Raw genomic sequence first — 57,671 nt, forward strand, 5'->3', positions numbered from 1 at the left:
GATGTCGCCTCCACTCAAGAGCGGGAATAACTCAGTGGTAGAGTACAACCTTGCCAAGGTTGGAGTCGCGAGTTCAAATCTCGTTTCCCGCTCCAAAAGCATTCTAAGCCAGTTCATTGAACTGGCTTTTTTTGTGTCTATCATCCACCTATCACAACACTATTACGGCATGCCCTCACTTTGCTGATCTTTTTCTTTCATACTAGACTATGTTCTTTTATCTACGTCATCAGTTCACAACATTTTTAGAATAAGAAAGACATACATAACAAAAAAATCCCCTGCACAAACTCTGTGCAGGGGATTTCTTACTTATTGTACTAGATTGCTCATTGCATTACGCAACGCCACGCGCCTTGTTAAAATATTTTTCACGAACTTTATCGAACACAATGACCGTTCGGAAACACGAGACTATTATTGCAAAAATGGAGAACCCTAAAATCAGCTGCTTCTGAATATCCCATTTTTCTTTAAATAATAGTCCAGTTGCCCACTCCATGCCCGACTGTTCTCCGTAAAACATAGATAAAGGAAGCGCCACAACAACAATGCACATAAAGGCAACTTCAACCCAGAAGAAGGTTCGCGCCATAATGAGCATAAACAATGTGGAATCGCGCACTACTTTTAAAAACTTTAAACGCTTTTCTAGTTTTTCAAGACGCTTTTCCTCTGTCTCAGCAACAGACTGCGCTTTTTTGAATATATCAGCTACCTGAAAATGTGTTTTGAGCGCCCATTTAATATTTGCAGCACACACATTATAGTTTTTATTAAATTCAACAAGCGCCCTCGGGAACGGGAACCAAGCAGCCTCTTCGCGAATATAATGCAAGCGCTCTCTGTGATCTTGAAATTTTTTCTTCAACGCACTTGCTTCTTTTGTGACATACCTGTCCAAATCTTTCGCAAGATTTTTACAGCCATGCAGAATAAGCATAAATGACACGTAATTTTTAATATCACTCGCAGCGGTCATCCGTTCAATCCGCTTCATGCTTTTTGCAAAGAACGGGCTTCCCTCATCGAACCATTCATGTACTTCTTTCTTCAGGTCTTCCAACTGTTCAAGGGCCTTTTCCACCTGACTCTCGGCCTCTATCCACGGAGAATGCAAAGCGGATAAAACCTGAATGTGACCACGCTCCATCTCAGGATCAATAAGTACACGGTTAAAGTATTGAGGTGTTTTTTGAACCAGTTCGATAAGCGAAGACATGGCTTGTTCTGCAAAACCGATCTTAACCTGGCATACTGACTTACGATACTGCGCATCCTGCATAGTAGGACACATCCGCAACACTCGACTATATAAATCAGATGCCTGCTGGTATTGAGCCGTATATTCAAGCAATCTTGCCTGCAAGAATACGCAGTATGCTTGCTTCATCATAGTGGTGGAAAGAATCTCTGCTTCTTTCCACATCATCATAGCCTTGTGATTGTCACCACGCTCCATGGCAACAAATCCTGCCAGCATACGTGGTCTTGCATCACGCGGAGCACGTATTGACAAGTTTGAAAGTTCCTTGTCAGCTACTAGCAAATCACCTGAAAGCAAATATCCAAGCGTACTCCAGACAGGGTTATTGTCACGCGGCACAACTTCCTTCAGCCCTTTATCAAAGTCTTTGCCCCGACAAACCCACATATGCTGCATCATACGCAGCTGAGAAATCTGATTCACACCATACACTGCGTTCAGCAAAATTCCTTCATGCCCTTTTGAGGTCTGAATTTCTTTCAACGCCTCAATATCGTCCTTGCCTAATTTTGCATCAATCGTCTCAAAGGCTTTGTTGAACTCTTCAAAATTTAATCTGGAAAGTTCATGCCATACCTTAGGAGTGAGCTTGGACAAGGCTTTTGTCGGACACTTATGCGATGAATGCGAACGCATACCGCAGTAAAAACAATGATCATTACTTCCTGCAATAAGGCGCTTGGAAATTTGTACAGGCAAAATGCCACTTTCTTGAGAATGATTCACCGTAAGAGTTACCTTACACCAGTCATCAACACTGCTTGCGTCTAAAGAGAAGTTCACGTCATGAACTTCAAAAGAACTTCCAAGCAGGTAACCGGAACGATAACTCATATGTGGAAAATCAGGGACCAGTTGGTTCCAGTCCAACGCCATTTTTTTCGGCAAGTCAGGAGTAAAGTTCAACCCGCGTTTGTTAGTCACTGCCACGACTGCAGGCCAATACAGCTCTCGTTTTGTCGCTTTAATCCTCTCCACCAACATCAAATGCTCGCGCGTCCATTGGCGGAGCATCTGTAAGTTCTCCAACTGGAAGACTAAGTAACTATCCTGAACAATAAATTTAATCTTTAACTGTTCAAAAAGGTTCTTTATTTCACTGGAATAAATTCTCCAATTTTCAAGAAAATTCTTCTCCATGGAATTACCAAGCGGCTTGATTACACCATACCACCCCAGCGACGACTGGTATGGAAGCCTTGGGTCAACCATCAGCGATGTCCACTCAACAGGCGCTAAACCGGAACGAGAGCTTTCCGGCTTAAATGTCAGTCCCGGAATCCCCCTGCCATCATTGCGACACTTCGGATGCACAAAAATCTGGCAACTATCTGAAACAATTACGGACTGCGCCATAATTGCCGGTTCTACTGAAAACGATTTTTCACGTTTTGGGCTGAATAATAATTTTGCCGGAAGCAACTGAGCGTACAACTGCAATGAGTTAAACTTAGCCCACACACTCAGTCTGGCAGCAGCCAAAAATACATCTGAACTAAAGAAGAACCACAACGCTTGATCTCTATCAACTTCTACCTGTAATCCACCGTAATCCTGCAATGTCTGCACTACTGCAGGATTAAGTTCGCCATTCCAGCAAATCCACATGCCGTAGCCTGTAGCCACCATGCGGGATTCTTGAAACATAGGAAGTTTGTTGAGCAAGTTTGATAAATGAGGCATATCTACCTTTCACCATTACTTTTGGGAGGACTTATGGACATTACCAGAACTCTGGCTGAACTGAAAAAAGACCCAGGTTTTGCCGAAAACGTCGGCATGACACTTATTCACAATGGCACTGTACGCGGTTGGTCTCGCAAAGACCGACAAGAAGTTAAAGCAATTCGCGTCCGCCATGATTACGATAAAATTGAAAGTATTCGCAAAGAGCTTGAACAGAACGAAGGCATTTACCGCATTATTACCGAAGCATACGAAGGCGACTTTAAGCCCGGCGATGATGTAATGTACCTTATTGTTGCAGGCGACATTCGTGAAAACGTAAAAGCAACTCTTGCGGAACTGCTTGATAGAATCAAATCTGAAGCAGTTACCAAAGAAGAAATTTTTGCCTAAATACTAATCGGCATATTTCCACTTTTCACTAGATTCAGATTAATTCCATTCTAAGCATGGCGCTTTTTTCCTAACCGCCGCTTAATAATTAAAATTTGCAATATTTATTCCAATAAAAAAGAGCCTGCATACATTATGCAGGCTCTTTTTTATTAAAACACTATCGTTCACAAACACTTGCTGATTGCGGACAATGAATATTGAGGATACTCCGTAGCACAACCTCAAGTTCCGCATTATCCATTGCTTCAAAGTGCCTCAAGTCAATGAACTTTTTTTGTATACAAAAGACATCCAACATACATCTGAATGCTTCCGGATCCTTTGGCAACAGGTCACTTCCTTCCACAGTGTCAGCGTAACTACGCAACAATACTCCACCTGCATTCCTGCGCCACACTTCTGCCCATATCTCGAGCATATCCTTGTCTTCATGACGAATAAACGAAGAATGACGCAATACTCTTAAGGCTGTAATCTGAAGTGAATCCAGCAGATCAACAATATCGCGTAAGCCGCTGTCCTTTAACCTTCGAGCCGTAAACGAACGATACTTATACCCTTCAAAATTGACGAAAAGAAAATCTTTACCTGTATAGAATATTCTCCGGAGGTATAAATTTCCATGCACTCTAATTTTATGGCAATCGTACTGATAGTCTAAAAATTGTTTTGCATTCTTAAGTAGTTGCTTCCTTCGCCCCAGTACCATATCAACGTATGGAATCACACTACTGTGCAATTTCCCTCGATTTTGATGAAGTTTATCCATCGTGCGCTTCATCACACTTTGCACACTTTGATACACAGAACGGGCGTACAATTTTGAATAAGGCTCTGGAGCAAAATCTTTACGTGCACCTCGTCTAGACAGTGCCAGATGCATTTCACCCAGCCTTTTTCCTAGCAGAGTAAAAAAGGTCACATCTGCTTCAGTCAATACCTCAGTAGAATTCAAGTCTAGGCGCTCAAAGGCAATCTCAAAGATATCTGCATCAAACTCTTCCGGTGCTTTTTCAATAGCTTTATCACTAGCAAGACGTCCCTCATAGAAACGTGTCACACTATCGACGACCATCTGTCTTACATCAGACTCACAATGAATATACTCGGTGAATGATCCCACATAATGCTCGTCTCCCTTGCTGCAAATATACTTTAAGGCACCAAAATATTGCGGCACATTCGGATAACCACATCTCACCGACAAGTGTTCCATCATTTCTGCATCTGGATTAATGCCGTCACTAAGCCTGCGATACATCCGGAAAAACAAATCATTACCACAGATAACAGCACTGGATTCCGGATTCTCTTTCCACCAACCAAAACACGGACGAAGCATAGGAAGCCTGCGCCTATCCTGCAGAACGGTAAACACGCCATGTCTACCGGAAATGGACTTCACCTGCTTATATAGATTGATAAACGATTCGCAACTCCAACCTTCCACAAAGCCTTCGATCAATACCGCAGGCTTGCTGTCCCCCTCTATCGTACAGATAAGCTCAGGTCTGCGTGCTGTTGCAATATCAGTTGCGGCTTCCCCTTCCACCCGACTGACAAACAACGAATAAAGCTCTGTCGGTTGCTGCATATAGCGCACAGCAACAACAAGAAGCCAACACTGTTGTGTTTCACGACCAAACGGCAATGCTTCTAAGATATTAATTTCGCGTAAAATTGCAGTGGACGACAAGAGTCTGTTGCGACGTATGAAATACGATGGAAGAACACTCTCAACCCCACTTCTGAAATCAGCATCGAACATATTTACAGTTGTAGAAGAGGTAACTACAGGAACAACTTCTGAGCGCGCCACTTCTTCTGCAATATTTCGGTGCAGCTTAAACATGTAATACCCATGCGGGTTAAGTGTCAGATCATAGGCGGCGGTTCGTACCATAGGGAATCTTGTGTGTGACATCAGCTCAATTGGCTCACACCCTTCAAAACCTGACAGAACTAATGAAGCGGCCTGTGGAAACCGTGATAAGTTGCATACAATTAATATATGTTCATCCTTGTAACTTCGAATAAATGCCAACACCTTATGGTTATCCGGCATAAGAAACGAAACATCCCCTCGCGCAAATGCAGGGTACATTTTACGCATGGCAATCATCCCTTTCATCCACCAAAATAAAGAGGACCTGTTACTCTGTGCCGTCTCAACATTAATAGCTTCGTAATGATACTCTGGATCAATAATAACAGGTAGATACAAACTCTGTGGATTTGATCGGGAAAAACCGGCATTTCTGTCCGCGCTCCATTGCATTGGAGTGCGAACACCGTCACGGTCGCCTAGATAGTAGTTGTCCCCCATAGCTATCTCATCACCGTAATACAAAACAGGTGTTCCAGGCATAGAAAACAGCAGAACATTCATCAGCTCTATCTTACGTCTGTCATTCCCCAGCAACGGAGCAAGCCTGCGACGAATTCCCAAATTAATCCGACTCTTCGGGTCACGGGCATACATCCTGTACATGTAATCCCGTTCTTCATCAGTTACCATTTCAAGTGTCAGTTCATCATGGTTACGCAGGAAAATAGCCCACTGAGCAGTTTCAGGGATAGACGGTGTCTGTTCTAGGATATCAAGGATTGGATATCTGTCCTCCATCTCAAGAGCCATGAACATGCGTGGCATCAACGGAAAATGGAATGACATATGGCATGCATCACCATCTCCAAAATATTCTGCAGCGTCTTCCGGCCATTGGTTAGCCTCTGCAAGCAACATGCGGTCTTTGTATCTTTCATCAAGGCGAGCACGAAGCTTCTTCAAAAACTCAAAAGTCCTTGGTAAATTCTCGCAGTTAGTTCCTTCCTCTTCATAAAGATACGGAACTGCGTCCAAACGCACGCCATCCACCCCCATCTTGAACCAGAAATCAAACACCTTGAATAGGGCCTTATGCACCTGTGGGTTCTCGTAGTTCAAATCTGGCTGATGATGGTAAAAACGATGCCAGTAATATGCTTTGGCTTCAGGATCCCAACTCCAGTTGGATGGTTCGAAATCCTTAAAGATTATTCGGGCATCCCGATATTTATCCTGCGTATCGCTCCATACATAAAAATCTCTATGAGCAGACCCAGCCGGAGCCTTCCGAGCACGCTTGAACCATTCATGCTGATCTGAAGTATGATTAAGAACCAGCTCAATGATAATCCGCAAGTCACGTTTATGCGCCTCACGAATGAGCTTTTTAAAATCTTGAATCGTCCCGTATTCAGGGTTTACATTCATGTAATCCTGAATGTCATACCCATCGTCACGCAATGGTGAAGGGAAAAAAGGCAACAACCAAACAGCCGTAACCCCAAGGTCCTGCAAGTAATCAAGCTTTTCAATTACCCCTTGGATATCGCCTTTACCGCTCCCTGTAGAGTCGTTAAACGATTTAATATGCAACTCATAAATGATTGCATCTTTATACCATGTGGGGTTGTTAGCATCGGAAACTTTTCTTTTCGGCATAGGACTTCCTGCACGTTAAGAGAAAATAGTCGTCTCACCATACCAAGGAGTCACCTTGGATGTAATGTGATTATTTTACCTAAAGTGTTTCTGAATACTATTATGCCTACAACAGTTGCTTGAAGCAGTTACGAGCCCCCTTTTAAAAAGGCTCTCTCTCCCTGTCCTTGCCCCCAAAGAACATTCACTCCATCAACTTATATTATTAACTAAATAACAAAAAAGGCTGTCCTTATGCAAAGGACAGCCTTTTTAATTCACGAAAGATATTGAAACATAAGCCGCTTATTACTAATGCAACGGGCTTGCCTCACAATCAAAAGGTTCTTAAGCCGCAGCAGGCTCTCAAGAACACTCTACGACTTAGAATGCACCAAGACCTTTAAGAAGCACGATGAACACGAGGATTGGTGTCACGTACTTAACGAGCATGAACCAAATTTTCAGAACACCTTCGTTAGCAAGAGCGCCACCGTTAGTAAGACATTCTTTGGAACGTTCCCAGCCCCATACCCAACCTACGAACAGACAGATAAACGCGCCGCCGGAAGGAAGGAGAATGTTAGAACTTAGGAAGTCATACATATCAAAGAAGTTTTTACCAAAAATAGTCACATCAGAAAGAACACTGAAAGACAAGGTAGCCGGAGCACCACACAATCCAATACCGATAGCAACGATAATAGTCGCTGTCTTACGGGAGAAGGACGGAACAGTTTCAACAAGAAACGCTACAGGAACCTCGAACAGGGAACACATAGCGCCGATGGTTGCTACGGAAGTGAGTACGAAGAACAGTGTCATAAAAAGCTGACCAGCTGGAAGTGCGCTAAATACAGCAGGCATAGTCATAAAGAGCAGACCAGGTCCAGCTGTCGGCTCCAGACCGTAGTTAAATACTGCCGGGAAGATAGCAATACCAGCAAGCATGGATACGGTAAGGTCGGCGAGCATTACACGCATGGTAGTTTTTGGAATATCCGCTTCATCAAGGAAGTAACTACCATAGGTCATCATAGTACCCATACCCAAAGAAAGCTTGAAGAATGCAAGCCCCATTGCATTAAGTACTACTTCGATTGTAATTTTGGAGAAATCTGGAGCAAACAGGAACGCAAGACCTTCGCTAGCTTTTGGAAGCATAAGGGAACGTACACAGATTGCACACAGCATAAAGAACAAAACCGGCATAAGAATTTTGGTTGTTTTTTCAATACCCTTAGAAACACCTGCGATAAGAATAAGTGCAACAAGAGCAAGAACAAACCACTGCCAAACAAGAGAAGCTGTTGGGTCAGATACCATGGACCCGAATGCAGCTTCCCCAACTGACTTATCAAGACCAAGAAGCTGACCGGAAGCAGCTTTTATTACGTAAGAAAAAACCCAGCCTGCTACGTCTGAGTAGAAAGCCATGATGCAGAATGCAGCCAGAACACCACCGCAACCTACGAGAAACCAAGGAGAACCCGGAGCAACTTTGTACCAGGTACCAATTGCATTTTGACGAGCCTTACGACCAAGCATAATTTCGCCAATCATTACAGGAAGGCCAACTACAAGAGTGGCAAGCAAATATACGATAAGGAAAGCAGCACCACCGCCTTCACCTGTCATGTACGGGAATTTCCAGATGTTACCAAGCCCAACTGCTGAGCCCAAAGTCGCGGTGAGTACACCAAGAGCAGTGGCGAACCCTTCACGATTGTTCACAGGAGACGTCATTTTCCACCTCAACGAGTTTTACAGTTTTGTTATTTGTCGTCCCCGTTGTAGTTCGCAACGGCGATGCATTCAAGTCTTTTTGGTCACATTAGCCATTCCAATTTGTCATACCCCACCGCATTGCTCAGTAAAAAAAGAAATACGTTCTGTTTTTTCAATGAATGATAACTGTTAGTTAGTGCTTTTTATTATCACATAAAGCAATCACTCCATAATAACCAAGTAACACCACTATTAAAATTCTAAAATGATCACTGAAAGCAAATCTTTCTCCCATTACTTTTATTCTTTGCACAAAAATGAAAAACCAATGAACTATATTTTGCAGTATTTTTCTAATTTCACACACGAGACAAAAAAAAAGAGCCCTTTCACGTCTGTGAAAGAGCTCTCTAACAATACCCCGGATTGACCGTTACCGATGAGACCTTGCAAAATCCTTTTTTTAAAAGGATATGGCAGCCGCCGTCAGGAGCAACTCAATCCCCTTTGGTGACAACGGCAAGGTGCCTGCATGTAATAGTATTGATTCTGCCTACGTATCAAAGGCTGACGAATCATCCAGGAAATTCTATTAATTCGCGCGGGCACGTGCCTCTTCGCGTATTTCTTCTTTTGCATCAGGCCAAAGCCATTCAGCCCAGCCCATTGGTGTTTCTCTCGAAGGAGTAACAGTAAGGATACATTCTTCTTCGTTGTCCTTACTTACAGTTACTACACTCACTTTTACTGGAACGCCAGCTTTTTTTGCTTTCGGGGAATAAGAAGCTGCCCATGCCGCTGCATCTGCAATAACTTCTTCAGACCACGGTTCACCTTCAAACTGACGACCGATAGATATTGGTCCCGGATAATCCACGACTTTAAACACGAGGTCACTATCCTTTTTAACCTTAAGGAGTGACTCATTATCCATCTGGTTACGTCCAACAGCCATCCAATGTTTGCCAGACCAGTACTGACGACCAATGTTCGACAGTTTAAAGTCTGCAACGGATGGTTTTGGTGAGTATTTAAGTACAGGCCAGTAACGACGACCGTTCTCACGTTCTGTAAGCTTACAGCCCCCACCAGGTGAAGGAATTTCTGTAAACCCGTAATGCTCAGCAAGTCTAAGCTGCTCTTTACGTCCACGACCGTACAAGCCGAGCAGTTTATCACGTTGTACAAGGCCAGACTCTTCCATAGGGGTCGGATCCTGACACAGAGCACATAAAGGACGAAGCAGTACGGACTGCACGTCTGCATCACGCTTAATAACATTAAGGGTGTCTCTGCGCTGCGACATAGGGCGCTGCCCGATGACCTCACCGGAAATAATAAACTTAGCGCCGTATTTGCCCATAAGCTCATGTGCTTTTCTGAGCATCAATATCTTACAGTCAACACATGGGTTCAGGGTTTTACCAAACCCGTGGACAGGGCGCTCAACCATCATACGAACATATTCTTCAGACACATCAACAGCGTCGATTTCCATGCCGTACAATTTTTCCCAGCGGCGCACCATGTGCGGTTTACCAAAAAATGGGGTTACAAAGTGCAACCCTTTTACCCTAAGCCCCTGATCCTGTATTACCTTAACAGCGAGCAGAGAATCCAGTCCACCGGACAGTAATGCCACGGCATCATATTGCTTCGTTACCTTTTCCATGCAGGGCAAATAAGGCTCATTGCATATAAAAGCAAGACCCGTTTTACCCGCAATCTCTATTCCCCTGATTTTATGAATAAAGATTTTCGGACGTTTATTTTTATGATACTATTTAACTGTACAATGTACATAACCTGCGTTGCACCTTTTGGAGATTGCCCCTGACTCAGCGATTTGCTATTCACGATGAGCGCTCCCAAAACAACACTTTCCGCACGGAGATTAAAAAAATGGCTACTAAATCCGCAATGAGTCCGGATGACATGCGTCGTGAGGCTCTTAAAACAGCAATGAGCACTATTCAGCGTAAATACGGACAGGGTTCCGTAATGAAGCTGAATGACGATGCACACGTCGCTATCCCTGTTATTCCTACCGGCTCTATTACACTTGACCTTGCACTGGGTATTGGCGGCATCCCTAAAGGTCGTGTTACTGAAATTTACGGTCCTGAATCTTCCGGTAAAACCACCCTTGCACTGCACGCCATTGCACAGTGTCAGAAACAGGGCGGAACAGCTGCATTTATCGATGCTGAGCATGCGCTTGACCCTACATATGCACGTCGTCTTGGTGTAGACACTGAAGCTCTGCTTATTTCTCAGCCGGATTACGGCGAACAGGCACTTGATATTGCCGACATGCTCGTACGTTCCGGTGCTGTTGATATTATTGTTATCGACTCCGTTGCTGCCCTTATCCCGCAGTCTGAACTTGAAGGTAACATGGGTGAAACACAGGTAGGCAGTCAGGCTCGCCTCATGTCTCACGCCCTGCGTAAACTTACCGGTACCATTCATAAATCCAACGTAAGTGTTATCTTCATCAACCAGATCCGTATGAAGATCGGCACAATGGGCTATGGTAACCCTGAAACCACTACTGGTGGTAACGCACTTAAATTCTACTCTTCTATCCGTATTGACGTACGCCGTATTCAATCTCTTAAAGACAAAGATGAAGTATTCGGTAACCGCACACGCGCAAAAATCGTAAAAAACAAAGTTGCACCACCGTTCCGTGAGGCTTTATTCGATATTTTATACGGAACAGGCATATCCCGTACTGGCGAATTGCTTGATCTTGGTGTAGAACACGGCATAGTAGATAAAAGTGGTGCCTGGTACGCGTATGGCTCTGAACGATTAGGTCAGGGTAAGGAAAACGTTCGAGCTTTCTTGAACGAGAACGACGCGATCAGAGACCAGATTGAAAAGAAATTACTTACACATCTGGGCGTAATTGAGGAAGGAACTGAGGAAGCAAAGCCTGAAGAAGCTGCTGATCCTAAAAAATCTTCCAAAAAATAGCACCGCTTCTCATATTCGAGATAAAGTACGCCGCCCTGTTTTCAGGGCGGCGTTTCTTATAACAATAAGCCGTTAATGTTTTTCCAAGGGAGACAACGCTGTGATGACCGCAAACGAAATTCGAGAGAAGTTTCTCAAATTCTTCGAGGACAGAGGACATGAAATCGTGCCTTCTTCAGGCCTCATTCCTGCCGACGACCCTACTCTGCTCTTCACTAACGCAGGCATGGTTCAGTTTAAAAAAACCTTCCTCGGTCAGGAAAAACGAGCGTATGTGCGAGCCACCTCTTCCCAGAAGTGCCTGCGCGTAGGCGGCAAACACAACGACCTTGAAAACGTAGGCCGTACAGCACGCCACCACACCTTCTTTGAAATGCTCGGTAACTTCAGCTTTGGCGATTACTTCAAAAAAGATGCAATCCGTTACGCATGGGAGTTCATCACTGAAGAACTCAAGCTTCCAAAAGAGAAACTCTACATCACCATCTACAGCGATGATGACGAAGCTAAAGAACTCTGGATGACAGAAGCTGGCGTTCCTGAAGACAGAATTTTCCGTCTCGGCGAAAAGGACAACTTCTGGTCTATGGGGGACACCGGCCCTTGCGGTCCGTGTACTGAAATCCATATCGACCAGGGTGAACACATGACCTGTGGCCCTGACTGCGGTATCGGCAAATGTGACTGTGACCGCTTCCTTGAGATCTGGAACCTCGTGTTCATGCAGTTCAATCAGGACGAACAGGGCATCCGAACTCCTCTGCCTAAACCAAACATCGATACCGGCATGGGCCTTGAGCGTATTGCTGCGGTTTGTCAGGGCGTGTACTCCAACTACGACACAGACCTTTTCCTCGAGTTCATCAACTTTACTGCGAACCTTGCAGGCGTGACCTACAAGAAAGACGGTGATGACGTGGATACAGCTCTCCGCGTTATTGCTGACCACAGCCGCGCTATCGCATTCATGATCAGCGACGGCATCCTTCCTTCCAACGAAGGCCGCGGATATGTTCTGCGCCGCCTCATCCGCCGTGCGTACCGTTTTGGTCGCCTGATGGGGCTTTCCGGCTGCTACATCCACAAATCTGTAGCAAAAGTTGTTGAAGTAATGGGTGACCAGTACCCAGAACTTCGCGAAAACGCAGAGTTCATGGATCGTGTTGTGATCATGGAAGAAGAAGGCTTCAACAAAACTCTGGATAAAGGTCTTGCTCTTCTGGAAGACGAAATCCTTGCTGTTGAAAACACCGCGAAAAAAGAACTCAAAGGCGAAACCGTATTTAAACTGTACGACACTTACGGCTTCCCTATCGACATCATCAACGACATCGCTGAAAAGCGCGGCATCGCTGTTGATGAAGAAGGCTTCAATGCATTCATGGCACAGCAGAAACAGCGTGCTAAGGCTGCTTGGAAAGGCGCAGCTGGTGACACCCTTGCAGCTCGTTTCCAGTCCCTCCTTGAAGAAGGTCTGCGTTGCGAGTTCGTAGGCTACACCAACCTCGGCACTGACAGCCGTATTGCTGTACTCATGAATGAGGACGCAGAAACTGTAGAATCTCTTATTGCTGGCCAAAAAGGCTACCTTGTTACCAGCAAAACTCCATTCTACGGTGAATCCGGCGGTCAGTCCGGTGACCATGGTGAAATATCTGCGGACTCCGGTAAAGCTACCGTACTCGATACTCTGAAGCCTAATGCAGAGCTTACCGTACATCATATCGAAGTTGCTGAAGGCACCATCCGCAACGAACAGGAAGTGAACATGCAGGTAAGCGAAGAACTTCGCCTTGCTGCTGCACGTAACCACACCTGTACTCACTTGCTCCACGCTGCACTCCGCCGCGTGCTGGGTGATCATGTAAAACAGTCCGGTTCTCTGGTAACCCCAGATCGTCTGCGTTTCGACTTCACCCACATTTCCGCTCTTACTCCAGAAGAAATCAAAGCGATTGAACTGGATGTAAACACAGCGATTATGGCAAACATCCCTCTTGATGTTGCGGAGATGGACTACGACAAAGCAGTTGAAAAAGGTGCTATGGCACTCTTCGGCGAAAAATACGAAGACAAAGTACGTGTTGTTGCTATCGGCGACAATTCTGTTGAACTTTGTGGTGGTACTCACCTTTCTGCTACCGGTCAGGCTGGGTCCTTCTTTGTACTGTCTGACAGCGGCGTTGCTGCTGGCATCCGTCGTATTGAAGCAACAACCGGCTTTAACGCACTCAACCTCTCCCTTGGCAACCGTGAAGAGCTGCAGGACATTGCAGGTCTTGTAAAAGGCAAGCCAGGTGATGTTGCTAACCGCGTTAAAGGCCTACAACAGGAAAACCGCTCCCTGCGTAAAGAAATGGAAAAACTCGCAGCAAAAGCGGCTTCCAGTCAGGGTGGCGACCTTATGTCCAACGTTACCGACGTTGATGGCGTAAAAGTCCTCGCAGCACGTGTGGACGTTCCTAACGTAAAAGCACTGCGTGACATCATGGATGACATCCGCTCCAAACTTGGTTCCGGTATCGCATGTCTTGCTAGTGCAGATGCTGAAGGCAAAGTAACCCTGCTCGTGGCTGTTACTAAAGACCTCAATGAGAAGTTCAAAGCTGGTCAGCTCATCGGTCAAATTGCAGCTGAAGTAGGCGGTAAAGGCGGCGGTCGACCTGATATGGCTCAGGCTGGCGGTAACAATCCAAATGGTATCAACGCTGCATTCGACAAGCTTAAAACCCTCATAAAAGGCTAATCAGCCTAATATACCAACGACAATCCCATGCACGAAAGTGCATGGGATTTTTTTATTGCGTACTGCAACATACATCATCGGACATAACTCAATCATCGGACAATTCTTCTTAGGCTTACGACTATGATTCTTTGCATATCGACAATCAGTTACATCCCAGTGTTACAAGCAACAGAAATCTCCTAATATCTCTACAAATAGCTTTCTGCTTCATTATCTCATCTCAGGAAAAACAGGCAAATGCTGCATCATTCAAAATCTAACCAATGAAAAACGGGCTTGAAAGTATTTCGAGCCCGTTTTTCAGTATGTGTTGTGCCAGTCGGCTTATTTACAAAACATTTGCTCCGCCGTTCTGGTGATCAATAGTAAATAACCATGTCCCGTCTTCCTGCTTTTCCAGCACTTCGACACCGCTACTGACCACCTCTTCTCTCTCTCCATCAGGCGTAACGTACACAGAACGATATTTTGATCTGAACAAAACAGTATTCTCTGCTTCAACCTGATATACGGTCTCAATATCAAGTGATTCCACCATGTCAACCATTATGGAAAAAACTCTTCTGATACGACTCGGACCACTCACTTCAAGTTTTCCATCTCGCAGCACCATTACTGCATCATCAGTATACATAGCACAGAGCTGATCAATATTTTTTTCATTCATCGCCTTGACGAACAATGCATGCGCCATGTCCGGATCTGTAATTTTCTCTAGGGGAATCACAGGTTCTTCTGCAAAGGCACCTGCTGGTAGGAGCATACATACCATAAGGAGGCCAACTAGATTTTTCATACATTCTCCATACTCAATTATTACGCGTAGCTAGCTTGAGCTTTCATTCAATAATACACACTGGTACTATCCGAACTTACGTGCAATTATTTCATACGGCTTATCATGCATCACAACCAAAAAAGGCTCGCAGCGTTTGCTGCGAGCCTTTTTACTTTAAGAATGAAAAGATACTAAGATGCGTTGTACACTTCTTCGTTAAGCTCATTCTCAGTGCGAGATACGAGAACTGCAGTCATTGCGTCACCGGAAATGTTAACGGTGGTACGTGCCATATCAAGAACACGGTCAATACCAGCGATGAGCGCAATACCTTCCATAGGAAGACCTACAGAAGAAAGAATCAGGGAAAGCATGATAAGACCTGCACCCGGAACACCGGCAGTACCGATGGAAGCAAGAGTACCGGTCAGCATGATAGTCACAATATTACCAAGAGTAAGATCAATGTTGTATGCCTGAGCAATAAATAACGCACATACACCCTGATAAATTGCTGTGCCGTCCATGTTGATGGTTGCACCAAGCGGAAGCACGAAGCTGGAGATGGAAGGAGAAACGCCGAGGTTCTTTTCAGTACAACGAATTGTCGCAGGAAGAGTACCAGCACTGGATGAAGTAGAGAATGCTACCATCTGGGCATCAACGATGCCGCGGAAGAACTTCACTGGGTTCAGACGACCGATGGTAGTTACGTAGCTACCGTAAGTGAAGAAGATGTGTACAATTGCACCAAGGTACATGGCACAGATGATTTTTGCGAGTGGCAAAAGCGCATCCAGACCGTACTGAGCAACAACTTTTGCGATAAGAGCAGCAACACCATAAGGAGCACACGCCATAACAATTGAAGTCATAGAGTACATTACTTCTGCGAGAGATTCGAAGAAGCTCTTAACAGGAGCACCTTTTTCGCCTGCAAAGTTGATGGAAAGACCAACGAAGATTGCAAACACAATAATCTGCAAGATGTTGCCTTTCACCATTGCGTCAATCGGATTCTTAGGAATAAGTCCGGTCAAAGTATTAGCAAGGGATGGCGCTTCTTTAGTAACCTGCTCACCGGCAGCGGCAAGGTTCATGCCTGCGCCAGGCTGGAGGAGTTCACCAATAATGAGGCCGATAGAAATCGCAATCACGGTAGTGGTGAGGTAAATGCTGATGGTCTTAAAACTGATACGACCAAGTTTTTTCACATCGTCCATGCTGGTCATACCAGTCACGAGGGATGCAAACACCAATGGAACGATCAACATTTTGATTGCATTAATAAACAAAGTCCCTACAGGGGAAACGTATGGTACCACTGCCGGTACAAACGCACCAACAACTACACCTACAATCATACCGATGAGGATTTTAGTCCACAACTTCATTAACAGCTCTCCTTTGCTTGCCGATGCAGCAACATCAAACAAAATTTTTTCAAAACAGCAGCACCGGATTTACAACGACATCTGGCAACACACGCCACGTTCTCCTCTCTGATAACGCAGCCTGCACGTCGCACACCGGCTTTTACACACCTAAATGCTTTACACACTCGCTCAGGTGTTTTTTGAATAACGCTATTAAATAGACTGTTATTCAAAATTCTCCTTATATACTGCTATCCAAGCAACAAAAAAGGCAGACTCATGACTGCCGCTCGTGACTTAAAGTAGACAAAAAATTACGGTGCTAACGCTAAAAGCTTAGGGTGAATATCGCACCTTTGCTTTTTCGTCAAATAAAGCTAACCACCTACTATTGTAGACATATGCAAAAATCGTTAAACACTTCTTTTTAGTTTGATTATCATAGTAAAATTCATTTTTTTACATTTTCGTTACACAAAGTTTTTTTCTTTTGCATAAAAAAAAGTTTTATTATCTGTATAATAGAGGAAAAACCTCTGCACATTTTTTTTATGCAGAGGCTTTTTTCAACATGAGGAGATTTTTTTCATATATGTAAAATTTACAACAGTAATAATTTTTTCAGTCTATTTATGAATATTCTCTGATTATTTCATCAGATTTTTTTTAAAAAAATAACTCTCCACCCTACTACACAAGACAGGTAATGCTGTACTGCAAGATATCTTGCTAGCTACAAATTTTATGCTTTATGCTCTCACCTTCAACTATGAAAACAACCGCTTCGCCAATATTTGTAGCAAGGTCACCAACTCTTTCCAAACTACGGGAGGTTAGAATTGCAGCCACAGCACGTTTAACAGCCGGAGACTCGTACCCCATATAGCTAACCAGTTCCTTGATCACTTCTACATCCAAATCATCACACTCTTGGTCCATACGGCAAACCTCTCGGGCAAGCAAAGAATCCCCCTCACGAAAAGCCACTATTGAGGTCCGTAACATGTCCAATGCAACGGAACATAGTTCTTCCATGTTCTCTTTGAATGGCAATTCCGGTCTTGAGGACAGATACTTGGCCTGACGTGCAATGTTTACAGCCTGATCCCCAATCCGCTCAAGGTTCACAGCCACGCGCATTATCCCAACAATCGAACGTAAATCAATCGCAACAGGGGTATCCAAAGCTAAAAGGCGCAAAGACATTTCATCAATATCGCATTCAATCTCATCAATAAATCTGTCTTCTTTAATTACACGCTCTGCGAGTTCTACATCACGCTGTAAAAGTGCAGTAGTGGCATACTCAATCGCATTCTGAGCCCGTGCCGCCATCTCAAGTAATTTAGCGCGCAGATCATCAAGCTTTGCGTGAAAATGCGTCTCCATATCTTTTCTCCAAAAACGTTAACAACTAATCAAGATTGTTGTGGTAACCGGAGCGGCTAACCGAATCTGCCAGTTATGTAATCTTCTGTCTGCTTCTGCGCAGGTCTTGTAAACAGTACTTCCGTATCACCATGTTCAATAAGTTTGCCCATGTAGAAAAAGGCAGTATTATCAGAAACACGTGCTGCCTGCTGCATGCTGTGAGTAACAATAATGATGGTGTAGTTCTTTTTAAGCTCAAAAATAAGCTCTTCAATTTTCTGCGTAGCAATTGGATCAAGCGCAGATGCTGGCTCATCCATAAGAAGCACTTCCGGCTCAACCGCCAATGCACGAGCAATACAAAGACGCTGCTGCTGTCCACCGGAAAGCCCCAGAGCAGAGGTATCAAGACGATCTTTTACTTCGTCCCAAAGTGCAGCGTGTTTAAGGCTTTCCTCTACTTTTGCAGCAAGGTAAGAAGCATCCTTAATGCCATTTACGCGCAAGCCATATGCAACATTTTCAAAAATAGTTTTCGGAAACGGATTCGGCTTCTGAAAAACCATTCCCACACGACGGCGTAGCTCTACGACATCCAGTTTGGGGGTATAGATATTAGTACCATCAAGAACAATCTCCCCTTCAACTCGCGCCACAGGAATAAGATCGTTCATGCGGTTCAGACAACGCAAAAAGGTTGACTTACCACAACCTGAAGGGCCAATAAGCGCGGTCACCTGATTCTGCGCAAATTCAAGATTAATATCTTCCAATGCCTGAAAATCTCCGTAGTAGAAATTCAGCCCCCTAGCATACATTTTCATATTGATTTACTCCACCATTGCTACAATCATCCGGCTGTCTCTGCAGCTGGAATCTATTCCTTAAATCTATATCCGACACCACGCATGGTTTCGATGTAATTTGCGTAGTCTCCAATTTTTTGGCGCAATCGACGTACATGTGTGTCCACAGTACGGGCGTAGCCTTCAAACTCATATCCCCATACGGTGTTCAACAACTGATCTCGGGTTCGTACTCGACCTTTATTCTTAAGTAGCTCTACGAGTAGTTTAAATTCTGTTGCTGTTAACAACACTTCTTCACCGTCGATAAGAACTTTATAAGCGTCCATATCAACAACAAGACCATCCATTTGAAGACTAGCTGCTTTTGTAACAGGCTCTACTGGTGCATTACGTTTGAGTACAGCGCGCACACGCAATACCAATTCACGCGGACTGAAAGGCTTTACAACATAGTCGTCAGCACCAAGCTCCAGACCGACAACACGATCCACTTCTTCACCACGGGCGGTAAGCATAATAACCGGAATCGACTCAGTCTCAGCATTACGCTTGAGTACCTTGCAGATATCCAGCCCACTCATAGACGGAAGCATAATATCCAGAATCACAACATCAGGAAGCTCTGCCATTGCGGTATCAAGCCCTTCCTGACCATCAGAACGGGTAATGACATTAAACCCTGCTGCTTCAAACGTGAATGTGAGCAGTTGTCTGATATCCTCATCATCTTCTACAAGCAAAATAGTATTAGCCATCTGTTTCCTCCGACTCGCATGACGGTTACATCAGTAATTGATGACAGCCTAATGGAGACATGGTTACATCAATATGACAAAGTGTATTATTTATGAACAATGGTGCGCTATCATACATTTTTTGTTTCAAAAAAACAAAAAAGGTCGGAATCAAACGATTCCGACCTTTTTTGCATTGCTGAAAAAGCAGTGCATTAATCAAAGGAAATGCCAGCCATAAGACCGGTCTCTTCCATTCTAATGTGAATAAGACGGCTAACCCAAGCATCAGTAGCTGCATAGACTATCTGTTGATGTGTCAGCTCCTTGTTCGCCCAGTTGGAGCATTGTGCTCCCTTTGAGATCCTGAAATCCAAAAGATTTGCGGCTAAATTACGCAATCCATGAGTTTCAAGACCTATATGACGGGCGATCTCTCCCAAGTCCACCACACCCTTGTCTTTGAACGAAGACAGCTTCTGCAAATCTTTAATGTCGTCTCTGACGGCTACTCCGGTTTTAAGAATAGTATCGTCGGCAAGTAACGAAATAAGAGGTTCACAAAACGGTACCCAGTTCAATTGGATGAGGAAGACAACATCCGAGCACGCTAATTGTACCAAAGAAGGAAGATTTATTTTGCCTTTCCGGAAAGTTGGCCTTGTTTCGGTATCAAAACCGAGCAAGTCCTCCTCTCTCATACGGTTAACTGCATACTGCAGTTCACCTTCTGTTCGAATAAGACAGATGTCACCATCATATCGTCGTAAAGGCAGCGCGTTTATCTCTTCTTTAGTAATTTTGCGCTTATATAGTTCTGGATCATACATCATAGTCATTTACGTGGGCTACAAGAATACATAACCATACTGTTCTAGTAAAGTCCTTTGACTACATGCAACGCACATCCTACATTCGCGCTACTCCTAAGAAAATTGCATGCAATGATGTAACAAGAACTACAAATAAATTGGTAAGTTTGGGGGAAGTAATGCCAAGGAAGCGTACCTCGGCTGCTCCATGTCTGCAGACTGCAGTACAGTCACGACAAAGCGAACAAGAAAATGCCGGCTTTCCTAGCTCCAATCTTTCCGGCGTAATGGCATTATACCGGCATACGGAAGCGCAAGCATTACACTTTGTACATGCATCGGAAAAACGCAAACGCCACGGACTAATTTTCCCTAACAGATTCGACATGACACCGAGCGGGCAAAATGCGCTGCAATGTACCATCATCTTCATGCGACGGCTCAAGCAGAGCATACTAGCAACGCCAATCAGCCCCAATATTGCCGCAAGCCACACAGCAACAATCACAGAGACACCGGAAAGCCCCATGCCCAATGCTGTAGCAAAAACAATCACAGCAAGAACTATACGAAGTCTAGGGGCCCAAACAGGCAAACACCCTGTTTTTCCTTTGCGTACACGCCCCATTCTGTCATCCCATGCGCCGATGTAACACAAGTGACTACACCATGCGGGACCGACCAGCAGCACGGAGACAGTAAAAAGAATCAGCATAAAAAAGCCGCTGCCCCTGAATAATGGCCCTGCTACAATGAGAGCCGGTACGGGAAGATGCAACGAACCTGTCATCAGAAATACCATAAATCCAAGCAAGCCGAGTGCAAGCTGCCCAAAAAACACAAAGGAGAAAAATGCCCAAGCATAAGAGCGGGCTTTGCGTTGTGTTTTTTTATTCAAAAGAAGCCCGCACAGCCATGCTGCATACACGGCGATACCAAAAATCTCTACAGCCCCGCTGCCCGGCAAAAAACGGTCAGCAAGAAGCAATGTCATGTTCTTGGGCATAATACGGCAGAGCCATAGTCCACCGCAGGTGAGAACAAATACAGCCGCCTGACTTATGGCAATCGCACTCCCCTTATAAAACCTCGCAGCAGCTTTTTCTGTGCTAAGAAGCCATGCCCCAAGCAAACTAAAAGCACAAATACTGGCCATAATAACCGCAAGACGCATCCACGGTTGCCCTACTGCCATTCTAATCTGAACGAAGTCTATCCCTGTTTTTACCCATAAAAATGACCCCACAAACAGTGCGACAGAGCAAACCAGTCGTGCCCATCCTAACCGAGTAAGACACAAGCCAGCCGTGGCGACAATTGCCACGGCAAGCCACATATCGCCAAACCGCAAAAAATGTGCAGCTAGAACAAGCAAGCCCACTATAGGCACAGTAAGCCAACCTGCCCGCATCGGAGAAACAGAAGACGCTTCACTTGAAGCATCAGCTGCCGAATCACACATCTTCTGCAATTTCGTCATGTTTTATCCTTTGCAGCGAACGGCCTTCGCCAGTTCCAACCGCTGCATCAGCGAATCATAATTTTCTTCAACAAGAGTACCGAAGCGAAGTTTTGGCCGATATTGTTCCATGTAGTAAAAGAGAGACTCTGCAACAATTGCAAGAACCTGCTCTTCACAAAAGATACCACCTAGTTCAGAAGCAAGGCGTGGATGCCTTCCAAGCTTACCGCCCAACACAACTCTATACCCGTCCTCAACAGCATGGATTGCTCGTTCCGGACACTTTTCCATGCACATGCCACACGTCATACACTGTTCAAAATCAAAAACAGGCTCACCGTTATCAAAGGAGATCGCCTTGTCCGGACAGATACGCCCACAGAGACCGCAGTGAGAGCATGTATTTGGAACAAGTTCCGGCTGCTTTGCACGTATAATCCCGATATCAGCAATATGCGGACGTGAACAACCATTAGGGCATGCTGCAACAGAAATTTTAAAAGTATGATGGTGTAGCAACGGTCCTCGAATCTGAGTGCGCAAAAAGTTATCCCACCCTGTCTGCTCTACAACGTCTTTAATGGCAGCAGGAAAAGAGCTGTCAGCGTTCATGGCAAAACGACAGTTTCCACCGGAGATACCGCGACAAGAAGTAATTTCAACAGATTCTACAGCTGGTTTAGACATACAAACTCCATACAGATAAAAAAACTGCCCAACTTAACACTCCACTCATACAGCAGCACACATTGGATCAGGTAGTTTTTACGACTTCCAGACCGTATCACTACCGCAAGATACCTATGTATTAGGTTGAAGCAGTTGAATAATCATAAAAAAACGGCACAAGATTACTGTGACATACATCACACTCTTGTGCCGATTCCGGTTTTACAAGTGCTTATTAAGAACATATCCTGATAGCAAGCAGTTCTCAAGCACGTCATACTACTTACCGATGCAGAAACTCTCGAAGATTTTGTTCAGGATTTCATTCGGTGTTGTTTCGCCTGTAATTTCAGACAAAATAGAACACGCTGTTTCAAGACGCACACCAAGTAGATCATAAGGAACCTGCATAGCAAGGTCATCAAGAAGCCCCTCAAGCTCAGTAGCAGCCTGCTCAAGGGCATGGCTCTGGCGCAGGTTTGGAACAAGATCGCCTGCTTCAGGCTCCTTAGCCTCCCCGCTACGCAAGAGGATATTGGAACGAATAGCATCAGCTAGCTTATCCAGCCCGTCGCCCAATTTGGCAGAAATCTGCACCAAATCACAACCTGCGGAATCAATAGCCTGTGCTTCTTCAACTAAATCAACTTTGTTCCACACAAGAAGAACTTTTTCTGCACCGACAGAAGCAATAAGCTCACGCTCATGCTGACCAAGTCCACGGGTAGCATCAACAACAAGCAACACTAGGTCAGCCTGTGACGCAAGGTCACGACTCAAGCGAACACCTTCCTGCTCTACGATGTCACCTGTCTCACGAAGGCCTGCGGTATCCACCAGTCGAATTGGCAGCCCGTCGAAGGTAAGATGCTCTTCCAGAAAATCTCGAGTGGTACCCGGAATATCAGTAACAATCGCTCGTTTACGACCCAGCAGTCCGTTCATAAGGCTGGATTTACCAGCATTAACCTGACCAGCGAGTACTACAAGAGCACCATCACGCCAACAACGTGCACGGTCAAAGTTACCAAGCAAGGTTCGAATTGCTTCCATAACGGACGCAATATCGTCAGTAAATTCCTGCGGGTCGAGACATTCAAGATCTTCTTCAGGAAAATCCACTGCTACACACAGCTTCATACGAACAAGTTCGAGGCGGGTACGAAGTTCAGCAATACGCTTTCCTAACAGACCATCAAGCTTAGCCTGTGCAAGACGAACACCTTCACGAGCCGGAGCTGCAATCATTTCCGCAATAGCTTCAACCTGAGTTAAGTCCATACGACCGTTCAGAAAAGCACGCTTTGAAAATTCACCACTATCTGCCGGACGCGCACCTAAGGAAAAAACTGCCTCAAGCACACTGCTTAAAATCGCCGGTCCACCGTGGCAGTGGATCTCTGCACACTCTTCACCGGTGAATGTTTTTGTACCCGGCATATGCACAACCAGTACGTCATCCAGATCTTCGCCCTTTGCATCTAATATATGCCCGTGATGAAGCACCCAAGGACGAAAGTCTGTAAAACTTTTGCTGGAAGAGCGGAACAGTTTGCGCAGAATAGTACCGGCATTATCACCGCTAATGCGAATGATGCCAATACCACCCTGCCCCATTGCTGTGGCGATTGCTGCAATTGTATCGTTCTGGGTCATGACTGTGTCCTAAAAATTTTTTCATAAAGAGTAACACAAAAAAGAGGAGCCGAGGGCTCCTCTTTTTTAATACTGTATCGTCAAAAACGCTATTTGCGTTTGCGACTGATGATAACACGCTTAAGCGGGCCATCACCTTTACTACGAGTCTGAATTTCATCATCTTCCTGTAAAGCAAGATGAACAACTCGGCGATGATAGGAGCTGAGAGGACGGGTAGACTGCGGCTTGCCCATGTTCTTAGCTTTTTCAGCCAAGTGAAGAGCGATATCACGCAGTTTTTCATCCTGACGCTCGCGGTAGTCGCCAGTATCCAGTTGTACTCGTACTGCAACACCGAAAATCTTAGCGACAATACGGTTTGCAAGGTACTGGAATGAAGCAAGTGTCTGGCCTTCACGACCAATCAGGAGTCCAGAGTTATCACCGCTTGAAATGGAAGCTTTTACACGTCCGTCTTCGATGCGGGCTTCTACCGGAGTCTCACCGATTACAGGAGTAATAAGGCGGTTTACTACTTCTGTTACGACCTTCAAAAGCTCGGCCTGATCGAGCTCATCAAGGTTTGCCTCAGGGATCGGTTCCGCTTTAACCGGTTCAATAACAGGTTCCGGTTTTGGAGCCGGACGCTGTTTTTTAGGAGCCGGAGCAGTTTCCGATTTTGGAGCCTGCTGTTTCTGCGGACGACGGCGCTGACCATTACGACTGCGCTTTTGCCCTTCCAGCTTCTCTTCACTTACCTCGTGCTTCTTACGAGCAGGTTTAGCACCTTGAGGCTTCTCAGAAGGCTTCTGGGTCTGTTTTTTCTGACCACGACTGCCTTCCTGTTTAGAGCGCTGGGAGCGTCCACGTTCCTGCTTTGGTTTTGCAGCCTGAGCTTCTTCAGGAGATGCTTCAGGCTTTTCTTTCGTTTTTTGTTGTTTAACAGACTGAGTTTTTTCTGGACGCCTTTTCGGGCGTTCCTGCTGTTTCGGCTTCTCAGTCTTGCGCTCGGTTTCAGGTTCCGCCGTAACCGATGCGGCACTTTTCTTAGGGCGTCGGGAAGTTTCTAACGGGGCTGACAGGGTTTGAGTATCAAACTGCACCTGCATTCTTCGAGCTTTAATCTTAGCTTTTTTTGCCCCAACTAAACCAAAAATACCGGTCTTTGCGTCATTAATGAGGTCAATTTCCAGTTTTTCCCGAGGACTATTGAAGTAGCGACACGCTTCCTCAATAGCGTTGTCAAGGGTCTTACCCTTGAACTCTTTGTATCCATCCATGCATACACCTCAAAAGGTAATCGCGTTTCTAAAACAGAGGCGTTACGCCTTACGTAGCATGAGCCACTGCTGGAAGATGGAGAGCACGTTGTTTACAAGCCAGTACACCACGAGACCGGATGGGAAGTTCAAGAACATAAACGTAAAGACTACTGGCATGATGAGCATCATCTTGCGCTGAGTCGGATCACCGGTGCTCGGGCTGAGCAGCTGCTGGAGCAGCATGGTTGCACCCATCACAATAGGAGTGATGTAGTATGGATCTGGTGCAGATAAGTCAGAAAGCCAAGGCATGTTTGTGAACGGCAGGTAATCAATAAATGAAGCATGACGCAACTGAATTGCGTTAAGCAACGCCTGATACAAACCGAAGAATACTGGAATCTGAATGATCATTGGCAGACAGCCGCCTACAGGATTTACCTTGTAGGTTTTGTACAATGCCATAACTTCCTGATTCTGTTTTTCGCGATCGTCTGCATACTTTTCGCGAATCTTCTGCATCATTGGCTGGAGCTTTTTCATAGCTTCCATAGATTTGTAGCTCTTACGAGACAGTGGCCAGAATGCAATCTTAATAAGAATGGTAAGCAGAATAATCGCTACACCGTAGTTACCTACGTACTGCTCAAAGAAATTAATCATTTTGAGCATTGGCACTGCGAGAATAGTAAAGAAACCGTAGTCTTCTGCCGCACTCAGAGTATTAGGAGCAGCAGCAAGGTACTTGGAAATCTTAGGGCCAATGTAGTAGGTAGCAGTCGCAGAGGACATGTTACCAGGTGCAATACCAATACCGTCTTTTTCAAGTGCAATTCTGTACACGCCGCTCTGGTACTTAGCTTTCAGAGCAAGATCAGCAGATTTTGGTGCAATGGCAGCAATAAAGTAGTTGCTTTCCACACCCGCCCACATCATAGGCAGAGTGCTACTAATGCCGGTTCCGAGATCATCAACATCTTCTTCAGTGTCAAGACCTTCAGTATCAGTAAACCATGCAACACGAGTTTTGTTGTACGGGTTGCCAGCGTCGGTCATACTGTTGGCATCAAGAGTGTAGTCCAATCGAACATTACGCGGGTTACTTCCTGCGTTAATGATATTTGTTTTTTCAGTAATAGTGTAGTTGTCTGCTGTAAATGAGAATTCGCGTTCAACACGCAAACCATCTACTTCACCAACAAACACGAGCATGCCGTTCTTACCTTCATCTAAGGTAAGATCAGAGCCTTTCAGGCTCCATGCTGCTTTTTCCCAAGTCCGGTCGCCATCAATAAGAAGGCCAAGGGGAGCAAATGCAGCGGCAGATTTGCCGATGAGATCAACTTTTGGAGAATCCGGGGTGTTTTCAGCTTTGTAATTTTTAAGAACAAAGCTCTGCAGCACACCGCCGTTAGAATGAAATACGGCAGTGTAAAGAGGAGTATCAACAGTAACAGTGCGTCCGTTTTCAGCTTTGAAAACTGGCAGTTCTGGTGCCGGTGTGTTTTGTGCTGGCTGAACCTTCGCAGGGGATGTGGAACCTGCATTTGCAGTTTCTTCTACCACAGTCTGCTGTACTGGCTGTGGCAACCATCCCATGTACTCAGCAAGGTAGTTCCACCCTACGGTGATAACCATACAGAGCACAACGGTAATTATGACTCGGTTTTTATCCATGGGCCCTCAATAGCTCCTATGCATAGGGATGTTTTTCTTTGGAAGGCGGGACGGGATCGTGCCCCCCTGCAGACCAGGGGTTACAACGCAAAATGCGCCATCCGGCGAGAACTGATCCCTTCAAAAAGCCGTGGCGCATCACGGCCTGCGCCGCATACTCTGAACACGAAGGTACAAAGCGGCAGGCAGGCGGAAAAAGAGGCGAAATACAGAGCTGGTAAAATCGTATAGGCGCTACCAGCAGCGTGCGGAAGGTTTTCTTCATTACGCTTCGTCTTCCCCATCCTGAGCGGACCTTTCACGTAATTTGTGAATGATCGGTAAAAGTTCCTGTGTGACAAAATGTAGGTCAACACGCTCAGGATCCAATCGGCGTTTAGGCACTACAACTAAATCAATGCCGTTCGGTATTTCCCGCTGATTCAGTCGAAAGAACTCGCGCAACACACGTTTGACGCGGTTACGTTGTACTGCCGATCCTGTTTTCTTCGTCACTGCCAACCCCACTCGCCACGGAGCAAGTGATTCTTCCTTTTCTAAAACAAACAAGACGAAATTTTTAGAAAAGTATCGGCGACCATCATCGTAACATTTTACGAATTCAGGCCGCCGGGTCAGCCGATGTGTTCTTGGGAACGTTAGGCAGATAATTTCGCACGACCTTTAGCGCGTCTGCGACGAAGAATCGCACGACCACTAGCGGTTTTGAGACGAGCACGAAAACCGTGGGTTCTTTTGCGCTTAATTTTGCTTGGCTGGTAAGTTCTCTTCATGAGATGACTCCTTTAAAAAAATGAACGGCATCTTCTACAGACTTTACGCGTTCACGTCAAGTTTATCATAAACATAGAAAACGTCAGCCCCCATTTTACCGGCAGCTGACTAATAATAACAAAATATAGTACCGAACAGCTGTGTATACATAGAGGGTTTTGCTTGTACCATCAAGCATAAACCCTCAATTATAGCTTTTTTCCACTACATTCCTAAATCATCAGCAGTAGCTGGAGAACTCAAAACAGGAAAGTTCGTCATATCCACATCATCATCCACCACAGGATTAATCATGTCCGGTGCAGACAACATTACGCCCTTTTTAATTTTTTCTCTTCTACCCTGCTGTGCATAGGCATTGGGCCGCTTGTTAAACATAGCCCACAAGTCACGTTGCTCACCTTTGTCCTCGCGAAGCAGAACTGCAAATTCACGACGATTCCTCAGTGTATATTCATGCGCAGCAATAACAGCGCCATCAGAAACACGCAGCAACCTGATCGAAACATACACTCTATACGGTGTAGGCACATAGCTGCCAACCAGCACCACCTGTGCATTGTATTCCTTTTTCATCAATTCAGAAACATCACGAGTTAAAATAAACTCACCTTCTTTAGGAATGATAGAGTATTCCTTCTTAAGACGAGATTCTATCACACTGTATCCAAATTGACTGATGCGGGAAGATATCTGCTGCATAACAAGCCGTCCCAACATTGAAGAATGTCGGAAATCACTTAACTGCACCATGCTAGCAATTAGCACAGGACTGTTACGGCTCACCTTACCGCTCATCTGCTCTGCGATCACATCCGCTGCCATAAAGTTTTCAGCAGACAGTGATGAAGGTTCAAAGCGCAGTTCCGGCAAAGTAACAATCTTTTCCGGTGCAGGTGGTAACACACTACCACGCTCTGCAAATGCTGCCGCAGGAATTAAACAAGTAATCACCGCTAAAAGAACAAGTACATTTCGCATGCTTACTCTCCTGTAACCTTAATTGTGCGGGCTGGAAACTCTTCAACCTGGTATCCGCGCTCATATGGAGAAACAAAGTTCGCCTGCTGATCTTCCGCAACACGCAGAACTGATGAAGCATGCATGACATACCGGTTGTTATAGCTCATACCTACAGAAAGGATTACAGCCTTATCCTCATCACTTCCGGTCTTGTCATACAGCTGCGCACTCGAATTTTTGCTGGAACCGCGTCCTTCAAGAGTGTCCGCTCCAGAAGTACCGATAAGATGAGTGTCACTGCTTGCCTGCATGAGTTCACCACGGTCAGTTGAAACAGGGAGCGTCGCATAGCTTAATTGAATCATGTCTTCTTCACGCTGCACCGCAACCTGCAGTCCACGACTAATTAACTCTGTATGCAGCAGACTGTAAAAACCTGTATCAAACGCACGGTCATTAAGCGGACGCATGTAAATAGGTTTACCCGCGAGATCAGGTCTATCCTTAATGGCCTTTGCCACATGATTAGCTATTTCAGCTGCCCACTCGCTCCAATCATCAACCGCAACGTAGTCTTCGTAAACTACGGGCGATGTTGTACGCGCAAATGTCGCCTTACGCCTCACTTTTACACAGCCTGCTGTTGCAAATACCAGAACAACCACAAGTGCAATTGTCCATATTCTTCTAACATTATGCATATGCGCCTCTTCACGTTAATAGTACAAATCGTCCCCGAAGACGTTTTCTATCTACTTTTCGGAAGACGCCGCAGTATCTTTAATAAAGTGTTTTCACACAAAAAAAGGCCGGAGCAAATGCTCCGGCCTTTAATAGCAAGATAGCTAGGAAGACTGTACTGATTAGTACATGCCACCCATGCCGCCCATGCCGCCCATGCCACCTGGCATTGCAGGAGCTGCAGCACCAGCAGGTTCAGGCTTGTCTGCAATTGCGCACTCAGTGGTGAGCAGGAGAGAAGCAACAGAAGCTGCGTTCTGGAGAGCGATACGGGTAACTTTCTTAGGATCGATAACGCCGGACTTGATAAGGTCTTCGTATTCGCCGATAGCAGCGTTGAAGCCCATACCGTCTTTACCGTCTTTTACTTTCTCAACGATTACGGAACCTTCGAAGCCTGCGTTAGCAGAGATCTGACGGAGAGGCTCTTCGATAGCGCGGCTAATGATGCGTACGCCAGCTGCTTCATCGTCGTCAGCAGGTTTTACTTCACTGAGAATAGTGGAAACGCGAACAAGAGCAGTACCACCGCCAGGAACGATGCCTTCTTCAACAGCAGCACGAGTTGCGTTGAGAGCATCTTCTACACGGTCTTTTTTCTCTTTCATTTCGGTTTCAGTTGCTGCGCCAACGTTGATTACAGCTACGCCGCCAACGATTTTAGCGAGACGTTCCTGAAGTTTTTCGCGATCGTAGTCAGAAGAAGACTCTTCGATCTGAGCACGGATCATTTTACCGCGTGCTTTGATGTCTTCAGCTTTACCAGCACCGTGAACGATAGTGGTGTTTTCTTTGTCGATTACAACACGTTTTGCGGAACCGAGTTCTGCAACGGTGATGGTTTCGAGTTTAACACCCATTTCTTCGGAAACAACCTGGCCACCGGTGAGGATAGCGATGTCTTCGAGCATTGCTTTACGACGTTCGCCGAAACCAGGAGCTTTAACAGCAGCAACGTTAAGGGTACCGCGGAGTTTGTTAACAACGAGAGCTGCGAGAGCTTCGCCGTCTACATCTTCAGAGATGATAACGAGAGGCTTGGACATTTTAGCAACCTGTTCGAGAACAGGGAGCATGTCTTTCATGTTTGAAATTTTCTTTTCGCAGATAAGGATGAGAGGCTCGTCCATTTCTGCAACCATTTTGTCTGCGTTGGTTACAAAGTAAGGAGAAAGGTAACCACGGTCGAACTGCATACCTTCTACTACGTCGAGAGTAGTTTCGAGGCCTTTTGCTTCTTCAACAGTGATAACGCCTTCTTTACCAACTTTGCTCATTGCTTCAGCAATGATGTTACCGATGGTAGCATCGGAGTTAGCAGAGATGGTACCAACCTGTGCGATTTCTTTCTGATCACGGGTTGGTTTTGCAAGAGCGTTGAGCTCGCCTACGAGAGCTTCAACAGCTTTGTCGATGCCGCGTTTGATAGCCATTGGGTTACGGCCAGCAGCAACGAGTTTTACACCTTCACGGTAGATTGCCTGAGCGAGGATGGTAGCAGTAGTGGTACCGTCACCAGCGATGTCAGAAGTTTTAGAAGCAACTTCTTTAACCATCTGTGCGCCCATGTTTTCGAACTTGTCTTCGAGTTCGATTTCTTTAGCAACAGAAACACCGTCTTTAGTGATAACAGGAGCACCGAAAGATTTTTCGATTACAACGTTACGACCTTTAGGGCCGAGGGTCACTTTAACAGCGTTAGCAAGTTTATCTACACCGCGAGAAAGGCTTTCGCGAGCTTTAACGTCAAAAAGAATTTCTTTTGCCATGTTGTTTATCTCCTAAGAATCTAAAGAGAGGGAAAAATATTAAGCGATAATTGCGAGAACGTCTTCTTCGCGCATTACGAGGAATTCTTCGCCGTCGATTTTGATTTCGTTGCCTGCGTATTTGTTGAAGAGAACAACGTCGCCAACTTTAACAGTCATAGCGATGGTGTTACCATTTTCAACACGACCTGGACCTGCAGCTACGATTTCACCGCGAGAAGGTTTTTCTTTGGCAGTGTCAGGAATGTAGAGACCGCCAGCAGTCTTCTCTTCAGCTTCAAGGCGTTTTACCAGAACTCGATCGCTCAGTGGCTTCAGATTCATAAGTATAAACCTCCAACATAATGTTACTATCTAAATTCTCAACTGACACATTGAAGAATGCCAGTCTCGTGCTTCACCTGTAATATTATTAAAAACAAGCATATTACGTTAAAAAAGGTGAAGCCACCAATTACTTTTAAATCAGACTCGATGAAATTTGCTTCATCGAGTTGCATACTTATTCAAAACTGTCAGGGAGTATAAATCGGTTTTCATGATTGAAAAGGGGGCAAAGTAATCTTTTTTCGCTCTTTTTCATTTTTTACTGAAAAAACAAAACGTTAAGCTTTTTATTTTTTCTACACTTTTACGCTACCTTCGCATTTTCCACTACTCTAGACTATATTAGAGCATGCTATTTCTTTGCGAACGGTTAGCAACATGAATCAATCAATCCCTTAAACAGGTGCACGGCTATAGCGTAAGCACAACAAACTCACAAGCATTAATCGTACGACATTGATTTCTGTCAGCATTTGCTAACGCTGAATACACGTCTACTTTTCAAATTGCGAAAGTTCTTCAGCGCGCGCTTCTGCTTCTTCCCAGCGCATCATGACGCTTTCCAACTCTTCAGCCAGTGCTTCAAGTCGGGCTGTTGTTTTCTCAAACTCTTCAGGGCTGTTAGCATACAGTTGTGGATCAGCCAGTTTTGTTTCCAAAGCCGCCTGCTCTTCCTCCATGCTCTCTAATTTTGCTGGAATCTCTTCCAGCTCATTACGGAGCATGTCCAATTCGCGCTGTTCATTATAAGAAAGTTTTTTTGGCTTAGCAGATTCTTTTTTCGGCTCAGCTTTTTCCTGAGCTGCTTTCTTATTCGCAGCTTTCTCGACTTCAAGGTCAGGACGCTGGCGAATCCAATCATCGTATCCACCGACATACTCATTAATGACACCATTGCCCTCGAAAGCGAGAGTTGATGTCACAACATTGTTCACAAATGCACGGTCGTGACTAACAATAAGGACTGTTCCGGCAAACTCTACAAGCTGAGCTTCCAGCAATTCCAATGTTTCCACATCAAGATCGTTTGTAGGTTCGTCAAGTACCAGTACGTTGCATGGCTGGGTGAACAACTTCGCAAGCAACAAACGGTTACGTTCACCACCGGACAGTGTATTTACTGTCATGTTCATACGTTCTGGATCGAACAAAAAGTCTTTTAAGTAGCCGACAACATGTTTACGAACACCGGCAATTTCAACGGTATCATTACCATCTGCTACGTTGTCTCGAACGGACTTATTCTCATCCAACACATTTCGTAGTTGGTCAAAGTAAGCAACTTCAAGCTTAGTACCATCCTGTACGTTCCCCACCTGCGGAGTCAGCTCTCCAAGTAACAACCGTAACAATGTTGTCTTACCCACACCGTTCGGGCCGATGAGCGCAACCTTATCACCACGAGAAACAACCGTAGAAAAATCTTTAATAACTGGCTCAGACGCATCAGGATACGTGTACGTCACGTGCTCTGCCTTCACCACAACTTTACCGGAGCGCTCTGCGGTCTGGACAGCCATGCCGACATTGCCGGAACGCTCACGCCGCTTAGCACGCTCTTTACGCAAGTCCTGCAATGCTCGTACTCGCCCCATGTTACGAGTTCGACGTGCTTTGATGCCTTTTCGAATCCAAATCTCTTCTTCTTTGAGCTTCTGATCCATGCGGCGCCATTCTTCTTCCTCCGCATGAAGCACCTCTTCCTTGCGCTCCAAGAATGTATCGTAATCACATGACCAGTCAGCAAGATGTCCTCGATCAAGCTCAACAATACGGTTAGCAACCTTACGCAGGAACATCCTATCGTGAGTAATCAAAACAAGAGACTTCACATAGCGCAGCAGAAATTCTTCAAGCCATGTAATGGATTCCACATCAAGGTGGTTAGTCGGTTCATCGAGCAGCAACAAATCCGGCTCGGATGCAAGTGCTCGGGCAAGCATAGTGCGACGTTTCACACCACCGGAAAGGGATGAAAACTCAGCATCGGCATTCAGCTTCAGGTGGTTGATCACTGTCTGAATTTTCTGATGCAGTTCCCAACCGCCTTTTTCATCCAGCACATGTTGTGCCTTGGACATAGCAGCCAAAGCAGCATCGGCATCGTTACCAGTATCGAGTAAAACAGATGCGTCATGGTATGCCGCTAACGCCTCGCCAAGCTGACCAATGCCGGAAGCAACTACGCTGTAAACATTGCCCGTAATATCTTCAGGCACTTCCTGAGAAAGCATTGCGACTTTCAAGCCCTGCTGACGTGCAACCACACCGCTATCAGGTTTAATGTCGCCAAACATGAGCTTCATAAAGGTAGACTTACCCGCGCCGTTACGACCAAGCAGACAAACTCGTTGTCCTTCTTCTATCTGCAAGCTCACACCGGATAAAAGTTCCGGACCACTCAGAGTAAGTGAAACATTCTGTATACTTAAAAGTGCCATATATTATCTCCAAACCGAACATACATAAAATTCAGGTCTGTGTTGTATATGCGAGAACAATAATTCGCAAGGAAGCAATGTATAGATGCTATTTTCTCCTCCTAAACAGCACATAGCCTTCTTGCTCCTTGGAATAACGAAAATTCGATGCTACATTCTCTACAAAAGGAGGAAGAAACACTATGCGAGTGCAACCCATGGATGAACTCATAACCCTGCTTTCAAAACAGGCCGAGCAGATTGAAAAGCTTGAATCTCACGCAGCAACACTGGCTCACGACCCGCAGCAAATACAACGTTATCGCTGTATCCTAGAAGAAAAAGCTCGCCTGCTTTCTGGCCTTGCACATCTCTCGCAGCCCATAACAAAAAAAATGCCTCCAGAGAAAGCCACACCAGTACAACACATGCTGAACAGGTTCTCGCAAAGTGCCACAACATCCATGCGCATTGGCTCCCCCTTTTACATGTCCGCACTACTATACCCACAAGATCATCAGCCCGGACAGCCCAATGATCTTCAGCTGTTCATCCAACAACTTAAAGAACAAGAGTAAGTCTCCGACGGCGCTTGCCAGCGGGACTTTAAGAACCTGCCGGTAGAAAGGGTTCTTAAAAATCTCCAAAGACTTTCACTCGCGAGTTCAGCCCGTTGTTTTCACAACATCACGGCTTACGCTCTACTACCTTGCTAAAAATAAAAAAGGCTGCCCTAATTACATAGGACAGCCTTTTTTTGCTATTCAAGCCAGTAACGAGGTTCTTGAGCCGCCGGAGACAGACGTCGTAGACAAAAAGCGTCGCAGACCCGCCGGAGGCTTCCCCTTATGAAAGCTTAGTTTTTCATGTTTACGAACTGAAGCGGAATACCGTAATCGCCTTCACGAAGCATTGCGATTACAGCCTGAAGGTCATCAAGCTTTTTCCCTGTTACACGCAGCTGATCATCCTGAATCTGTGCCTGTACTTTAAGCTTGGACGCTTTGATTTCTTTCACCATTTTTTTGGCGAGATCTTTATCGATACCCTCTTTAAGAACAACTTCACGCTTAAGTGCACCTTTAGAGGTTGGTTCCGAATCTTTAAACTCAAGAACCTGTGGGTCAACTTTTCGGCGCAAGCAGTGAGTTTTAAGCATTTCTGCCACTGCTTTCATCTTAAGTTCATCCGCTGCGAGGATACTGAGGCGTTTGTTACCCTTATCAAGACTGATTTCAGTTGTAGTGCCACGGAAATCGTAACGGGTTTCAACTTCTTTTTTCACGTTGTTCACAGCGTTATCAAGTTCCTGCAAATCAACTTTATTTACTACGTCAAAAGATGGCATTGTATAGTCTCCTACTATGTCTGACTTTCGTCAGCTTCTTGAAATTTCTTTTCTTCTATTTTGAGCTTTTGAAGCTTACGCGGCGAATGCGGTTGCTTGATCGTGGTACGTGAAGCCGGACGCAGATCGAGCACTTCCTGCTTTGTCTTTTTCTCTGTCGGCTTCGAAATAATCCGTGCCTGAGACTGCGGACGTCCTGGCATTGTCTGCCGTGCTGGACGATTCCGCGGTGTCACCTGCTCCGCACTGAGCAACGTACCTTTTTTGCGAATACGCTGCGGACGCGGCTGTTTTTTCAACTTTGCCGGCTTTGCTGCTGTGCTCCGTCGCTGTGCACTGTAATCAAACTCGTCCATGTAGCAATATGTAATATCACCATCAAGAGCTCGTTCCAATGTTTTCATCATTGGCGCATCTTCGGGTGAAACAAACGTAAACGCACTGCCAGTGGCACTTGCCCTGCCAGTTCTGCCAATTCTATGAATATATGTATCCACCGTCGGCGGGAAATCGTAGTTAATAACATGAGAAACGCAAGAAATATCCAACCCGCGGGCAGCAATGTCTGTGGCAACCATGATTGCATACTTACCACGGCGGAACCCGCACATGGCTTCCTGACGCCTTCGCTGGCTCAACTTCCCTTGCAGACACGTTGCAGCAAAGCCTGCATTACCAAGCTGCCGCCACAACCGTTTAGCCCCGTGGCGGGTACGGACAAAAACGAGAAGCGATTGGAAATCCATTAAACGCAACATTGTCTTCAACAGCGGCGTTTTTAAATGCTGCGCGATCGGATAAATTGCGTGGGAAACACTAGCTACAGGCGCTATTGTGTCCACTTGAATATGCAGTGGACTGTTCATGGCCTCTTTTGCCATCTGCTCCAGCTCTTCCGGCATGGTTGCAGAGAAAAGAAGTGTCTGGTCACGTTGTTCAGTCAACTGCAAAATGTGTTGGATATCTTCGATGAATCCCATATCGAGCATCATATCCGCCTCATCCAGCACCAACATTTTTACAGTTGAAAGGTCGATAGATTTCCGGCGCACATGATCAAGCAGACGTCCTGGACAAGCAACAACAATGTCCACATCCCCTTTAAGCTGCTGCCGCTGGGTGTGCAGTCCCACACCACCAAATATAGTGACGCAGCTTAAGTCTGTTTTACGGATCATCTGCTGAATATCAGAAAAAATCTGAACAGCAAGTTCGCGGGTAGGAGCAACAACTAGCGCACGAACGCCGTTACCGGAACTTGTGAGTAATTTGTGCAGTAAAGGCAGAACATACGCCAGAGTCTTACCGGTGCCTGTTCGAGCCAGCCCAAGTAGGTCATGCCCTGCTAGCGCGGGTGGAACTGCCTTATCCTGAATAGGAGTAGGCTCTATAAAGCCCTGAGCAGAAAGTGCATCCAACAACATAGGATGCATGGAAAAATGAGCAAAACTCACGGTACTATCCTTGAAAAACGATAATCGCAAAGCCCTCGTACAACCCCATAACAATACCCATCTGCATCGCTAAGCGCAATGTTTTACCGTGTACATCGTATCAATTTACTTACGGAAACGCTTTCACTGCCTCATGATTTATCTGGACACCAACATCCGCACAATGTATTGTTCATTATTAATACTAATTACTATTCTCTTTATGTATCATGAACACTCTTTTTAATAAATTCTCTCTTTCATTCGGACGGATGCGTTCCGACATAGAAATCCCCGGGAGTCCTGAACGTTGTCTTGCGCGTTTTGTTGCTGAGGATAAAGACGGAAACTTATGGCTTGTGGAAAAGCTTAAAGAAGCTCAAGCCAACTGGCGCAACACTGTGGGCACACTTCTTACGGACTTATGGAACGAAAATGTGCCGTTCATCCATGCCCCCGCCCAATCAACCGATGGGCAAACTGTAGTAATCCATAATGACGTACCATACCAGATGACACCATTTATTATTGGTACCAATCTCCCAAGACCTGCCTACTGTGCAGATAAAGAGCGTGGTCGAGCCATTGGGGAGTTCATTACCTCACTTCAGGCCGCTGGGAAAAATATTGTAACGCCAACCTGCTCCACACCATCCTTGCCGGAGTATGTAGCAAAGATTGTAAGCACCATTACTAAACACAGACCAGATATGGCCAGTCAACTTAAAACGATCCTACCACATCTGGATACGTTCTTTGCAGAACAGGACTCAATTCCGCTTGCATTGGCGCATGGGGATTGTCATCCGCTGAATATTGTTTGGCAGGATAAAGACATCGCAGGCGTCATTGACTGGGAATTTACCGGAGAAAAGATTGTTCTCTATGACGCAGCCAACTGCATTGGCTGCGTGGGCATTGAACATCCTAACTGGTTGATTAACGGTCTCGTACCGGAACTAATAGCAACGCTGTACACAAAGAATGAAGCTTTTGCTGCTAACATTCATCAGCTCGTTCCAACAATTCTGGCTCTTCGCTTCGCATGGCTCTCTGAATGGCTCCGTAAGAATGATACCGAAATGCAGGAGCTTGAATTAGATTATATGCGCCTGATAATTCGAGGCCGTGAAGAAATAGAGCGCTTCTGGAAACAAAGGTACATGAAAGGTTAAGCTTTTTATCCTCCGGCTCATGCCCTGTTCTATTTTCGCTGTGCTAAACTTACGGTTGTATCTCAAAGGAGCGGAGTTATGTTTACATATAAACCAACTCTTTTAGCACTACTTCTGGTGAGCGTTATGGGAAGTTTTACCTCACATGCGACTGCGGCGCCTAAAGCTTCTGCTGTTTTTGCAGGTGGCTGTTTCTGGTGCATGCAACCCGCGTTCGACAAAGTACACGGTGTACTTGATACCATAGTCGGGTACACAGGCGGCACAACAACAAATCCAACATATGAACAGATAGGAACCGGAACTACCGGCCATTACGAGGCTATCAAAGTTATCTACGACCCTGAAAAAGTCACCTTTCAAGGGCTGCTCAAAATCTTCTGGCACAACATTGACCCGCTCGATGCTCAAGGCCAGTTCTGTGACAAAGGTTCCACCTATCGAAGTGCAATTTTCTACGCAAACCAAACAGAAAAAAAAGAGGCAGAAGCCAGCAAAGAAAAGGTTGAAGAACGCTTTAAGCAGCCTGTGGCTACAATGATCATTAAAGCAAACGAGTTCTGGCCTGCAGAAGACTACCATCAGAACTATTACCTAACAAACCCCATTCGATATAAATTCTATCGCTACCGTTGCGGAAGAGATGCCCGCCTCATGGAACTTTGGGGCATCGATTATACGCATTGATAAAAAAACGCCTTTCTACTGTGAAAGGCGTTCTAACTACACGAAAAATAAGAAAGCTGGGAGCACACGCTTCCAGCTTTCTTTTAGAGCTATTCTTTTTCCTGCTTAAATGACATCCACTCAAACAGAAGTCTGATTTCATCACTACGCAAATCGAACTGAGTTCGGCTGCATAAGTCCTTTACGTTACGCATAAATGCCTTTTTCACTTCATCCAGTTCTACCACATCCTGTTCAGAAAGCGGGTAGCCACCGCGTGAAATGCCTACGAGAACAAAGTTAACATGCGCTCTGCCAACTGGCACGCCCGCTTCTACACACTTATCACGGACATTGCGTGATGTATTTGTGAGGAAGAAGCCGTTCTCATTTACTTCATCTACAATAAACTGAAGAAGTTGATTGTAGTGTACAGGCATTAACAGTGGAACATCTGTAAGACGATGAACTCTGAGAGCAAAGTCGAACAATTCCGGATACTGTGTTTTAAATTCTGCTCGAACACTCGTTTCTTCCGGCTCATCATGTCGTCCTGGATCATACACATATCCCGGAACAACATTTGATATTTCCAGCTCACCAAGTTCAAGCGCTTCTAAAAATTCGCGAAATCTCCCGTAACCGAACCAGTCATGCCCTGCGTCCAGTTCTTTTTGGAGATTATGCGACAACTGCGCAAGAGGTACCGGAGAAGAAGAATCTTGCACCATCTTTTTAACAACATCAGACCCACGATTAATAATGTCTGTTGTGTCGGCGGTTGGTTTTTCCTCTTGTTCTGTCTGAGGCTGTGCCGGATACTCTTCAAGCCCTTTTTCTTCAAGAGCTTGCTGTACAAACCAGTCTTCACGGATACGCCATGAGCTTGCTGCGGTATACGCTGGGGATGCATAGCCAACTGAAAGCACCAGAGTACGACGCGCATGCTCCTGCAATCTAATCAGAAGCGGCGTAAAATCCGCATCACCGGAAAGTATAATAAATTCATCAAAATGTGTTTTGTGGCTCAACGTATCCATCGCATCCATTACGAGATGAATATCTGCACTTGTCTTACCCTGATTAGTAAGAGGCGGGCAATCAATCACGTTAAATGCTGCGCGGATAAAAAAGGGCCTGAATTGATGATAACAGTGCGGATTGAGATAACAGCAACGCATTAAAATTCGACGGCGAACTCCTTCACCATACAACATACGTACTGCATGAGTTTCCAACCACTTAAGCCAGCGCTGAGGGTTAGTTGCAAACACATGAGCCGCTGCTGGCTCTATCTCTTCCAAGCGCGTGTAGATATTGTCGAAGTCGACGAATAAAGCGCTATACACCTCCTCAAATCCATACTGATTTCGAAAACCTCTTCGATCCATATTTTCCTCATTACGGATAGAAATAACAAATCAGATTATAAAAGCATAACTCTAGTACGTATAGTGATACCTGCCCAACATAGAAATAGCAACTATGAACTATTCCTAACTGCCTGCTCTGCAACTAAATATGCACCGGTGACAGAGTTACTGTCGTTGATAATTTCCTCTGGAGTGCCCGCAGATACAACACGTCCGCCATTTTCACCGCCACCAGGACCAAGGTCGATAACATAGTCAGCAGCCATAATCACATCAGTGTTATGTTCAATAACAATCACGGTTGCGCCTTTATCCACCAATTTTTGCAGTACACGTATCAACTTACCGACCTCATGCATATGCAGCCCAGTTGTCGGCTCATCAAGAATATACAATGTTCCTGGCAAATTACGCTTGCCAAGCTCTCTGGAAATCTTGATACGTTGTGCTTCACCGCCGGAAAGAGTTGTCGCAGGCTGACCAAGACGGATGTATTCAAGCCCCACATCCTCAAGCACAGATAAACGCCTTTTCAGTGTCGGGTGATTCTCAAAGAATGCTTTTGCCTGACGTACAGTCATGTTCAACACGTCAGCAATATTCTTATCTTTATAACGAACCTCCAATGTCTCATGACTATAACGTTTACCGCCACAGACATCACAAGTTACGTACACATCCGGAAGGAAATGCATTTCAACACGAATCTGACCATCACCACTGCATGCCTCACAACGTCCACCGCGTACGTTAAAACTGAAACGTCCCGGTTTATAACCACGCTTTTTAGCATCAGGTGTCATGGCAAAGATGTTACGGATTTCATCAAAGATTTTTGTATAGGTAGCAGGGTTGGAACGCGGAGTACGTCCAATTGGAGTCTGATCGATAGAGACTATGCGTTCAATATCTTCCAGCCCCTTAATCCCCTTAATCTGCCCTGGGTTATCCACTTTAATAGATTTTGACAGCGCAATGTGCTTGTACAGTGAATCCACAACAAGAGAACTCTTACCGGAACCTGAAGGGCCGGTTACACAGGTAAGGGTACCAAGAGGAAATTTCACATCCAGATTTTGCAAATTGTTTGTAGAAACGCCCTGTAACACCAACTCACGCTCAGCCACTCTGCGCTCTTCCGGTACAGCAATTACCATCTCACCACGCAAGTACTTTGCAGTCAGTGTATCTGCTTCGTTAAGCATTTTTTCAACAGAGCCGTTAAACATAATTTCGCCACCAAGCATACCGGAACCGGGCCCAAGCTCTATCAACGTATCAGCTTCACGCATGGTTGCTTCATCATGCTCAACAACAAGCACAGTGTTACCGCGCCGCTGCAAGCTACGAAGGGTATTAATAAGGCGAACATTATCTTTTGGATGCAAACCGATAGAAGGTTCGTCCAATACATATGTTACGCCTACAAGGCCGGAACCAAGCTGAGATGCAAGACGAATTCGCTGTGCCTCACCGCCGGAAAGGGTAGACATGTTACGACTGAGAGAAATGTAATCAAGCCCTACGTTCACCATAAAGCCAAGACGATGGGTCAGTTCTTTCAACAACGGTTCTGCAACCACCATCTGTGATTCAGAAAACTCTTGCTGCTGCAACCATTCGAGTGCTCGCCAAATGGACAACGAGCAGAAATCATAAATAGAATGTTCTCCGACCCGAACTGAAAGGGACTCATTTTTCAAACGTGCACCGCCACAAACCGGACAAGGGTGGCTTTGCCTGTAACGAGAAAGCTCATCGCGCCATGCATGACCAAACTGCATACCACGGTCAAGTAAAGAGACCACGCCCGGCCAGTCATCATGACCATGAAACAATGCTTTCCAAGCTTTTTCAGAAAACTCAGCAAAAGGCGTATCCAACGTAAAGCCGTTCTTTTTACCTAACGCCTTCAAGTCATCCGCATAGCGCTCCATTACCTTAGGGTTCTTCCAAGGTAACAAACCACCCCCCTTAAGAGACAACCCTTTGTTCGGCGCAAGCAAATTCGGTTCAAAATAATCTACAGAACCGATACCTGAACAGCGGGAACAAGCCCCCTGCGGACTGTTAAAAGAAAACAATTGAGGAGAAAGGCGAGGTAAACTGACCTTACAGGTAGGACACACTGACTCTGTGGAAAGAATTCTGTCTTCACCGCCAACAATTGAAACGATAAGGCGCCCTTCACCATACTTAAGCGCAAGTTCAACTGAATCTGCCAAACGTCCACGCAAACCTTCTTTGATAACAAGACGGTCAATAACCAGATCAATAGTGTGCTTTTTGTTTTTCTCAAGAGCCGGAGGGTTATCAAGAGTATGCATTTCATCATTGATACGCACACGCACGAATCCCTGTGCCTTCAGCTTCTTAAATCTCTCAGCATGAGTACCCTTCTGATGCTCAACAAGCGGGGCCAGCACCATAAACTTTGTGCCGGTTTCAAGCTCTAAAATTTCATTAATAATTTCATCAGCAGCACGCGCAGCAATCGGCTTATTACATTTTGGGCAGTACATGGTTCCAAGACGTGCATAGAACACTCGCAAGAAGTCATAAATTTCTGTCACTGTCCCAACAGTAGAACGCGGGTTACGGGTAGAAGCAGTTTGCTCCAAAGATATGGCAGGAGAAAGCCCCTCAATTTTATCCACATCCGGCTTGTCCATCTGCGGCAAAAACTGACGAGCATACGCAGAAAGGGACTCGACATAGCGACGCTGTCCTTCAGCATATATAAGATCAAAAGCAAGAGTAGATTTGCCAGAACCGGACGGACCGCACACAACAACAAGCTCATCTCTCGGGATATCGAGTGTGAGATCTTTCAAATTATGCTGACGGGCACCTTCTATATGAATAACATTATCTTTGGTCATATATTATCTCATATGTGCATTGCACTATTAGTAACTAGTTATCATTAAGCGTAGACACTAGAAGTATGTAACCAGTTCTCCAGTTTAGGCAACCCCTGAAGTGTGGAAAAGCAAAATTGGCAGAAAATCATGCTCTAATTCTTCACAAACACTCCCCAGCCAGCTATGTTTTTTCAGAAAAATGAAAAAGAATTACTAAACTTGTTGACAGCGGACCTTAGTTCCCATAAACACCTTCTCACACATGCCGGGATGGCGGAATTGGTAGACGCAGCGGATTCAAAATCCGCCGGGTGTACGCCCTTGAGAGTTCGAGTCTCTCTCTCGGTACCATGTAAAAACAGGCACTTACGTAGGAATACGTGAGTGCCTTTTTTCGTTCCTGTTTTTTAAAGTTTCATTTTGTACAACTTCTGTACAACTTTTTGTTTCTGCTTATCTAGAAAGACCTAATAGAAACTTCCCCATATGCTCGTCATAGAAATCATAATGATCTGGATCATAGTGGTCACTAAACTCTAAATAATCCCTAACCTTAATTGAATAGTGAACATTCCATTCTCCCTCTAATTCTTTTTCAAACTCTTCATTTCCCATCACAGGCTTACTATCAAACGGATGCATATAATCTGCATAAAGAGTGTAACAACCACTTTTGTCATCAAAATATATTGAGCGTAGTCGCATAAAGTGCTTTTCTGGAAATTTCTCTCTCGATAACCACTCAAGTCGATTAAGTTCATCATCAATCAACGGCAAATGAGCCATACACTCTGAGCCTATCCTATTTACTATATGAAAGTAATACCCTCTATAGTTAGCAGTCCAATGATTTGGTCTTTCACTAGCGTAAATCTTCCAACCAGTAGCGCTTTCTGGTAAATACCTTTGCGCAATCCCCCACAACTCAGCCGTACTTAACATTCGTTCAAGCTCGACTGCATCCCAACAACCTGTGGTCAGATTATCTCTTGGATCAGCAGCAACACCCTCAAGCCTTGAAATTACAGCAGAAGATGGATATGTCGTTGTCGCCAATAAATACCCATCACACTGATGATGGCGACATGCCCCCACTATATCACCTAAGTCTCCAACACCAACAGCACGGCCAGAAATTGCTTTGTGCTTACATTGCACTAGCCATTTTCTTTTACAAGAAGCGAATATACTTTTATGCTCTTCGAAGCAGATCAGATCCTTTCCTCCATCAGCCCCCGCTCCACTCCAAAACACTTTGTACCCCAAAGCAAAGAGCATTTCACGAATCATTTGTTCAAACTCTATTCCATCTTCTGACAATTCAGTAAAATCTAACATACACCCCTCTATGAGACTATCATAGCAACACCAATTCTTACCAAGGAACAAAGCCCGCTCTCTCTTGCCACACAACAAAAAATATTTTTTATAGGCACTTAAACAAACACAAAACTCTTAAAGAAACAATCCTACACATTCTCACTGCTAGCGTATCAATTGACAAACTGGTACATTAGGGCTTCTTTAATATCCTCAATGAAAATGGAAGAAAGATGTTCGCGAATGAATTAAAACGAATCGACAATCTTCAAGAAGAAATCACATCACTTCGTCCGTTAGATGAAGACGAGCTATCCCAACTCAAAGAGTACTATCGAATCGGCCTAACTTATAGCAGCAACGCCCTTGAAGGTAACTCGCTTACAGAAAGTGAGACGAAGGTTATTATCGAGGATGGGCTTACTATTGGTGGTAAATCCATCAAAGAACATATGGAAGTGCTGGGACATAGCGAAGCTTTCTCATTCATTCACGACATTGCATCAGGCAATTTACTGTCTGAAGAAGATCTACTTAAAATCCATAGCTTAGTTTATGGCCGTATAGATAAAGATCAGGCAGGGACATACAGAGAAAAGAGAATCTTCTTATCAGGTTCAAAGTACAGCTTTCCAAAGCCAGAAGAAGTGCAGTCTTTAATGACCGATCTCTTCAGCAAACTTCCTGAGATGAAAAAAGAGCTGCATCCTGTAGTATTCGCCGCTCAAGCCCATAAAGAACTTGTGTTCATCCACCCTTTTGTGGATGGAAATGGCAGAGTGAGCAGACTACTTATGAACTTACTACTTATCCAGGCTGGATATCTCGTCACAATTATTCCCCCAGTTCTCCGCAGTGAGTACATTGCAAGCCTAGAGAAGGCTCATACTAATGATTCTGATTTCATAAAATTTATTCTTCGTTGCCATATCGAAGCACAAAAGGAATATCTCCGCCTCGTAAGGTAGCTCATTAAAAATACTTTTAAGCAATTAAATCCTCTGGATAAAACTCCAGAGGATTTTTTATTTCCCTTCCCAAGATTTCCCATACCGCTTTGCCATTCTTCTAAATTTAAATCATAACAACTTAAAAATCTTAGGCAAACAAACATAATTCACGAACCTTTAAGTGTAGTGGCCAAGTCCTTTAATCAGTAACAAAGGAGTTCCTCCTCAAGCTCTTTTTTAACACCATAACAAAACAACACCTTTCGACTTATGTCGGCCCTGGCGTGACGCGGGTACTGCACGAGCGTCAGTCACAGCTAAAAACTAGTCGATTAGGGTCTATTGTTATGCCCAATTCTCTTCAATACACAGCTCTTTTTCACCCCCACCCCCCTAAAAAAAGTGCTAAAAGTGCTAAATTCGATAGGGAGGGGGATGTAAAAAAATCCGCTATAGCTTTCAGTTCTATTTTTCCATCAATAAGCTCATGTAATTTTCTCATCTCCACATGAAAAAATAACTGGCGAACGATAATCCACCAGTAAAATTTTATAAAAAAATCGCAATCAACTTAAAAACTAAGCTTGGTTAAACTCCAAAAAATTACCTCCAGAACCTCCCCAACAAATTATCCTAGTAATGAGATTACCAACTTTTAAGCCTGACAAAGCAATTTGTTGTAAATACGGATTAAGGACATCAGTCACTCCACGCCCATAAACCGTAAAAACAACATCTCTTCCGAGATACTCTATGATCAATTCCACTGAAAGTTCATACCCTTTAGGCCATCGGCCACCTTCTTTTAGTCGTCTCCGCTTTACCACCTTTCCATCTACCCATTTAAGCAGCCAGTAATTCACCTCAAGAATTTGAACATCGACAACACTACCAATAGGCTGCCCCTGCAGCACAAACTGACCATCAACGCATTTCATATACAACAGATTCTTTCTTCGCCTCATATTACTCTCCCATAAACAATGCCTCCCTCAGTCACCCGAAGGAGGCTATAAAAAAAGACCAACATTTTTTTGTTGGTCCACATTACATCACCCTACTGACTTAACCTGTAAAACAAGTTAGTTCGAGTCACTACTCAGGACAGCCAATTTTCATACCCTATTCTCTTCATACGACCTACCTAGACGAAGCTAAAATCATACTTTCAGATTCTAGTTACACTTTCCTAACATCTTGAACCTCCATGACGATGTACTTCTTTAGGGATATCCTCTTTAGAACGCACTTTTGCCATATAACTACAACGTTCAAAGCATTTATTGCATTTCTCAACAAAGTCAGGATCATTACGACGCAAGTTGTAGTAACCAGGACCAGCTTGGTTACAGTAATCAACAAGCACTTCATTACAGGCCACACCAATAGCCCTGCTCCAATGTTCAGCAGCTTTTGCATAAAGGTTCTGAGGATGTTGATGCTTATTGCCATCTACAGTCAGCATGCAATGATAGTGAGGGTTGTGAGAGGAACACTGCTCCCATACCCAAACCAACTTTGGATCAGCACCATTACGCTTTAAGTTACGAGTAAAGCGGTCATAGAACTGAGATATTGCACTGTTACACTGCATAGCATTCATTTCAGCAGGATAATGAAGATCGAAACGTACTACGAGTACTTTATTATGTTTTTGAACTTGATAGTTCAGAACTCCATACACCCTGTTAAGAATATCTACATAATGCCCTTCTGAGGCTTTACTTCCATTGTAAACAGGCATTCCATTGTACTGTTCAACTTTAACCACTTGTGCATTATTCATGATCTTTCTCCTTTGTTTAATAACATACATTCAATGTATATTTTTTCATTATCAAAACAAAAAGAGTACTAAAGCCTTATTTAGTACTCTTCATTCCATATCTTCTTAGTTAATTGCTATGCTACAACAACGTTGCATTATGCATATAAGTAATATGTATATATAGTTTAGTATTATACTACCAATATACCTAGTTAACAAAATTACTTATTTCAACATTACGATTCACTGTAGTGTGTTGTATTCATTACTTTCATCAAAAAGGGAGTGACGGAAAAATTCTTAGTATATGATATAGGTGAAAAAAATTTTAAAATGAATTTAGGAGCCCCGAAGGACTCCCATATTCACCCCCTAAACTCGCAACCGCAGTTGTGACACTTGCACTCACGTAATAGTTTCTGATCAACTTGCTGACCTACCTTGTTACCAACCTCTGCACCAACAAGCCCGCCTGCAAGAGCACCAAACAATCCACCAGCGATACCACCTACTAATGTACCCACTCCAGGAACGATGGAACCAAGGGCTGCACCAACCTCTGCACCAGAAGCTGCCCCCATGTATCCTCCAACGCCGCCAATGGCACCGCCAGCTACTGTGCCTACCTGCTCTGCAGTAGCTTCAAGCTTAACGTATCCTTTCACATTACAACGTGGACAATAGATTTCTAAATCCATACAACGCCTCCAAAAATAAAGGCAAGCTTTCGCCTGCCATTCAACTACATATTAGGTATTCAATTGTGCCCTAAGCAACACGCTTACAAACAGACTGCCGTAACATTGCAAACATTGCTGAAGGCAGTTCTTCCAGCGTAGAAATCACACGGCTGCTTTCAGGAAGCACATCTTTAATCTCCTGAGCACAAATCCCTAGCCCATAGAACTCCACACCATACTTTCTGCCCTTTTTAATCGCCTTGATTGTACCTGCCACGTCATCAGGTTCCCCATCAGAAACAATAAGCACAATCTTTCGTTGCTCAGACAAAGCACTCATCTGCTGTAACACCCACCATAACGCTTCCGTCATTGGTGTTGTCCCCCTCGCCTGTACATGTAGATTAGTATGCAATCGTTCCCCATGCCTAACTAACGGCCGTACCGAAGGCACACCGCTTTTGCCCTCAGTAATTGCAGGAAAAGTTGTGACACCAACGTTAATACCATTTACGGTAAGAGCTTTAACGACTGCGAAAGACACAGCAGAGGCGAATTGGATACGGCTCCCCATTGAGCCAGACGAATCTAACAATATGTGAAACGCTGTATCTACTCCGCACCCATTTGAGCGCTCATAAAAGATGTCTTGCTGATTGATGGCGAGTTTATACAACCTCCCCCAATCTATTCGCCCTGTTCTGGCAGGTCGATTTCGCGACAAGAGCTCGGTCTGCATAAGTGAATGAAAACGTGCTTGCATTCCTGCAGTAACTCTTTCAACCGCTTGCATAGAATCTTCTGCCAAAGGTGAAGTCTTCTTGCTGCCAATAACCGCTACAGCGACACCGCCGTCCGCTGTTACAGATTTCGAAGCCATTTCCAAAACTCTTTCAGCAGCGCTAGAAATATCCAAAGGGTAATCAGAAACTCCAACATCGCTACCATCACAAACTCCTTTCAACCTTTGTTTTGCTTCTTCAAAAGAAAACGGGATACCTTCTGGCATCCCGTCTTGTGGTTTCGATTCCATCATCGAACATTGTTGCTGCATGCACGCCACAGCTTTCTTTGCATAGACAAGAGCCGCTTTCGAATCAGGGCAGTTGCTGCGCATAATTTTAAGCAGCCCTTCTAGCTGAAAGCGCAACTGAGGGTAAACTTGATCTATAGCTTTCGCATGCGCATCTACTCTGGATTGGACTTCTGGAACCTCCCAACTACGGACAGCCAACAGTAGCCAGTTAAGCACTAAAACTTCAGGTAGATCAGGTAACTCTTGTTTTCCTGATACAAAGATATGCCGGATAAGCCACTGAAAGTTATGACGAGAGCCCGGGTACAACTTCGCAAAACAATTCTCTACGCGCCAATCTTCGAAAATGTTCCATACATGTTTTTCAATTGGCAGCACGGAGTCATCCAGACAACTAAAATCCGTAAAGCGAATATGAGCCGTTTCATGATCGGTATACGAGCGAACGATATTCACCAAATTCATATCGCCTTCTGCAGGTAAACTTGGAAGCTGAATGCATCTACCATTTGTGAATGCTTCATTACCTCCAATCTGCACCGTCACGCCATACTTACGTCCAAGCATACTAGCAAGAAGCGGTAATGACCGTATTAATGATTTCTGATCCATATACTCCTCCTACCAGAGTCCCAAACTATCTAGTTGCTGCCCTTGCGTTTCAACAGGAGGCATGTCCTCATTCACATCATCTAATTCTGCTTCAACAAAATCAGGACATGCATCAGAGGAAGTGCCAACAAGTCCAGCAAGCATGCTATCCGCACTCTGCCCTTCAATTATCTTCTGTCCGTGCTCTACCAACACGCTAGGACTTTGAAGCAATGACAACAGCCCCTGAATCAGAAGTAACTTTGTACCAAGGATTGGACCGCGTCCCTTTACCTTAGTTAATGCGGCTTCAACCAACTCCACAATGGGAGCAACTCTTGGTTCCACAAATACAAGCCCTGCCAACTTACTATGAATAGTTCGAATGGGTGAGAGTGCCTTGCGGCTAACTTCTGTTTTCCCCGCATACGACTTCTGCCATGCTTCTTTTGCTGTCTTCGCTATTTCGCCAAACAACGTGTCACCTAAAGAAGTGACCTCTTCCTCCAAACCACTGCCTTGGGACTGTGCGGTTTGCGCCACTGTGAACATCTGCCAATTAAAACTCAGCCGATGCCTAACGTAATCAACACTTACAACCGATCCTGCGATGAGCGACTCCCAGCCAGGGTTATTTGCAATCCATTCATGAATAATCTCATCATAGCGGATTACGAATTCATCCTTGGCCTTGAGGAACTCATTCTTGATGACCTCCAACCCATCTCTCACTTCGTTGGCCCTATCGACTGGAATCGCCCAACCACCCAGAAACCGAACACCAATGCGATCAAGCATCGCGACCGCTCGGCTTTTAAGCGTACCAAAGACGCGCAGGTCTTTGGGGTCGCAAATACGCTTACTCCCAAGTGAGGCCAGCTGTTCAGGTGGTAGATCTGCACTCCCAAAATCAGCTGGAGTTAACTTCTTTCGTGCTGACCAGATATGGACTTCCAAGTTCAATGCTACAATGTTATCGAGAGCCGTCATCTCAGTATGAACATTCATCTGTTCCCTCCTAAATAGAAAAGGGAGCCGAAGCTCCCTGTTACGCGTCTGCTAATTGTGGAAATATTCGCTGCGCCAGTTCATGCAGCATCACTCTTGTTTCAGGTGCAGCTCGAAAGCCTAGTGCTCGATCAAGTGCATACGTCACAGGTTGAATTCCCTGCTTTGCTAACGGCTGGAACTTAACAGTGAGATCAACCCATCGAATCAATGTTCGAGTAGAAAACGTTACATCTATTGTCTCGCCATAGTGCTGCTTATCGCCCATTCCCATAAAGAGGCGGCGAACCTCATTGGCATATTCAACCATGGATTCACGTATAGATTCTGGAAGGTCACCCGCAATATTTCCAAGTAGTTTCACTTCAGCATCCTTTTCAGGATACCCAACCTCGCACAGCCAGAAACGATCCATAAAAGCCAGGTTCTGCCGAAGAGTTCCTTGATACAATCCTGTAGTATCTGCTGCACCGTTTGTGTTCGCGGTAGCAGCCAACCTAAACATTGGATGTGCGTGAACCACTTCACCACCATTTTCAGGAATGCACAGGGGCTCACCATCAAGAATACCGTTAAGGCCACTTGCTGCTGCAGGATCAAGAAGGTCAATCTCGTTCAATAAGAAAAGCCCTCCGTGCTTCATTGCTAACGCCAGAGGGCCATATTGAAATTTCATGTTACCGTCCTGTACCGAGTGATGTCCGACAAAATCAGGAAAATCCATCCTGCCATGCGCCGTTACTTCCAGAACCGGATATTTCAACTTCGCTGCAAGCTGCTTGATAAGGCTCGTCTTCCCAGATCCTGTTGGTCCAAAAAGATACAACGGATCTGCATGCGACATAAACCATACTGCTATATCTCGCATGGTGTCATGAAACAGATACTCCGGGTTAACGCCCGGTGTGCAGCTCACAGCATTTAAAAATCCTTTTACCATTCTGCCAGACTTCTTCCCGCTAAAAACTTCACCAGCATCGACGTTGATGACATTCAGCTGTTTCAGTTCGTCTTCAAGGTTCATACGTACTCCTACTAAATTTTCGCGATATGAAGCCGCTCAAAAGGTTGGCCATACTTTGTTACTGCCACAAGAAGTTCCTGAGCCTTTTGCTCCCCAACCTCATTTATTAGAGCAAACTCAAGCTTTGTCATATCGAGTGTTTTACGCCCTTCCTGACGGGTATTCTTAAAGCGGTAATGCGCTGTTTTCAGCCATTGTGAGTCTACACCTGACTGATTATAAAACGCCTTAATACGCTCTTCTTTCGCGCTGATCTTTTTCTCAAGCCCTCGTTTTTCATCCTTTAAAACAGCAACCAACATAAGTTCATCATCGTAAGCTGTATCCACTAGTACCTCACCTTCAAACTTCGGACATGAGCAGGCGTGTTCGCAATAGTCACAGAGAGGATGAAAACCATGGCAATAAGAGATATCCTTCAAAAAGGCCTTTCCTTCCTGCACCGCCTGTGCTCCTTTCCATATTTTCTCAGCTGTATTCTTAACTGCCTTCAACATCACACCACTTGGACGATAAGGGCCAAATGCCTTTGCTTCTGACATAGCAAGACACAACACCCACCCTTCAATATCTACACTTGAAGACTTCTCTGGAAAAGGGAAACCAAAGACCTTCTTCACAGCCTGAGAAAATGTCAGCTTCTCAAACACTAATACTCCATGTTCATCCCACATGGAAAACACAGGCAGATTCCAACATTCCACAAGAAAACCCAGCTGTCCGTACAACTGGGTTTCGTATGCGGTATAGAGTGATCCAGGTATTCGCTCTGTACTCTTTAATTCAAGTATCCTCACTGTGGGCTGAGGCCATCCCCATACCAACGCAAAATCCAAATGCGCTTTAATGGGAATGCCCTTATGCTGCGTTGCTATTTCAAGCTGACAAAACGTGTTCGCACCATTGGCTTGAAACGCATTTGCAATGCCGGACTCCAACCAGTGACCACGCTGCAGCACAAGCTGCTTCTTGAGCGTATTGTAAATCTGATCAAACTTATCCTGCTGATACCAATCCACAACAGTCTGCTCTGTTGCATGCTGTCCCAAACCAAGCTTCCCAGCCACGGCAGCGCGCATACACTCAACGCCTTTCCCGACATCCGACATACCCACATACTGACTCCGATCACCAAGTTGAATTTGAGTTTCATGAGCACCATGTTTAAGTAATCCCTTTGCCAGCTGCGCCAGCAAAGTATCTGCTTTACGATTCATACTTCGCATTTTCATACTCCATAAACACGAAAGCCCCGGCCAATGGGCCAGGGCTATACTTGCAAATTCTGTTTACTAAACTGCATGCGCATCTGCATACTTCCACCAGATATTTCTGCTGTTATCCCAACGAAAACCAGCTTCTTTCAACAACGGTTTCTTCGCTTTCGTATTACCAGACGCAGTCACACAAGTACGACCATCCTTAGCCTGCACTTGTTGGTATACAACACCATCAAGCTGCGGAAGCTGAACTACTGTAGTGTCTCTAAACGAAGAAAGGGAAGCCTGCGGGCCTCCCGATTGATTGGAAATATGCTGTTGTTGCTCTTGGGTATCTACCCGTGGTTCACGTTTTAACTGATGCAAGTTGGTATTCTGATTCGTTCTACTTTGCCTCTCACGCCCAATTGCAGCCTCTGCGTCATCATCGATTTCTGTGACCAAACCGACCAAAGTAGCCAATGCATACCGACGTGCATATGTAAGCGCAGAACCATATCCTTGCGGATCAGCTTTGGGCAACGGCATCACCATACAAGAGGCCTGCCACTCCCCAGACTCAGCATGCATGAGCTTTGTCACCAACCCTAAGCAACCAGACTCTACAGGGACTGGGTACTGTGACACCCAAATGCCATTAACCAACAATACCTCACGACATGCATCCATTACCGCGTTCAGCGTTGCATACCTGCTCTTCACAAATGGATTTTCTGCATCCTTAGCCACAGGCATCAATGCCTGCTGCACTTTCAACATCGCCTTCGCAAGCTCTGTCATATTCTGTGATGAATAGGCTGTAAGCTCCATAGTACCTCCTTGAAACAAAAACATCCCCACCAGAAGGACTGGCAGGGATGACAAAAATCTTATTGGTCAAGAGAGTAATATATAGGAATTTTTTTTTGATTTACAGTCTACACACCTTACATATTAAACTGCTAATTATCTGTCTTCCGACTTGGAAGTCGATTAATATAGCCATCCATTATTTGGTAAAATATTTTTTTGCCGTTTATTGTTGGTTTTTCCCCATCACTATCCATCCCTTCAACCAAAATAGTATCTTGGTCCTTCAAGGTAATTCTATAAACCATATGCATAGACATGAAAGTAACCCTTGTAAGCTTATACAACCTTACATTTTCACGGGGCCTACCAATCACCTGAACTTCATAAACTTCATCTTTTGACCCTGGTGTACAAAAAAAAGCATAGTCAGAAACTCCTCGGCTCCAAACCCCCTCTGCAGCATTACAAAGAACTTCCATTATATCACGAGATTGATAGCTACCTAATGGATCAACCATATTACTTGGTTTTGCATAACAACTTGCCCCCCAAAATAACACAATAAAACCTACAGCAATAACCTTCTTCATACTCATCACAAATATCCCCACATAGATTCATAAATAAATCCTCTAGCGCCCCGTTGAGCCAAACCCCCCTTCACCGCGCCCAGAACTGCTTACCTCTACAGTTTCCTCAAAACTAATGTTTAAAACAGGCTTTATGACAAGCTGTGCTATTCGATCACCTTTTTTAACATGAAAATCTGACTTTCCATGGTTAATTAAGATAACTCCAACTTCTCCCCGGTAATTACAATCTATTGTTCCAGGAGAATTTAAAACCGTAATTTGATATTTTAAAGCAAGTCCACTCCTTGGGCGCACTTGCGCCTCTGTTCCATTTGGTAACTCTAACCGAATACCAGTATGTATTAACTTACTTTCACAAGGAGCTATAACTACTTCATCAATTGAATAAATATCAAAACCAGCATCGCCTTCATGGGCTTGAGTAGGTAAGATAGAATCTTTATTTGTTCTTAGTATGTTGACTTTAAGCATTATGATCTTCTCTGTTCTATTCTAAACAAAGCTAAAAGAGCGGGCACACCAACTAAAAATGTTGGAGCATGCTCACAAATATAGTTTAAATTGGGATGTAATTTTTTAAAACTATCCACACACAACGGACCACCTAAAATCAGAAGCCATGCAACAAGCCACATGATCAACCAAAACCAAAATTGCTTATAGAACTCCTTCCAAGGAGAAGTAATCTTTTGCTTTGCGTCCTTATAAGTAGAAGAACCTTTCAATTTTGTTAATATTTTTTCTTTTTCATTTCGGTCCTCTAGCCATTCTTCAAATTCGTCACTATGCTCTCGAACTAATCCTGCACGCCCAGGAGTATTAGTGCTCGCTTTTGTTGACGGTGTTAGCAAATTATCAAAAATAAGAGTAACAAAAGATGCTCCCACCGAAAGATGATATGCATCCTCGCTATAATTATGGACAGAGATTAAAGAAGGACCAACCCAATTAGGGTCAAGCGTTGTACTGATATGGCCTAACCCCTTGGACACAAGCCGAACTTTAGAATGATAGGTTCCTGCTAATGAACTATCAACCCATACGGCCTCTTCTGTCATAACTAAAGTAGTGCTGCTCGGCTCAAGAATAATTTTATTATCTTCAGTTGGATGAACTAACTCATCATCTCTCCATGCAAATTTACTAGCCGTCAAATTATAAGATGCCCCTTTCACATTATCTTCACAAAAAGGGTAAATCCCTATGCGCTCACCTAAATTTTTTATAATATCAACATCACTTAGCACCATAAATCTCCTTAAAAAAACATACCGAAGTGAGTACACACTTCTATTTATTATTTCAAGACATACCCCAGTCCAACCCAAGGCAAAAGTGAGTTGATATAAAAAAGGCACCAAGTTGGTGCCTTCGTAAATTTACCTTAGAAGAAAAAACTAATTCTATTTTTAAAACTAGCGGTTCAGAAGACCCAATATGATAAAAAACTCACAATTCACCGCATCCCCCAACCATCAGACTTTTCACTCTATTATTTGTGCAAAAAAGCAAGCACCTAACTCTTCATAAGCCTTACCTTTTATACTATCCTACCATACGCTGCATGCTTTGCGTCCATGACGATTTAAACGCGGAATCACTTGCAAAAAGCTTATATAATTCCAATTCTTCTTTGCGTCGTTGCAGCATGATTTCCTTTAAAATTTTTTCAAAAGCAAGATCTCTATTATGCGGATCAAGGTTATTTTTATATTTTGCCTCAAAATCCGGGTGCAGCTTTATACTTTCTGCAATATTTACAAACTTAACCTTTTGCTCTTCGGGAGTAGCACTCCATCCTTGAAACCAACGTTCATTAAACGCCCGTATGATTTCGTCTAACGGATCAGTCTCCTTTTCCCCGTCATGCACTCCTCGCGGATTCGGATTCTGAGGATCCAATTCAGAATCAGAGTCATCCAGCTTAATGATATGGTTAAGCCTAACCCTTTTAAGTCCGTAAGAGCTTAAATCTACAGACTCAAGCAACTCATCAAAGGCCTCAGCGTCAGGGTCTTTTACTTTCAACTTTGGAATCAGGAATTTCAAGAACCAAAATAACTTTTCCCAAGCAACAATTTCATAAGGCATGATCGAAGCCATCTGCCCATATATTTTAACAAACTGTTTTGCTTTAATTTTAAAATCAATTTTAGCATCATTTTCGAGTTCTAGTTCGCTTTCAAAACGACTGGCTGCTTGATCGATAATTGGGCTAAGGGTCTGAGCATCATCATTGTCAAAGAATCTAGCCACAAAGTCTTCGACCTCGTGCCACTCATAAACGCCCACGTCATCCATTTCATTCTTCAACTCATGCAGCACATTGACATCCGTTGCTCGAGACAATGATGTCGCTGTATAAAAGGGGTTAAAAGCTGCCTGAACATCCTCTACTGTATTAAAGAAGTCTAATACAAATAAGTCTTCTGTTTTCTTACCTAACAGTAATGCACTTCGATTCAAGCGAGAAAGGGTTTGTACGCATAGAACACTTGAGAGCTTCTTATCAACGTACATAGCGCATAGTTTCGGCTGATCAAACCCCGTCAGATACTTATTTGCTACAACAAGTAAGCGATACTCATCTGTATCAAACCTATCTTTTGTATCCGTTTCCGCGAACCCGTTAACATCCGCCTCTGAGTATTCAATCCCATCCACTACCTTTGTGCCTGAAAAAGCAATCAAAACTTTAAATGGCCTCCCTTGTTCTTCCAATATCCGATTGATGGCCCTAAAATAACGAATCGCTGTCTCAATATTTTGAGTAACAACCATTCCTTTGCCCTTGCCCTTAAGTTTTTTAGCGTTAACCACTTTGGGAATAAAATGCTCAAGCATAATCTCCGCTTTGGTATCAATAGTCTGCTGACTTCGCTCTACATAGGCACGAAGCTTTTTCTGGGCTTTCTTGGTATCAAATTCTGGATTGTCTGCTATGGATTTTTCAATCTCGTAATAACTTTTGTATGTAGTGTAATTAGCCAATACATCCAAAATAAAACCTTCTTCGATAGCCTGTTTCATGGAATATAGATGAAACGGCTTAAATGAACCGTCTTCTTGACGTTGACCGAACTTCTCCAACGTACTGTTCTTAGGTGTTGCTGTGAATGCAAGATACGAGGCATTGCCACGCATTTTACGTGACTTCATAGCCTGAAGAATCTTGTCTTGAGCATCCTCTGCTTCTTCCGCCTCGGACTTCCCCATAGCTCGGTTCATATTATCATGAGCTGATCCGGACTGTGAGCTGTGCGCTTCATCGATAATCACAGCGAAGCGCTTGTCACTTAAATCGGCAATGCCATCAATTATGAATGGAAACTTCTGAATGGTAGTTATGATGATCTTCTTACCATTCTCAAGAGCCAGCTTTAGATCTGAAGACTTATGCGCTGGTGCAATAATATTTTTTACTTCAGAAAACTCTTTGATGTTATCTCTTAGTTGCTTATCCAGTAATCGACGGTCTGTAACCACGATAACAGAATCAAACAATGGTTGCTCCAGGCTACGTCCCCTTGCTACTCCAATCGAAGCTGGATAGGTTTCAATAAGCTGATAGGCAGCCCAAGTAATCGAGTTCGATTTACCTGATCCCGCAGAATGCTGAATCAAATACGTTTGCCCGACGCCATGTTCTGATGCATGACTAACTAATTTACGAACAACATCCAATTGATGATACCGAGGGAAAAATAGTGTCCGCTTATTCAAGGGAGTATTGCTCGCTCCATCCAATCGAACAAAGTGTTGGATTATATTTGCAATACTCTCCCTAGTGAAAATATCTTCCCATAAATAAGCAGTCTTGTGACCTTCTGGGTTAACCGGATTACCTTGACCTAACTTATTGCCCTTGTTGAAAGGCAAGAAAAATGTGCCTCTCCCTGCCAACTTAGTCGTCATGTACACTTCATCAGTGTCCACTGCCATGTGAACGAGACAACGGCCAAAAGTCAGTAAGG

At 44.6% G+C, this 57,671-nt stretch carries 47 protein-coding genes and 2 tRNA genes (1 of these 49 running past the window's edge); 9 read left to right on the plus strand and 40 right to left on the minus strand.

What is annotated here, in order from left to right:
- The first annotated feature begins 20 nt into the window (after window positions 1-20).
- Window positions 21-95: transfer RNA gene (locus BUR09_RS13210), tRNA-Gly, on the plus strand.
- Between the two features lie 242 nt (window positions 96-337).
- On the opposite strand, the gene BUR09_RS13215 is transcribed toward BUR09_RS13210, so the two are convergent.
- A complete protein-coding gene (locus BUR09_RS13215; protein ID WP_074217415.1) occupies window positions 338-2,950 on the minus strand; it encodes a tetratricopeptide repeat protein in 2,613 nt (870 codons plus the stop codon).
- 33 nt (window positions 2,951-2,983) lie between these two features.
- On the opposite strand from BUR09_RS13215, the gene BUR09_RS13220 reads away from it, so the two are divergent.
- Complete coding sequence (locus tag BUR09_RS13220) at window positions 2,984-3,346, plus strand: molybdenum cofactor biosynthesis protein MoaE (RefSeq protein WP_074217416.1); 363 nt, start codon at window positions 2,984-2,986, stop codon at window positions 3,344-3,346.
- Between the two features lie 160 nt (window positions 3,347-3,506).
- Here the strand turns inward: BUR09_RS13220 and treS are convergent, their stop codons facing one another.
- From treS to BUR09_RS13235, 3 genes are all read right to left on the minus strand, one after another.
- Window positions 3,507-6,836, minus strand: a complete 3,330-nt coding sequence (gene treS, locus BUR09_RS13225) for a maltose alpha-D-glucosyltransferase (RefSeq protein WP_074217417.1) — start codon at window positions 6,834-6,836, stop codon at window positions 3,507-3,509.
- Window positions 6,837-7,199: 363 nt separating this feature from the next.
- Window positions 7,200-8,561 carry a sodium-dependent transporter gene (locus BUR09_RS13230; RefSeq protein ID WP_074217418.1) on the minus strand — a complete coding sequence of 454 codons (1,362 nt, stop codon included), beginning with the start codon at window positions 8,559-8,561 and terminating at the stop codon, window positions 7,200-7,202.
- Window positions 8,562-9,135: 574 nt separating this feature from the next.
- Window positions 9,136-10,215 (minus strand): adenine nucleotide alpha hydrolase family protein, encoded by a 1,080-nt coding sequence (locus tag BUR09_RS13235; RefSeq protein WP_074217419.1) that lies wholly within the window; start codon window positions 10,213-10,215, stop codon window positions 9,136-9,138.
- A 230-nt stretch (window positions 10,216-10,445) separates the two neighbouring features.
- Here BUR09_RS13235 and recA point away from each other — a divergent pair, with 230 nt between their 5' ends.
- On the plus strand, window positions 10,446-11,525 hold the full coding sequence (recA, locus tag BUR09_RS13240) for a recombinase RecA (RefSeq protein ID WP_074217420.1): 1,080 nt from the start codon (window positions 10,446-10,448) through the stop codon (window positions 11,523-11,525).
- Window positions 11,526-11,625: 100 nt separating this feature from the next.
- On the plus strand, window positions 11,626-14,271 hold the full coding sequence (alaS, locus tag BUR09_RS13245) for an alanine--tRNA ligase (protein WP_074217421.1): 2,646 nt from the start codon (window positions 11,626-11,628) through the stop codon (window positions 14,269-14,271).
- A gap of 331 nt (window positions 14,272-14,602) precedes the next feature.
- Here the strand turns inward: alaS and BUR09_RS13250 are convergent, their stop codons facing one another.
- The 19 genes from BUR09_RS13250 to BUR09_RS13340 all read right to left on the minus strand — a co-directional run bounded on the left by BUR09_RS13250 (window position 14,603) and on the right by BUR09_RS13340 (window position 33,877).
- Entirely contained in the window at window positions 14,603-15,070 is a 468-nt protein-coding gene (locus BUR09_RS13250; protein WP_074217422.1) for a YybH family protein, read from the minus strand.
- Between the two features lie 173 nt (window positions 15,071-15,243).
- The gene (locus tag BUR09_RS13255; protein WP_074217423.1) at window positions 15,244-16,446 is read right to left on the minus strand and encodes a dicarboxylate/amino acid:cation symporter; all 1,203 of its coding nucleotides are present in this window, start codon (window positions 16,444-16,446) and stop codon (window positions 15,244-15,246) included.
- Window positions 16,447-17,157: 711 nt separating this feature from the next.
- Entirely contained in the window at window positions 17,158-17,817 is a 660-nt protein-coding gene (gene phoU, locus BUR09_RS13260; protein WP_074217424.1) for a phosphate signaling complex protein PhoU, read from the minus strand.
- Window positions 17,818-17,873: 56 nt separating this feature from the next.
- Complete coding sequence (pstB, locus tag BUR09_RS13265) at window positions 17,874-18,623, minus strand: phosphate ABC transporter ATP-binding protein PstB (RefSeq protein WP_074217425.1); 750 nt, start codon at window positions 18,621-18,623, stop codon at window positions 17,874-17,876.
- Window positions 18,624-18,676: 53 nt separating this feature from the next.
- Window positions 18,677-19,363, minus strand: coding sequence for a response regulator (locus BUR09_RS13270; protein WP_074217426.1), 687 nt, complete (start codon window positions 19,361-19,363; stop codon window positions 18,677-18,679).
- A 194-nt stretch (window positions 19,364-19,557) separates the two neighbouring features.
- A complete protein-coding gene (locus BUR09_RS13275) occupies window positions 19,558-20,175 on the minus strand; it encodes a 3'-5' exonuclease (RefSeq protein WP_074217588.1) in 618 nt (205 codons plus the stop codon).
- Between the two features lie 76 nt (window positions 20,176-20,251).
- Window positions 20,252-21,634 (minus strand): 4Fe-4S binding protein, encoded by a 1,383-nt coding sequence (locus BUR09_RS13280; RefSeq protein WP_084539484.1) that lies wholly within the window; start codon window positions 21,632-21,634, stop codon window positions 20,252-20,254.
- A gap of 3 nt (window positions 21,635-21,637) precedes the next feature.
- Window positions 21,638-22,303 carry a 4Fe-4S binding protein gene (locus BUR09_RS13285; protein WP_074217427.1) on the minus strand — a complete coding sequence of 222 codons (666 nt, stop codon included), beginning with the start codon at window positions 22,301-22,303 and terminating at the stop codon, window positions 21,638-21,640.
- A gap of 261 nt (window positions 22,304-22,564) precedes the next feature.
- Window positions 22,565-23,941, minus strand: a complete 1,377-nt coding sequence (gene mnmE, locus BUR09_RS13290) for a tRNA uridine-5-carboxymethylaminomethyl(34) synthesis GTPase MnmE (protein ID WP_074217428.1) — start codon at window positions 23,939-23,941, stop codon at window positions 22,565-22,567.
- 89 nt (window positions 23,942-24,030) lie between these two features.
- Window positions 24,031-25,203 carry a Jag family protein gene (locus tag BUR09_RS13295; RefSeq protein ID WP_074217429.1) on the minus strand — a complete coding sequence of 391 codons (1,173 nt, stop codon included), beginning with the start codon at window positions 25,201-25,203 and terminating at the stop codon, window positions 24,031-24,033.
- Window positions 25,204-25,245: 42 nt separating this feature from the next.
- Window positions 25,246-26,862 carry a membrane protein insertase YidC gene (yidC, locus tag BUR09_RS13300; protein WP_074217430.1) on the minus strand — a complete coding sequence of 539 codons (1,617 nt, stop codon included), beginning with the start codon at window positions 26,860-26,862 and terminating at the stop codon, window positions 25,246-25,248.
- Window positions 26,863-26,878: 16 nt separating this feature from the next.
- Window positions 26,879-27,127, minus strand: a complete 249-nt coding sequence (gene yidD, locus BUR09_RS13305; RefSeq protein ID WP_074217431.1) for a membrane protein insertion efficiency factor YidD — start codon at window positions 27,125-27,127, stop codon at window positions 26,879-26,881.
- On the minus strand, window positions 27,127-27,513 hold the full coding sequence (rnpA, locus tag BUR09_RS13310) for a ribonuclease P protein component (protein WP_074217432.1): 387 nt from the start codon (window positions 27,511-27,513) through the stop codon (window positions 27,127-27,129). The genes yidD and rnpA overlap by 1 nt, the downstream gene beginning before the upstream one ends.
- Window positions 27,501-27,635, minus strand: coding sequence for a 50S ribosomal protein L34 (gene rpmH, locus BUR09_RS13315; RefSeq protein ID WP_074217433.1), 135 nt, complete (start codon window positions 27,633-27,635; stop codon window positions 27,501-27,503). The genes rnpA and rpmH overlap by 13 nt, the downstream gene beginning before the upstream one ends.
- A 205-nt stretch (window positions 27,636-27,840) precedes the next feature.
- Entirely contained in the window at window positions 27,841-28,617 is a 777-nt protein-coding gene (locus tag BUR09_RS13320; protein ID WP_074217434.1) for a FlgO family outer membrane protein, read from the minus strand.
- Window positions 28,618-28,619: 2 nt separating this feature from the next.
- Window positions 28,620-29,300: a hypothetical protein gene (locus tag BUR09_RS13325; RefSeq protein WP_074217435.1), complete on the minus strand. Its 681-nt coding sequence runs from the start codon at window positions 29,298-29,300 to the stop codon at window positions 28,620-28,622.
- 162 nt (window positions 29,301-29,462) lie between these two features.
- Entirely contained in the window at window positions 29,463-31,109 is a 1,647-nt protein-coding gene (groL, locus tag BUR09_RS13330; protein WP_074217436.1) for a chaperonin GroEL, read from the minus strand.
- Between the two features lie 39 nt (window positions 31,110-31,148).
- On the minus strand, window positions 31,149-31,433 hold the full coding sequence (groES, locus tag BUR09_RS13335) for a co-chaperone GroES (RefSeq protein ID WP_074217437.1): 285 nt from the start codon (window positions 31,431-31,433) through the stop codon (window positions 31,149-31,151).
- Between the two features lie 497 nt (window positions 31,434-31,930).
- Window positions 31,931-33,877 carry an ATP-binding cassette domain-containing protein gene (locus tag BUR09_RS13340; protein WP_074217438.1) on the minus strand — a complete coding sequence of 649 codons (1,947 nt, stop codon included), beginning with the start codon at window positions 33,875-33,877 and terminating at the stop codon, window positions 31,931-31,933.
- Between the two features lie 182 nt (window positions 33,878-34,059).
- Between BUR09_RS13340 and BUR09_RS13345 the strand changes: the two genes are divergently transcribed.
- Window positions 34,060-34,434, plus strand: coding sequence for a hypothetical protein (locus BUR09_RS13345; protein WP_074217439.1), 375 nt, complete (start codon window positions 34,060-34,062; stop codon window positions 34,432-34,434).
- Between the two features lie 278 nt (window positions 34,435-34,712).
- Here BUR09_RS13345 and BUR09_RS13350 read toward each other — a convergent pair whose 3' ends face one another.
- Together BUR09_RS13350 and BUR09_RS13355 are read right to left on the minus strand one after the other, a co-directional pair.
- The gene (locus BUR09_RS13350) at window positions 34,713-35,204 is read right to left on the minus strand and encodes a YajQ family cyclic di-GMP-binding protein (RefSeq protein ID WP_074217440.1); all 492 of its coding nucleotides are present in this window, start codon (window positions 35,202-35,204) and stop codon (window positions 34,713-34,715) included.
- A gap of 14 nt (window positions 35,205-35,218) precedes the next feature.
- The gene (locus tag BUR09_RS13355; RefSeq protein ID WP_084539486.1) at window positions 35,219-36,658 is read right to left on the minus strand and encodes a DEAD/DEAH box helicase; all 1,440 of its coding nucleotides are present in this window, start codon (window positions 36,656-36,658) and stop codon (window positions 35,219-35,221) included.
- 209 nt (window positions 36,659-36,867) lie between these two features.
- On the opposite strand from BUR09_RS13355, the gene BUR09_RS13360 reads away from it, so the two are divergent.
- Both BUR09_RS13360 and msrA read left to right on the plus strand, forming a co-directional pair.
- A complete protein-coding gene (locus tag BUR09_RS13360) occupies window positions 36,868-37,812 on the plus strand; it encodes a phosphotransferase enzyme family protein (protein ID WP_074217441.1) in 945 nt (314 codons plus the stop codon).
- A 78-nt stretch (window positions 37,813-37,890) separates the two neighbouring features.
- A complete protein-coding gene (gene msrA, locus BUR09_RS13365; RefSeq protein WP_074217442.1) occupies window positions 37,891-38,499 on the plus strand; it encodes a peptide-methionine (S)-S-oxide reductase MsrA in 609 nt (202 codons plus the stop codon).
- 89 nt (window positions 38,500-38,588) lie between these two features.
- Here msrA and BUR09_RS13370 read toward each other — a convergent pair whose 3' ends face one another.
- Both BUR09_RS13370 and uvrA read right to left on the minus strand, forming a co-directional pair.
- Window positions 38,589-39,869: an NYN domain-containing protein gene (locus BUR09_RS13370; RefSeq protein WP_074217443.1), complete on the minus strand. Its 1,281-nt coding sequence runs from the start codon at window positions 39,867-39,869 to the stop codon at window positions 38,589-38,591.
- Window positions 39,870-39,961: 92 nt separating this feature from the next.
- Window positions 39,962-42,733, minus strand: a complete 2,772-nt coding sequence (gene uvrA, locus BUR09_RS13375; protein ID WP_074217444.1) for an excinuclease ABC subunit UvrA — start codon at window positions 42,731-42,733, stop codon at window positions 39,962-39,964.
- A 246-nt stretch (window positions 42,734-42,979) separates the two neighbouring features.
- On the opposite strand from uvrA, the gene BUR09_RS13380 reads away from it, so the two are divergent.
- Window positions 42,980-43,066: transfer RNA gene (locus tag BUR09_RS13380), tRNA-Leu, on the plus strand.
- A gap of 102 nt (window positions 43,067-43,168) precedes the next feature.
- On the opposite strand, the gene BUR09_RS13385 is transcribed toward BUR09_RS13380, so the two are convergent.
- A complete protein-coding gene (locus BUR09_RS13385) occupies window positions 43,169-44,053 on the minus strand; it encodes a restriction endonuclease (protein ID WP_074217445.1) in 885 nt (294 codons plus the stop codon).
- 215 nt (window positions 44,054-44,268) lie between these two features.
- On the opposite strand from BUR09_RS13385, the gene BUR09_RS13390 reads away from it, so the two are divergent.
- On the plus strand, window positions 44,269-45,003 hold the full coding sequence (locus BUR09_RS13390; protein ID WP_074217446.1) for a Fic family protein: 735 nt from the start codon (window positions 44,269-44,271) through the stop codon (window positions 45,001-45,003).
- Between the two features lie 560 nt (window positions 45,004-45,563).
- On the opposite strand, the gene BUR09_RS13395 is transcribed toward BUR09_RS13390, so the two are convergent.
- The 12 genes from BUR09_RS13395 to BUR09_RS13450 form a co-directional block, all read right to left on the minus strand.
- Window positions 45,564-45,950 carry a hypothetical protein gene (locus tag BUR09_RS13395; protein WP_074217447.1) on the minus strand — a complete coding sequence of 129 codons (387 nt, stop codon included), beginning with the start codon at window positions 45,948-45,950 and terminating at the stop codon, window positions 45,564-45,566.
- Between the two features lie 224 nt (window positions 45,951-46,174).
- On the minus strand, window positions 46,175-46,771 hold the full coding sequence (locus BUR09_RS13400; protein ID WP_074217448.1) for a YagK/YfjJ domain-containing protein: 597 nt from the start codon (window positions 46,769-46,771) through the stop codon (window positions 46,175-46,177).
- Between the two features lie 347 nt (window positions 46,772-47,118).
- Window positions 47,119-47,451: a hypothetical protein gene (locus BUR09_RS13405; protein WP_074217449.1), complete on the minus strand. Its 333-nt coding sequence runs from the start codon at window positions 47,449-47,451 to the stop codon at window positions 47,119-47,121.
- Between the two features lie 70 nt (window positions 47,452-47,521).
- Entirely contained in the window at window positions 47,522-49,081 is a 1,560-nt protein-coding gene (locus BUR09_RS13410) for a VWA domain-containing protein (protein ID WP_074217450.1), read from the minus strand.
- Between the two features lie 9 nt (window positions 49,082-49,090).
- Complete coding sequence (locus tag BUR09_RS13415) at window positions 49,091-50,068, minus strand: DUF3150 domain-containing protein (RefSeq protein WP_074217451.1); 978 nt, start codon at window positions 50,066-50,068, stop codon at window positions 49,091-49,093.
- Window positions 50,069-50,108: 40 nt separating this feature from the next.
- A complete protein-coding gene (locus BUR09_RS13420) occupies window positions 50,109-51,092 on the minus strand; it encodes an AAA family ATPase (protein ID WP_139296847.1) in 984 nt (327 codons plus the stop codon).
- Window positions 51,093-51,103: 11 nt separating this feature from the next.
- Complete coding sequence (locus BUR09_RS13425; protein WP_245796736.1) at window positions 51,104-52,318, minus strand: hypothetical protein; 1,215 nt, start codon at window positions 52,316-52,318, stop codon at window positions 51,104-51,106.
- Window positions 52,319-52,384: 66 nt separating this feature from the next.
- Complete coding sequence (locus BUR09_RS13430; RefSeq protein ID WP_074217452.1) at window positions 52,385-53,122, minus strand: ERF family protein; 738 nt, start codon at window positions 53,120-53,122, stop codon at window positions 52,385-52,387.
- Window positions 53,123-53,253: 131 nt separating this feature from the next.
- Window positions 53,254-53,700, minus strand: coding sequence for a hypothetical protein (locus BUR09_RS13435; protein WP_074217453.1), 447 nt, complete (start codon window positions 53,698-53,700; stop codon window positions 53,254-53,256).
- 36 nt (window positions 53,701-53,736) lie between these two features.
- Complete coding sequence (dut, locus tag BUR09_RS13440; protein WP_074217454.1) at window positions 53,737-54,168, minus strand: dUTP diphosphatase; 432 nt, start codon at window positions 54,166-54,168, stop codon at window positions 53,737-53,739.
- The gene (locus BUR09_RS13445; protein WP_074217455.1) at window positions 54,168-54,947 is read right to left on the minus strand and encodes a dCTP deaminase domain-containing protein; all 780 of its coding nucleotides are present in this window, start codon (window positions 54,945-54,947) and stop codon (window positions 54,168-54,170) included. The genes dut and BUR09_RS13445 overlap by 1 nt, the downstream gene beginning before the upstream one ends.
- Before the next feature lie 295 nt (window positions 54,948-55,242).
- A protein-coding gene (locus tag BUR09_RS13450) for a type I restriction endonuclease subunit R (protein ID WP_074217456.1) crosses the window boundary here: on the minus strand, window positions 55,243-57,671 show its 3' portion. 586 nt of this gene lie beyond the right edge of the window; only the last 2,429 of its 3,015 coding nucleotides appear in the window; its start codon lies beyond the right edge, outside the window; its stop codon occupies window positions 55,243-55,245.

It is taken from the genome of Halodesulfovibrio marinisediminis DSM 17456, from assembly GCF_900129975.1.
GTDB classification, from domain to species: domain Bacteria; phylum Desulfobacterota; class Desulfovibrionia; order Desulfovibrionales; family Desulfovibrionaceae; genus Halodesulfovibrio; species Halodesulfovibrio marinisediminis.

Excerpts from the sequence above, each read along its gene's own strand:
- BUR09_RS13215 (WP_074217415.1), bottom strand. The coding sequence starts at position 2,950 with ATGCCTCATTTATCAAACTTGCTCAACAAACTTCCTATGTTTCAAGAA.
- BUR09_RS13220 (WP_074217416.1), top strand. The coding sequence starts at position 2,984 with ATGGACATTACCAGAACTCTGGCTGAACTGAAAAAAGACCCAGGTTTT.
- treS (WP_074217417.1), bottom strand. The coding sequence starts at position 6,836 with ATGCCGAAAAGAAAAGTTTCCGATGCTAACAACCCCACATGGTATAAA.
- BUR09_RS13230 (WP_074217418.1), bottom strand. The coding sequence starts at position 8,561 with ATGACGTCTCCTGTGAACAATCGTGAAGGGTTCGCCACTGCTCTTGGT.
- BUR09_RS13235 (WP_074217419.1), bottom strand. The coding sequence starts at position 10,215 with ATGGAAAAGGTAACGAAGCAATATGATGCCGTGGCATTACTGTCCGGT.
- recA (WP_074217420.1), top strand. The coding sequence starts at position 10,446 with ATGGCTACTAAATCCGCAATGAGTCCGGATGACATGCGTCGTGAGGCT.
- BUR09_RS13250 (WP_074217422.1), bottom strand. The coding sequence starts at position 15,070 with ATGAAAAATCTAGTTGGCCTCCTTATGGTATGTATGCTCCTACCAGCA.
- BUR09_RS13255 (WP_074217423.1), bottom strand. The coding sequence starts at position 16,446 with ATGAAGTTGTGGACTAAAATCCTCATCGGTATGATTGTAGGTGTAGTT.
- phoU (WP_074217424.1), bottom strand. The coding sequence starts at position 17,817 with ATGGAGACGCATTTTCACGCAAAGCTTGATGATCTGCGCGCTAAATTA.
- pstB (WP_074217425.1), bottom strand. The coding sequence starts at position 18,623 with ATGAAAATGTATGCTAGGGGGCTGAATTTCTACTACGGAGATTTTCAG.
- BUR09_RS13270 (WP_074217426.1), bottom strand. The coding sequence starts at position 19,363 with ATGGCTAATACTATTTTGCTTGTAGAAGATGATGAGGATATCAGACAA.
- BUR09_RS13275 (WP_074217588.1), bottom strand. The coding sequence starts at position 20,175 with ATGATGTATGATCCAGAACTATATAAGCGCAAAATTACTAAAGAAGAG.
- BUR09_RS13280 (WP_084539484.1), bottom strand. The coding sequence starts at position 21,634 with ATGACGAAATTGCAGAAGATGTGTGATTCGGCAGCTGATGCTTCAAGT.
- BUR09_RS13285 (WP_074217427.1), bottom strand. The coding sequence starts at position 22,303 with ATGTCTAAACCAGCTGTAGAATCTGTTGAAATTACTTCTTGTCGCGGT.
- mnmE (WP_074217428.1), bottom strand. The coding sequence starts at position 23,941 with ATGACCCAGAACGATACAATTGCAGCAATCGCCACAGCAATGGGGCAG.
- BUR09_RS13295 (WP_074217429.1), bottom strand. The coding sequence starts at position 25,203 with ATGGATGGATACAAAGAGTTCAAGGGTAAGACCCTTGACAACGCTATT.
- yidC (WP_074217430.1), bottom strand. The coding sequence starts at position 26,862 with ATGGATAAAAACCGAGTCATAATTACCGTTGTGCTCTGTATGGTTATC.
- yidD (WP_074217431.1), bottom strand. The coding sequence starts at position 27,127 with ATGAAGAAAACCTTCCGCACGCTGCTGGTAGCGCCTATACGATTTTAC.
- rpmH (WP_074217433.1), bottom strand. The coding sequence starts at position 27,635 with ATGAAGAGAACTTACCAGCCAAGCAAAATTAAGCGCAAAAGAACCCAC.
- BUR09_RS13320 (WP_074217434.1), bottom strand. The coding sequence starts at position 28,617 with ATGCGAAATGTACTTGTTCTTTTAGCGGTGATTACTTGTTTAATTCCT.
- BUR09_RS13325 (WP_074217435.1), bottom strand. The coding sequence starts at position 29,300 with ATGCATAATGTTAGAAGAATATGGACAATTGCACTTGTGGTTGTTCTG.
- groL (WP_074217436.1), bottom strand. The coding sequence starts at position 31,109 with ATGGCAAAAGAAATTCTTTTTGACGTTAAAGCTCGCGAAAGCCTTTCT.
- groES (WP_074217437.1), bottom strand. The coding sequence starts at position 31,433 with ATGAATCTGAAGCCACTGAGCGATCGAGTTCTGGTAAAACGCCTTGAA.
- BUR09_RS13340 (WP_074217438.1), bottom strand. The coding sequence starts at position 33,877 with ATGGCACTTTTAAGTATACAGAATGTTTCACTTACTCTGAGTGGTCCG.
- BUR09_RS13345 (WP_074217439.1), top strand. The coding sequence starts at position 34,060 with ATGCGAGTGCAACCCATGGATGAACTCATAACCCTGCTTTCAAAACAG.
- BUR09_RS13350 (WP_074217440.1), bottom strand. The coding sequence starts at position 35,204 with ATGCCATCTTTTGACGTAGTAAATAAAGTTGATTTGCAGGAACTTGAT.
- BUR09_RS13360 (WP_074217441.1), top strand. The coding sequence starts at position 36,868 with ATGAACACTCTTTTTAATAAATTCTCTCTTTCATTCGGACGGATGCGT.
- msrA (WP_074217442.1), top strand. The coding sequence starts at position 37,891 with ATGTTTACATATAAACCAACTCTTTTAGCACTACTTCTGGTGAGCGTT.
- BUR09_RS13370 (WP_074217443.1), bottom strand. The coding sequence starts at position 39,869 with ATGGATCGAAGAGGTTTTCGAAATCAGTATGGATTTGAGGAGGTGTAT.
- uvrA (WP_074217444.1), bottom strand. The coding sequence starts at position 42,733 with ATGACCAAAGATAATGTTATTCATATAGAAGGTGCCCGTCAGCATAAT.
- BUR09_RS13385 (WP_074217445.1), bottom strand. The coding sequence starts at position 44,053 with ATGTTAGATTTTACTGAATTGTCAGAAGATGGAATAGAGTTTGAACAA.
- BUR09_RS13390 (WP_074217446.1), top strand. The coding sequence starts at position 44,269 with ATGTTCGCGAATGAATTAAAACGAATCGACAATCTTCAAGAAGAAATC.
- BUR09_RS13395 (WP_074217447.1), bottom strand. The coding sequence starts at position 45,950 with ATGAGGCGAAGAAAGAATCTGTTGTATATGAAATGCGTTGATGGTCAG.
- BUR09_RS13400 (WP_074217448.1), bottom strand. The coding sequence starts at position 46,771 with ATGAATAATGCACAAGTGGTTAAAGTTGAACAGTACAATGGAATGCCT.
- BUR09_RS13405 (WP_074217449.1), bottom strand. The coding sequence starts at position 47,451 with ATGGATTTAGAAATCTATTGTCCACGTTGTAATGTGAAAGGATACGTT.
- BUR09_RS13410 (WP_074217450.1), bottom strand. The coding sequence starts at position 49,081 with ATGGATCAGAAATCATTAATACGGTCATTACCGCTTCTTGCTAGTATG.
- BUR09_RS13415 (WP_074217451.1), bottom strand. The coding sequence starts at position 50,068 with ATGAATGTTCATACTGAGATGACGGCTCTCGATAACATTGTAGCATTG.
- BUR09_RS13420 (WP_139296847.1), bottom strand. The coding sequence starts at position 51,092 with ATGAACCTTGAAGACGAACTGAAACAGCTGAATGTCATCAACGTCGAT.
- BUR09_RS13425 (WP_245796736.1), bottom strand. The coding sequence starts at position 52,318 with ATGCGAAGTATGAATCGTAAAGCAGATACTTTGCTGGCGCAGCTGGCA.
- BUR09_RS13430 (WP_074217452.1), bottom strand. The coding sequence starts at position 53,122 with ATGGAGCTTACAGCCTATTCATCACAGAATATGACAGAGCTTGCGAAG.
- BUR09_RS13435 (WP_074217453.1), bottom strand. The coding sequence starts at position 53,700 with ATGAGTATGAAGAAGGTTATTGCTGTAGGTTTTATTGTGTTATTTTGG.
- dut (WP_074217454.1), bottom strand. The coding sequence starts at position 54,168 with ATGCTTAAAGTCAACATACTAAGAACAAATAAAGATTCTATCTTACCT.
- BUR09_RS13445 (WP_074217455.1), bottom strand. The coding sequence starts at position 54,947 with ATGGTGCTAAGTGATGTTGATATTATAAAAAATTTAGGTGAGCGCATA.